Origin of the sequence: Shimia sp. R9_3 (genome assembly GCF_017743755.1) — a bacterium.
Taxonomy (GTDB): Bacteria; Pseudomonadota; Alphaproteobacteria; order Rhodobacterales; family Rhodobacteraceae; genus Shimia.
Genome location: NZ_JAGHRP010000013.1, coordinates 1 through 47988, shown reverse-complemented (window position 1 = coordinate 47988; position 47988 = coordinate 1). Strand labels below are relative to the sequence as shown.

At 51.6% G+C, this 47988-nt stretch carries 35 protein-coding genes; 15 read left to right on the top strand and 20 right to left on the bottom strand.

What is annotated here, in order from left to right:
* Positions 1 to 436: acetyl-coenzyme A synthetase N-terminal domain-containing protein (locus J7412_RS20475; RefSeq protein WP_209081244.1), on the bottom strand; the 436-nt coding region annotated here is incomplete at its 3' end.
* 665 nt (positions 437 to 1101) lie between these two features.
* On the opposite strand from J7412_RS20475, the gene J7412_RS22135 reads away from it, so the two are divergent.
* A complete protein-coding gene (locus J7412_RS22135) occupies positions 1102 to 2253 on the top strand; it encodes an adenylate/guanylate cyclase domain-containing protein (RefSeq protein WP_209081242.1) in 1152 nt (383 codons plus the stop codon).
* A gap of 56 nt (positions 2254 to 2309) precedes the next feature.
* Here the strand turns inward: J7412_RS22135 and J7412_RS20465 are convergent, their stop codons facing one another.
* The 4 genes from J7412_RS20465 to J7412_RS20450 all read right to left on the bottom strand — a co-directional run bounded on the left by J7412_RS20465 (position 2310) and on the right by J7412_RS20450 (position 6371).
* Complete coding sequence (locus J7412_RS20465) at positions 2310 to 3272, bottom strand: cysteine synthase family protein (RefSeq protein ID WP_209081240.1); 963 nt, start codon at positions 3270 to 3272, stop codon at positions 2310 to 2312.
* Positions 3273 to 3296: 24 nt separating this feature from the next.
* A complete protein-coding gene (gene tdh / locus J7412_RS20460) occupies positions 3297 to 4325 on the bottom strand; it encodes an L-threonine 3-dehydrogenase (protein ID WP_209081248.1) in 1029 nt (342 codons plus the stop codon).
* Positions 4326 to 4336: 11 nt separating this feature from the next.
* Entirely contained in the window at positions 4337 to 5524 is a 1188-nt protein-coding gene (locus tag J7412_RS20455) for a glycine C-acetyltransferase (protein ID WP_209081238.1), read from the bottom strand.
* Between the two features lie 148 nt (positions 5525 to 5672).
* The gene (locus J7412_RS20450) at positions 5673 to 6371 is read right to left on the bottom strand and encodes a type 1 glutamine amidotransferase (RefSeq protein ID WP_209081235.1); all 699 of its coding nucleotides are present in this window, start codon (positions 6369 to 6371) and stop codon (positions 5673 to 5675) included.
* A gap of 218 nt (positions 6372 to 6589) precedes the next feature.
* On the opposite strand from J7412_RS20450, the gene J7412_RS20445 reads away from it, so the two are divergent.
* From J7412_RS20445 to J7412_RS20420, 6 genes are all read left to right on the top strand, one after another.
* On the top strand, positions 6590 to 7492 hold the full coding sequence (locus J7412_RS20445; protein ID WP_209081233.1) for an N-formylglutamate amidohydrolase: 903 nt from the start codon (positions 6590 to 6592) through the stop codon (positions 7490 to 7492).
* Positions 7493 to 7506: 14 nt separating this feature from the next.
* Complete coding sequence (locus tag J7412_RS20440) at positions 7507 to 9099, top strand: ABC transporter substrate-binding protein (protein ID WP_209081231.1); 1593 nt, start codon at positions 7507 to 7509, stop codon at positions 9097 to 9099.
* A gap of 71 nt (positions 9100 to 9170) precedes the next feature.
* Positions 9171 to 10136: an ABC transporter permease gene (locus J7412_RS20435; RefSeq protein ID WP_209081229.1), complete on the top strand. Its 966-nt coding sequence runs from the start codon at positions 9171 to 9173 to the stop codon at positions 10134 to 10136.
* A 10-nt stretch (positions 10137 to 10146) separates the two neighbouring features.
* Positions 10147 to 11082, top strand: coding sequence for an ABC transporter permease (locus J7412_RS20430; protein ID WP_209065767.1), 936 nt, complete (start codon positions 10147 to 10149; stop codon positions 11080 to 11082).
* 3 nt (positions 11083 to 11085) lie between these two features.
* Complete coding sequence (locus J7412_RS20425) at positions 11086 to 12789, top strand: ABC transporter ATP-binding protein (protein WP_209081227.1); 1704 nt, start codon at positions 11086 to 11088, stop codon at positions 12787 to 12789.
* Positions 12790 to 12859: 70 nt separating this feature from the next.
* Positions 12860 to 13792 carry a LysR family transcriptional regulator gene (locus J7412_RS20420; RefSeq protein ID WP_209081225.1) on the top strand — a complete coding sequence of 311 codons (933 nt, stop codon included), beginning with the start codon at positions 12860 to 12862 and terminating at the stop codon, positions 13790 to 13792.
* A gap of 100 nt (positions 13793 to 13892) precedes the next feature.
* Here J7412_RS20420 and J7412_RS20415 read toward each other — a convergent pair whose 3' ends face one another.
* On the bottom strand, positions 13893 to 14591 hold the full coding sequence (locus J7412_RS20415; protein ID WP_209081223.1) for a hypothetical protein: 699 nt from the start codon (positions 14589 to 14591) through the stop codon (positions 13893 to 13895).
* A gap of 392 nt (positions 14592 to 14983) precedes the next feature.
* Here J7412_RS20415 and J7412_RS20410 point away from each other — a divergent pair, with 392 nt between their 5' ends.
* From J7412_RS20410 to J7412_RS20400, 3 genes are all read left to right on the top strand, one after another.
* Entirely contained in the window at positions 14984 to 17110 is a 2127-nt protein-coding gene (locus J7412_RS20410) for a methyl-accepting chemotaxis protein (RefSeq protein WP_209081221.1), read from the top strand.
* A gap of 204 nt (positions 17111 to 17314) precedes the next feature.
* Complete coding sequence (locus J7412_RS22130) at positions 17315 to 17806, top strand: molybdopterin-dependent oxidoreductase (protein WP_209081220.1); 492 nt, start codon at positions 17315 to 17317, stop codon at positions 17804 to 17806.
* 18 nt (positions 17807 to 17824) lie between these two features.
* Positions 17825 to 19648, top strand: coding sequence for an ATP-binding protein (locus J7412_RS20400; protein WP_209081219.1), 1824 nt, complete (start codon positions 17825 to 17827; stop codon positions 19646 to 19648).
* 7 nt (positions 19649 to 19655) lie between these two features.
* Here the strand turns inward: J7412_RS20400 and J7412_RS20395 are convergent, their stop codons facing one another.
* Positions 19656 to 20822: a glycosyltransferase gene (locus J7412_RS20395; RefSeq protein WP_209081213.1), complete on the bottom strand. Its 1167-nt coding sequence runs from the start codon at positions 20820 to 20822 to the stop codon at positions 19656 to 19658.
* Positions 20823 to 21235: 413 nt separating this feature from the next.
* Between J7412_RS20395 and J7412_RS20390 the strand changes: the two genes are divergently transcribed.
* Positions 21236 to 22411, top strand: coding sequence for a Gfo/Idh/MocA family oxidoreductase (locus J7412_RS20390; protein WP_209081211.1), 1176 nt, complete (start codon positions 21236 to 21238; stop codon positions 22409 to 22411).
* A 33-nt stretch (positions 22412 to 22444) separates the two neighbouring features.
* On the opposite strand, the gene J7412_RS20385 is transcribed toward J7412_RS20390, so the two are convergent.
* The 9 genes from J7412_RS20385 to J7412_RS20345 form a co-directional block, all read right to left on the bottom strand.
* Positions 22445 to 23473 carry a lysylphosphatidylglycerol synthase transmembrane domain-containing protein gene (locus J7412_RS20385; RefSeq protein ID WP_209081209.1) on the bottom strand — a complete coding sequence of 343 codons (1029 nt, stop codon included), beginning with the start codon at positions 23471 to 23473 and terminating at the stop codon, positions 22445 to 22447.
* Positions 23466 to 24206: an acyltransferase gene (locus tag J7412_RS21935; protein WP_247744032.1), complete on the bottom strand. Its 741-nt coding sequence runs from the start codon at positions 24204 to 24206 to the stop codon at positions 23466 to 23468. The genes J7412_RS20385 and J7412_RS21935 overlap by 8 nt, the downstream gene beginning before the upstream one ends.
* Positions 24207 to 24255: 49 nt before the next feature.
* Positions 24256 to 25584 carry an O-antigen ligase family protein gene (locus tag J7412_RS20375; protein WP_209081201.1) on the bottom strand — a complete coding sequence of 443 codons (1329 nt, stop codon included), beginning with the start codon at positions 25582 to 25584 and terminating at the stop codon, positions 24256 to 24258.
* Positions 25581 to 27164 (bottom strand): GMC oxidoreductase, encoded by a 1584-nt coding sequence (locus J7412_RS20370; RefSeq protein ID WP_209081199.1) that lies wholly within the window; start codon positions 27162 to 27164, stop codon positions 25581 to 25583. The genes J7412_RS20375 and J7412_RS20370 overlap by 4 nt, the downstream gene beginning before the upstream one ends.
* Positions 27164 to 28342: a glycosyltransferase gene (locus J7412_RS20365; RefSeq protein ID WP_209081196.1), complete on the bottom strand. Its 1179-nt coding sequence runs from the start codon at positions 28340 to 28342 to the stop codon at positions 27164 to 27166. The genes J7412_RS20370 and J7412_RS20365 overlap by 1 nt, the downstream gene beginning before the upstream one ends.
* A complete protein-coding gene (locus tag J7412_RS20360; protein ID WP_209081194.1) occupies positions 28339 to 29280 on the bottom strand; it encodes a sulfotransferase in 942 nt (313 codons plus the stop codon). The genes J7412_RS20365 and J7412_RS20360 overlap by 4 nt, the downstream gene beginning before the upstream one ends.
* 178 nt (positions 29281 to 29458) lie before the next feature.
* The gene (locus J7412_RS20355; RefSeq protein WP_209081192.1) at positions 29459 to 30592 is read right to left on the bottom strand and encodes a glycosyltransferase; all 1134 of its coding nucleotides are present in this window, start codon (positions 30590 to 30592) and stop codon (positions 29459 to 29461) included.
* A gap of 20 nt (positions 30593 to 30612) precedes the next feature.
* A complete protein-coding gene (locus J7412_RS20350; protein ID WP_247744033.1) occupies positions 30613 to 31623 on the bottom strand; it encodes a glycosyltransferase family 2 protein in 1011 nt (336 codons plus the stop codon).
* 2 nt (positions 31624 to 31625) lie between these two features.
* Entirely contained in the window at positions 31626 to 32840 is a 1215-nt protein-coding gene (locus J7412_RS20345; RefSeq protein ID WP_209081177.1) for a glycosyltransferase family 2 protein, read from the bottom strand.
* 80 nt (positions 32841 to 32920) lie between these two features.
* On the opposite strand from J7412_RS20345, the gene J7412_RS20340 reads away from it, so the two are divergent.
* Positions 32921 to 34231, top strand: coding sequence for a polysaccharide biosynthesis/export family protein (locus J7412_RS20340; RefSeq protein WP_209065785.1), 1311 nt, complete (start codon positions 32921 to 32923; stop codon positions 34229 to 34231).
* A 74-nt stretch (positions 34232 to 34305) separates the two neighbouring features.
* Here the strand turns inward: J7412_RS20340 and J7412_RS20335 are convergent, their stop codons facing one another.
* Entirely contained in the window at positions 34306 to 35493 is a 1188-nt protein-coding gene (locus J7412_RS20335) for a glycosyltransferase family 4 protein (protein WP_209081175.1), read from the bottom strand.
* 171 nt (positions 35494 to 35664) lie between these two features.
* On the bottom strand, positions 35665 to 36594 hold the full coding sequence (locus J7412_RS20330) for a glycosyltransferase family 2 protein (RefSeq protein WP_209081162.1): 930 nt from the start codon (positions 36592 to 36594) through the stop codon (positions 35665 to 35667).
* A gap of 196 nt (positions 36595 to 36790) precedes the next feature.
* Between J7412_RS20330 and J7412_RS20325 the strand changes: the two genes are divergently transcribed.
* From J7412_RS20325 to J7412_RS20315, 3 genes are all read left to right on the top strand, one after another.
* Positions 36791 to 37816: a glycosyltransferase family 2 protein gene (locus J7412_RS20325; RefSeq protein WP_209081161.1), complete on the top strand. Its 1026-nt coding sequence runs from the start codon at positions 36791 to 36793 to the stop codon at positions 37814 to 37816.
* A complete protein-coding gene (locus tag J7412_RS20320) occupies positions 37813 to 38889 on the top strand; it encodes a Gfo/Idh/MocA family oxidoreductase (RefSeq protein ID WP_209081159.1) in 1077 nt (358 codons plus the stop codon). Before J7412_RS20325 ends, J7412_RS20320 begins: the two co-directional genes overlap by 4 nt.
* Positions 38890 to 39360: 471 nt before the next feature.
* Positions 39361 to 44310 (top strand): G8 domain-containing protein, encoded by a 4950-nt coding sequence (locus J7412_RS20315; protein WP_209081157.1) that lies wholly within the window; start codon positions 39361 to 39363, stop codon positions 44308 to 44310.
* A gap of 131 nt (positions 44311 to 44441) precedes the next feature.
* Here J7412_RS20315 and J7412_RS20310 read toward each other — a convergent pair whose 3' ends face one another.
* Together J7412_RS20310 and J7412_RS20305 are read right to left on the bottom strand one after the other, a co-directional pair.
* The gene (locus J7412_RS20310; protein ID WP_209081155.1) at positions 44442 to 45332 is read right to left on the bottom strand and encodes a glycosyltransferase family 2 protein; all 891 of its coding nucleotides are present in this window, start codon (positions 45330 to 45332) and stop codon (positions 44442 to 44444) included.
* A gap of 509 nt (positions 45333 to 45841) precedes the next feature.
* A partial coding sequence (locus J7412_RS20305) for an Ig-like domain-containing protein (RefSeq protein ID WP_209081153.1) occupies positions 45842 to 47988 on the bottom strand: 2147 nt, incomplete at its 5' end.

The following is a 47988-nucleotide window of genomic DNA, read 5'->3' as shown; positions in this document are numbered from 1 at the left end:
TCGGCAGATAGATCACAACGCGGTCGCCTTTGCGCACGCCCATGGTTTCCAGCACATTGGCCATGCGGCAGACCCGGCGGTGCAGGTCAGCATAGGTGATCGACTGCGCCTGCTCGTTGGGATCATCAGGCTCCCAGATGATCGCGGCCTGATTGCCACGGGTTTCCAGATGGCGGTCAATACAGTTGGCCGCCACGTTGAGCGTGCCGTCCTCATACCATTTGATGTCGATATTGCCCGGCGCAAAGGAGGTGTTCTTCACCTTGGTGTAGGGCTTGATCCACTCCACACGCTGGCCGTGCTCGTTCCAGAACCCTTCAGGATCCGCCAGAGAGGCCGCGTACATCGCGTCGTATTTTGCTGCATCAATATGTGCATCTTTGGTCAAATTGGCTGACAGCAAAGACTTTGCGGGTGCATTGGTATCCAGTGACATTGAGGCTCCTCCCTCGATGATAAAATACAGTATCTCCCCCCTCAGGCAGTCGCGCCCGAGGCCTCAGCTTCAAGAATACGGAGGTGAGAAAACAAGTGAACAAGTCTCAGAGAAAAAAGAAAAATTCTGTAAATAGCTTTCCCGACATGCATCCTAATTTGTAAAGAAGTTCTCCGGTACGCGGAAAAATTCCTGCACACTAAGGATTTAAGGGGAAACTTAAGGTCTCACGCCCGGCCAGCGAAGTTAGGTGGAGTCGCGATGTTATCGCCAACACTTGGTGGCGCCGAACTGTGACATATGGACTGCGGCAAATAGTTGGGCCGCAGCATCGTATTATTTACCTCTTAGAAAACTGCGTAAATCTGAAGCTGGAGGATCACCCTCGGCGGGTGACCGAAGCTGGGCAGCTCTATCTGTTCAAAGGTCTACCTAAAATAATGTGTTCCGTACCTTGGCGTTTCCAAGTACCTTTAAGCCGGACGCCAACGTGACCTAGACTCGCTCATACGAGCAATAGACACACGGTCAATATTTGACGTTGATCGCAAACTAGGTCTAACGCTCTCGAACTCAGTCAACATCTGCGAATTTCCCTTGGAGAAACGCGCTTGCGCCTTAAACTGTATAAAAGAGAGACCACAGATTTAAATTGTGAGAGAAACGTGACAGGAGCTGATAGGCTAAACCATTGGCTGATTTCGGAAGGTCGGTTGCTTGGGGATGAAGCTCAAATCGTGAAAGCCTATTGCGAAGGCTTGGTGAAATTGGGAGTGCCCCTGAGCCGTGCTCGGATTGCACAAAACTATGCCAACCCACTGCTCAGTGCCTGGGGAATCATTTGGACTCCCAAAGCCACCAAACGCTACACGGTCCCAGCTGCGGTCTTGGCCACCGGTTCTTGGCGAGGCAGCCCTTTCGAATACGTCGTCACACATAGCCGCTCGCTGCGCAAACGACTGAACCACCTAGACCTGAGCACCGAGCACCCAGTCTACGCTGAGCTTGCGCAATCCGGAGCTACCGACTTTCTGGCCGTCCCACTTGAGCACGGCAACGGTTCTGTCCAAGGCACAAGCTTCACCACGAATGCAGAAACAGGGTTTTCGGAGCGGCACATTTTCTACATCGAAAATACACGCCATGCTCTCGCCGCGGCGCTCGAACCCATCGCAGTACGACACTCGCAAACAAGCCTATTGCAAACATATCTCGGGAGAGGCCCTGCCAAAGAAATTGAACGGGGGCATATTAAGCGCGGAGAACATCATACAGTCTCAGCCGCGATCCTCTTTGCCGATCTCCGCAACTTTACATCAAAGGCTCAGGCCTTATCCGAAGCAGACTTGCTGCTGATGATGGGCGACTACTTCGAACTGGTTGCCCCCTCTATTCAGGAGGCAGGAGGCGACGTGCTCAAATTTATGGGAGACGGCATTCTGGCGATATTTGACATCGACAATTGCTCGATTAACTCCTGTAAGGCTGCCGTTCAGGCTTCTCGAAAATCATTGATCCGCCTGCAAGAACACAACAGCACTGCCCTTGCTAAAGGCCAGGAGATCATGGAGTTTGTTATTGGTATCGATTTTGGACAAGTGACTTTTGGCAATATTGGCAGCCCCAACCGGTTGGATTTTACTGTTGTAGGACCGACAGTAAATGTGGCCAGTCGCGTGCAAGATCTATGCAAGAACCTCGACAAGAAGATCCTAGTGACGCAGAGCGTTGCGCAGCACTTGCCATCAAAAGTGCAATCCGCCGGTCGACACCTCATTCGTGGACTACCTGAAGAAATCGAAGTTTTTACTGTTTAGGTAAGGTAAATATGCCTTTTGATGCGGAAAACAGCGCGCTTATTGCACCAGGCAATTTACCCAAAGAGATCCGTAGAAAGGTACTTTAAGCCAGAGTCACAGATGACGACGGCTACTGTCTGGCCCTTATGAGGGCCTTTTAACAATTCGATTGCCCCAGCTACGTTTGCCCCTGCAGAGAAGCCGGCAAAAATCCCCTCTAGCCGCGCCAGGTCGCGCACGGTTTGGCGCGCAGCGCCCCCATCTACTTGCAAGAACCCATCCCACTTTAAGTTTCGCAAAAAATCGAGATCGGCCATTACATAGCCACCACCTTGGATGGGATGATCAGGCTTGACAACATCTTGCCCTGCAATCACCGCAGCACCTTCAGGTTCGATAGGATAGCATTTGATGTTAGAATTTTTTGAGCGCAGAAACTTAGACGTACCTGCAAGAGTTCCCCCGGATCCGACAAAATCGCAAAACGCGTTAATTTCGCCGCCGGATTGCTCCCACAGCTCGGGGCCGGTCATTTGTTCATGAGATCCGGGGTTGCCCGCACGGCGGAATTGATCTGCGCGGAAGGCATGGCGATCTCTGGTCAAGTCGGCTGCAACGCGATCTACTTCAGCCAGATCAGCACCTGAAACTTCTCCCGGTCGACTGCCAGGCAACTGATCCACCAGAACCACCTCGGCGCCGAGCGCGGCCATCATGCGCGCGCGCTCAGGCGAGTTGCCTTTCGACATAACCGCTACAAAAGGATAGCCTTTTATCCCGCAAACGATGGCCAGACCGGTACCCATATTCCCGCTCGTCAGCTCTACGACGGTTTGGCCCGGTTTGAGGGAGCCATCACGTTCGGCGGCCTCAATGACACCAAGCGCCGCGCGATCTTTTTTGGAGAACCCGGGGTTCAGGTGGTCGAGCTTGGCGAGGATCGTTCCCTCGCAGTCATAATGCTTTACCAACCGGTCAAGCCGAACCAGCGGCGTATTCCCAATGGCCCCAAGAATGGAAGTGTGCGTGTTCGTCATCGTGTATCTCTTCAACAGCGTTTCTTAGGTCCAGTTCAGAACAACCTTGCCAGATTGCCCAGATTTCATTGCAGCAAAACCTTTAGCGAAGTCATCCACATCGAACTGGTGCGTTATAACGCGACTGACATCCAGTCCATTCTGCAGCATGGCAATCATCTTGTACCAGGTTTCGAACATTTCCCGACCGTAGACACCTTTGATAGTGATCGCCTTGAATACGATATGCGACCAGTCGACCGGCGACCTGCCAGGCGGAATGCCCAAGAGTGCAATCTTGCCCCCCATCACGAGGGCTTCGATCATCTGGTCCAGAGCAATTTGCGAACCGGACATCTCAAGCCCCACATCAAAACCCTGTGCCATACCCAATTCCGAGATGACATCATGCAGATCTTCGGTTGTGACATCGACGGCCCGGACAGTTGGTGCCACGTGTTGCGCCAGCTTCAGGCGATCTGGGTTGATATCGGTGATGACAACGTTTCGTGCGCCGGCGTGGCGCGCCACAGCCGCGGCCATGATGCCTATCGGACCTGCACCCGTTATCAAAACGTCCTCCCCCAGAAGGTCAAAACTGAGCGCGGTGTGCACAGCATTGCCCAGCGGATCTAAGATCGCGCCAATCTCATCAGGAATATCATCGGGGAGTGGAATTACGTTGAATGCAGGCAACTTTAGATACTCCGCAAAGGCCCCTTGTTCATTCACGCCAATTCCACGCGTACCTGGATCCAGATGAAATTTTCCGGCGCGGCTTTGGCGGCTGTCGCTGTTTATCAGGTGGCCTTCTCCAGAGCAGCGCTGGCCGATTTCAAGGCCAGTCACGTCTCTGCCGATCTCAACAATTGTACCTGCGAACTCATGGCCTGTGATCATTGGGTAGGGCACAGTGTGGGCTGCCCAGTCATCCCAGTTCCATATGTGAATGTCTGTGCCGCAAATACCGGTTTTGTTGATATGGATCAGCACTTCGTCCGGAGCGATTTCCGGAACCGGTGCCTGTACCATCCAGAGCCCTTCTTGCGGCTTGGATTTCTCTAGAGCCTTCATTGTATTTGGTTTCATGAAATGACTCCAAGTGCTCGGCCAACCTTTCCGAAAGCTTCCAGAGCACGATTCAAATCGTCTTTGGTCAACGCTGCATTCATTTGTGTTCTGATCCGTGCTTGCCCGTGTGGGACAACAGGAAAAAAGAATCCGGAGACATATACACCTTCGTCAAACAGCCTGTTGGCCATCTCTTGTGCAAGAGTTGCCTCACCCAACATGACGGGTATGATCGGATGCTCACCGGGCAGAAGCTCAAATCCCAATCGGGCAAGCCCCGCGCGCCAATAGCGGGCATTTTCAAAGAGTTTCTCGCGAAGGTCGCCCCCTTCTTCGACCAGTCGGATGGCTTCTAGACCAGCTGCGACAATGGCGGGCGGGAGCGAGTTTGAGAACAAATAGGGCCGCGCCCGCTGCCGTAGTAGGTCGATCACCGGCTGCGGTCCAGCGATATAGCCGCCAATGGCCCCTCCAAGCGCTTTGCCCAGAGTACCGGTTAGAATGTCCACATCAACGCCAAAATGGTCTGGCGTGCCAGCACCTCGCGGCCCCATGAAGCCGGTGGAGTGGCAATCGTCCACCATCACGACCGCATCATAGTCTCTGGCCAGCTTCGTGATTTCAGGCAGGTTGGCCAGATAGCCATCCATGGAAAACACACCGTCTGTGGCAATCATAATGTGGCGTGCGCCTTCATTGCGTGCGTGTTTCAGCGTCGCTTCCAGATCATTCATATCGTTGTTCGCGTAGCGATAGCGCTTTGCTTTGCAAAGCCGCACACCATCAATGATCGACGCGTGGTTCAAACTGTCAGAAACAATTGCATCTTCAGGCCCGAGCAGAGGCTCAAAAAGCCCGCCATTTGCATCAAAGCAGGCAGCAAAGAGAATAGCATCGTCCTTGTTTAAAAAGCTGGCCAGCTTCTGCTCAAGTTCACGATGAATGTCCTGTGTTCCACAGATGAAGCGTACCGACGCCATGCCAAATCCCTTTGGGGCCATGGAGTTTTTGGCGGCGGCTATAAGGGCCGGATGATCAGCCAAGCCAAGGTAGTTGTTGGCGCACAGGTTGATAACCGTCTTTCCCCCAACTGCAATCTCACCGGCTTGAGGCGACGTGATCATTCGCTCGCGTTTGTACAAACCCTCAGCCTCGATCTGAGTGAGTGTGCTTGAGATATGGGATAGGAATGCTTCCGGCATGTGCGACCTCCGTTGATGGAGGCATGTCTATCATAACGGATTTAAGTCCGAAATAGGAGATTTCCGCTTTGATGGAAAATTTCCACCAAGCAGGAACTCAATCGAAGCTATATGTCGCTTCTGTTGAAAGATTTTTGGAAGCCCCTAGCTAGCACGCGCGCTTAAGAAAACCTGCCATCCAATCCACGCTTTTTGACGTGTCGTCCCTTCCCGTGAGCGACTCTAAACCCGTCGATGCCGCCGATCCCATGCGTTCCTTTCGACGATTGATAAGATCTGCATTGAGCTCGGACGTGAAGTCAGGGTGCTGTTGGATTGCTAGGAAATGATCACCAATAGTGAAGCCGCTGTTGGGGCAAAAATCACTGGATAAGAAGACCTCAGCGCCTACAGGCAGGTCCGTCACTTGGTCTTGGTGCATTGCGTGCAGCCAGATATCGAGCTCCTTTCCGGCCCACTCTGTATCCCGGATCACATCCACAGGCATCAAACCAACGCCCCATCCCTTCGAAGAGCGGGCCACCTCGCCGCCAAGCGCATGTGCGATGGCCTGATGCCCGTAACATATGCCGATCAGAGGAATTTTGCCTGCGTGCAGACGTCGAATGAAAGCAAATAGATTGTCCTGCCACGGGAAATTTTCAAAAACTGAGTATTTGCCGCCTGTGATGAGATAAGCGTCAAACGCGAATGGGTTTGGCAGTGAATCTGTAACTGCACTTATGACCGTCCAAGTCGCATTGGGTAGATGCGGCTCCAGAGATTGTCGGAACCTCACCGGGGAAGGTGGATGCTTTGGTTTCTCGTTTGGATCACTGTGTCCGATGTGAAGTATACATATTTTCATAGTGTTTGACCGTGCTGACTGACAGGAGCGTGTTAGAGCGATCGTATCACCTAGGCGTGGAGCAAAAAACGGTATTGCCTAATTTGATAGGTCCATAAGCGCTCACCCTATAAGTTAAAATTATGGAGAGAGAGGGTAGATCAATAAGCTTTTTTGGTTCTGCAACTGCCCGTAGCCTTGGTTCAAATTTGCTTCAAACAAAGGTTAAGAGCTAAGCCATGTTGATAGAAACCAGCGAAGACACCGCGGCCCATCTATCCGACGTCGTGCGTGTGATTGAGAAGAACGCACCCCTGATGCTGTCGTTTCCGCATTCGGGAGACGTTTATCCAGAAGACTTTGGATTCGACCCCAAACTTACCTACGCAGAAATTGACCACCCGTCAGACAAGTACGTCGATGAACTCTTCAGCGGGGCAGAAGCCTTGTCACTTAGCACCATCAAAGCGAACTTTCCGAGGGCCTATGTCGATGTCAATCGGCATCAGCACGACATTGACGCCAACATGTTAGAAGATCCAGAAAACTGGCCAGGACGATTTCTGCCAGGATCGGTTGATGTAGGCGCGACGCTGTTTTGGTCGAAGGCCTATGGCACACCGATCTATGATCGCAAGCTAAGCAATGCCGAAGCAAAGCGCAGACTCGCTTGCTATTTCATTCCTTATCATCAGACCATGACCCGCATGATTGAGCATCTGCGCGACATGCATGGTGAGGTCTACATTGTGGATTGTCACTCGATGACCCAGTTCGACGCCGAGATGCGCGGGGGTAAACAGCGGCCAGAAATCGATATCGGAACGCGCCGCGGAACGTCTTGCGACCCAGACATTGCCGAGAAAATGGCAGAGCTGTTTGCCGCTCGCGGGTATGATGTTGGCATGAACAAGCGCTTCATCGGTGGGGAGATCACGCTGCGGTACGGGTGGCCCGAGATCAATCAGCACATCTTGCAAGTGGAGCTTCGCCGCGACCTTTACATGACAGAGGCAACGCGGGAGCGAAATGAGAACTTCGCGAAAGTACAGGCGGACTGCGCCTGGGTTTTGCAAGAATTCAAAACATTCATTGAACACCGCACCGGCGGGGTAAAACAGCCCCAACCAAACAAAAAATGAGAGGAGGAACACCCATGAAAACGGCTTTGGCGATTATAGGATTGTCCGCTGCATTGACTCTACCCGCGGCCGCTCAGGCAGAAACGCTACGGATGGCATTCTCCTCTGCACCACGGTCCATTGATCCCTATCCCTTTGGCGGAACACCCACGGCTTCCTTGAAAGAACACGTTTTTGAAGCTCTGGTGGCTGCAGACGACTCTCCACTTCTGGCCGAGAGCTGGCAATGGACCAGCCCCACATCTCTAGAGGTGAAGCTGCGCCAGGATGTTGCCTTCCACGACGGAACGGCGCTGACGGCCCGTGATGTGGTTTATTCGGCGTGTCGTATGATGCGCCTGATTGACGGCAAGCGAAATTTGCTAACCAGTTCGATGGGGCCAATCACTGATGTGGTCGCGGTAGACGATCATACTGTCCGTTTTGAAATGAAAGCGCCGTATCCGCTTTGGATTCAAAAAATGAAGTTCCTGTCGATATTGCCTGCGGCAGGTGCGGATACTCCAGAAGGGCCGATTACCTATGATGACCAAGGTGATTGCGGCGGCATCACCTATCCGACGCGAGCAGAATTTGAAGCGGGCGGCGCCGCGATTGGAACCGGGCCATACAAATTTGTGAGATTTGATAAATCCGGCGAAGCAGATTTGGTCAAAAATGCCGATTATTGGGGCGGTGCTCCCGAGTGGGACGAGGTACAAATCAGAACCATCGGCAATGCCGGAGCGCGTCTTGCGGGCTTATTGGCGGGCGACTTTGATCTGATTGAAAATCCAACAACAGAAGATCTGCCCGGCTTGAAAGCCAATGAAGATCTGACTTACACCGCTGTACCGTCTTGGCGTTCAATCTTCCTAGTTCTGGATGTGAATGCAGAAGGCGCCAAAGGTGTGCGTGCAGAAGATGGTAGTGCACCGCTCGCAGATCAGCGGGTGCGCCAGGCAATGTCGTTGGCGATCAATCGCCAGGCGATTGCCGATAGACTCTTTGGAGGAGAAGCGACTGTCGCAAATCAGTTTTCTCCAAAGTATCGCGCTGGGGCGCCGGAACTCGCGGAGTTGCCCCATGATCCGACTAAGGCCAAGGAGCTATTGGCAGAAGCGGGATATCCGGATGGCTTTGAAATCGATTTTTATGCCCCGTCTGATCGCTATGCTAACGGCGCGCGGGTAGCTCAAGCAGTGACGCAATATCTCTCGCGCATCGGGATTAAGGTGAACCTCAAGACTGAACCCTGGTCGGTATTTGCGGGGAAACGTCGTGAGAATGAACTGGGTGTCTTCATGTACGGCTGGGGACACCCTCAGGGGCCTGCGCAGATGATCTCCTTCGCATTCGCCTCAAGAGACAAAGAGCTTGGTTTGGGCTCATCAAACTACTCGAACTACCAAAATGATGGCTTTGATGCAGCGATGAAAGCTTGGGCTGTCGAAACTGATGAAACGCAAGCCAACGCCTATCTCGGTGAAGCGATGCGGATTGTCGTCGATGAGTTGCCCGGCATTCCACTCTACTACCAGCATACGATTTGGGCGCATCGCGCCGATCTCGAAGTGAACGGGCGTCAGGACGAGCGTACCAGCGCCACCACTGTTAGCCGTAAGTGATCACCTAAAACCGCAACAGATTGCCGAGCCTGCTGTAGGCTCAGCAACTCACTAACCGCCGGAGGGGCATTATGTTGAGTTTCGTCACTAAGCGACTTGGGCAAAGCGCCGTGTTGGTGCTGATCATGTCGGCCCTGGTTTTTGTGGGGATGTATGTTGTCTCCGATCCGGTCGCTGTACTCGCCGGGGAAGACTTCACAGAGGAAGATCGCCTGGCGTTGGCGCAGGAACTGGGCGTAGATCGACCGCTCTTCCTCCAGTATCTGTCCTTTTTAGGGAATGTGCTGCAAGGGGATTTTGGGACATCGTTTGTCTACAATCGTCCTGTCATGGATCTGATTTTGGAGCGCTTGCCAGCAACTTTGGAGGTGGCCTTCTTTGCCATGTTCATTGGCTTGGTGGTTGGTATTCCGCTGGGTGTGTACTCAGGGTTGAACCAGAAGAAACGCAGCACTAAAGCCATCAGTTTCTTCACCACCGTTGGCTATTCCATACCGAACTTTTGGCAGGGCGTTTTGCTGATCATGCTGTTCTCGGTTTGGTTTAAGGTTCTGCCTGCCTCGGGCCGAGGGGATACCGTAGATGTCTTCGGTGTGGGTTGGTCAGTGTTCAGCCTTGATGGTCTGAGCCACCTTATGCTTCCGGCCCTAAACTTGGCGATTTATACAATTTGCCTGCAAGCGCGACTTGCAAGGTCGGGCACACAGGAAGTTATGTATCAGGACTACATGACCTTTGCGCGCGCCAAAGGGATCAGTCGGGAACGTATCGTTCGCCGCCATCTTGTGCGTAACATTCTCATTCCAATTGTGACAATTACAGGTTTGCAGCTGGGTGGTCTCATAGCCTTTGCAACAGTTACCGAGACGGTTTTTTCCTGGCCCGGCATTGGCAAATTGCTTCTGGACAGCATCCACAATTCGGATCGCCCGGTTGTTGTCGCCTACCTGATCCTGATCACCCTCATGTTTGTCACCATAAACTTTGTCGTCGATGTGCTCTACGCGCTGCTCGACCCACGTATTCGTTATACTTGAGGAGAAAGAGATGCCTGTTGATACCACAACTGCTGACATTGGAAGCCCTTCTTCTCCAGATAAGCCGGAACCCAGATTTTTGGAAAATGTCGCCAAAATCTTCAGAGGTCATCCGGCAGCTATCTGTGGGTTGATTGGAATTTCAATCTTTATCTTTCTTGCGATTTTTGCCCCTCTGATTGCGCCCCAAGACCCATATGACCAGACACGACTGGATATTCTGGACGGCCTTTTGCCACCTGGCTCGACGCTTGGTGATGGCACGACCAGTCTGCTTGGCACCGATGCATTGGGACGAGATATTTTATCGGCCGTGCTCTATGGATTGAGGATTTCGCTCTTTGTCGCATTGGTCGCTGTAATTGTTGGCTCTGCGATTGGGGTTTTCATGGGGCTTCTGGCGGCAATGAAAGGCGGCTGGGTCGAAACCGTAATCATGCGGACCGTCGATCTGAAAATGAGCTTTCCCGGGATTTTGTTGGCGCTGATGGTGCTCGCAATTTTTGGGACAGGCATCGACAAAGTCATCATTGCCCTCATTATCGGTGCCTGGGCATCGGAGGCGAGGTTGGTCCGCGCGGTCGCTCTGTCAGAGTTGAAGAAAGACTACATTCACGCAGCCCAACTTGCAGGATTGTCTGACTGGCGCATCATGGGACGGTTCCTTTTCCCGAACTCAATCTCTCCAGTTCTGGTGGTGCTACCCATGTCCATTTCAAGCGCAATCGGAGCAGAGGCAACCCTTTCCTTCCTAGGAGTGGGCGTGCCCATCACCGAGCCCTCTTTGGGTTTATTGATCGCCAATGGCAACGACTACATCTTGTCCGGCAAATGGTGGATCAGTATTTTCCCAGGCCTCGTTTTGGTTGGCATGGTGCTTTGTATCAACGTGGTGGCAGATCGTTTGCGTGATCACGCCAACCCCTATCTGCGCGGCAAGGAGTGAACCATGACTGATCAGCTTGTACACGTCGAGAACCTGACCGTGGCCTATCCGATGGCGGACGGTGCAGTTTTCCGGGCGATTGACGAATTTTCCATGGCCGTTAAGCGCGGACAAATTGTTGGCGTCGTAGGCGAAAGTGGTGCTGGAAAATCGACCATCGGCAAAGCGACGCTAGGTTTGCTTGATGAAAATGCAGTGATCGACACCGGAGGCGTCATGCTTGATGAGGTGATGGTCACACGGCTGGAAGAGCACGCATTTGCGGACATTCGGGGCTCCAAAGTCGGATATATTTATCAGAACCCGATGACCGCGCTCAATCCAGTTCTCACCATTGGCGAGCAGCTGATCGAAGCGATCGAGGCCAATACGAACAAGCGCGGGCAGGATGCGCGCGCTTATGCGATTGATCTGTTGGAGCAAGCGGAAGTCCCTCTGCCTGAAGAAAGATTGAGCAAGTATCCGCATCAACTTTCGGGTGGCCTGTGCCAGCGTATTGTTTTTGCTATCGCAATCAGTGCCAAACCGGATTTGATTATTGCGGATGAACCGACAACAGCACTTGACGTCACAGTACAGAAGGCTGTGCTCGGAACGCTTGTCAAACTCACACGCCAAGAGAACATCGCGATTATTTTGATTACGCACGATATGGGTGTCGTGGCCGAGATGTGTGACTATGTTTATGTTTTGAGACATGGGAAACTTGTTGAGGAAGGCACCACTGCGCAAGTGCTGAGCAATCCCAGCGAACCCTATAGTCGGGAATTGATGGCGGCGATCCCGCGGATCGACCACAAAATCGAGCGCTTTGCTGTGCCTGGCGGTCTGGGTAAAGCGGAAGATCGCAAGCGTGCCATAGATTATCTGATGTCTCGCAAGGCAGATGCGGGCGTTGAAGGGACGCCACTTTTGAGTGTGAAAAACCTCTCAAAGACATTTGCGATGAAGGCCACAGCCTTAAAAGCAGCGACCGATTTCAAAGCAGTATCTGATATAAACTTCGATGTATTTCCAGGGGAGACGTTGGGGATAGTCGGCGAAAGCGGGTCCGGGAAATCGACGGTTGGCAAGATGATCCTAGGACTGCACACGCCAGATCCCGGATATGAAATCACGTACAAGGGCCACAACATCGACGATCTGACATCAAAGGCGCAAAAGCTCGCTCATCGTCAGTCGCTGCAGTGTATTTTTCAGGATCCGTACTCTTCTCTCAACCCGCGCATGACGGCAGGAGATAACATCACTTATGCCCTTAAGGCGCATGGCGTGCTCAGCCGCGCGCAGGCGCGTGAATTGTCTGGCGATCTCATGGAACTTGTCGGCTTGCCTAGGGCATCGGCTCGAAAAATGCCCCATGCGTTTTCTGGTGGAGAACGCCAAAGAATTGGCATTGCGCGGGCACTGTCGTTCCGACCAGATTTCATTTTCTGCGATGAGCCAACCTCTGCCCTGGATGTGACTGTACAGGCGGAGTTGTTGAATCTTATGAAAGATTTACAAGAGCAACTTGGGCTCACACTGCTTTTCGTCAGCCATGACCTGGCTGTTGTGAGACAAATGTGTGATCGCGTTATGGTGATGTGCGCGGGGGAGGCTGTGGAAATTGGAGCCTGTGACAAAGTTCTGGTTGCGCCGGAACATGAATACACTCGGGGCTTGCTTGCCGCGATGCCAAGGTTCCGCCCTGAAGAGGTGACATAAGATAGGTTTGAGATCTCCGAGTACTTGTGCTGGGATGCAATGGCAGCTTTGCATTGGATGAGGCGACACCATGGCTGACGGCATTAAGTCCAACCGAATTAGACGGCTGAAACATATTGAAGCGTTTTCAGCTGTGATTTCGACCGGTTCGTTTTCTGCGGCGGCGCGCCAACTTGGTGTTTCTCAACCTGCGATCAGTCAATTGATCAAGGTGCTGGAGGATGCCATCGGCGCACCGCTATTTATCCGCAGAAACGGTGCGGTTTTCCCGACAAGCCGTGCCGAGAGCTTGCGAGAAGATGCGGTGAGTTTGCTGGCACATCTGGATCGCTTCCAGGCGCAGTTGAGCTATGGGCGCACGGGCGTGCTATCAACAGTGCGGCTGACCGCGTCGATGAGTATTGCCAGCGAACTGTTGCCCAGTATTGTGAGCGAAATCGTCGCGGATCATCCAGATGCGATGTTTTATGTCAGCTCGGTGCCCCTCTCCTCAATGGTGCAATCTCTCATTCAAGGGCATGTTGATTTCGCCTTTCATACCCGCCCGCTTGAGCACCCTGGGCTGCACAACGCAAAAGTTGGCGTTGCACCCCTAGTGGCAGTCATGAGAGCGGATAATCCATTGGCTGCGGCAAAATCTTTGAGCGTCCGCGATTTTGCAGGGCAGCGCATTATTTCCTCAACACGCAACGATCCGGCATTCCACTATTTTTCCAAACTGTGGCACGAAAATGGTGTTTCCATAAAAACAGTTTTGCAATCCCCGTTTGCTGGCTTCGCCATCCGCATGGTGGAGGCTTTGTCCGCAGTCACCTTCAATAACGCCTTGGTGGCAGAGAAAATCTGCGATCGAGACCCCAACTTGATCATGCGGCGTGTAGAAGGCGTGGACTTCGAAACGTCCTTTTTTCTGGCCTGTGCTGATTGGCAAAAGGGATCAGACACCCAAGAGAAACTGATCGCTGCCTTTGAGACCCTTGCCGTCAACACCTCAACGGAATGATTATAAAGTCAATCCAAAGTTCACTTCGGTTAGACACTACACTGCTGGGTGAAGGTTTCTCGAAGAGATCTGCTGTATGCCATTTTCCGTCGCAAAACACCTAGGCGCAGGCCAGTGTGAGTGGTGGTTGGCTTTGCAAAAAATCTGCGATCATTTGAATAGCTATGGGCGTGGTTGCGGCACTAAGATCGGCAACAGTCACTGCCGAACCGTACCCTTTACGAAGAGTCCCGATGTGCCCTGTAAAATCAGCGAAAGGCTGTTCTATGGCCAGCAGGTAGCTATCAAGCGTATAGCCGCTGATTGGGCGATACTTCTTTGTAAGCACGAGCTTTGCACCTTTAGGAACTTGCATCACTTGCTCCACGAATTGGGTTTCACCACCCGGATTAGTCTCGACCAAAGACAGATGGTTCGCCGCCTGGGATTTCAATGGGCTTAGATGCGTCTGGTAGTTGCTAGGTCGTTTGGCAACAGATCCGCCGAGCGCCAAAGTCACCGCATGAAATCCGTGAAAAACACCGATGGTTTTTAGCCGTAGTCCGTTCAGTTCACGGACAAGGAAGTTTAGCTTCTGCTGATAATCGTATGAGCGCTTTCCTCGCCCACAACCCACAATAAAGTAGGCATCATACGCATCGGAAATAGGCACATTGCCTTTTGATGCGTCTAGAAGGCTCCACTCGGCATCCGGCAAATGAGGAGCCAGCGCATTGCATAGTCGATCCGTCTCGGGGAGGGAGAGAGGGGAGGTGTAAGGAACCTCGTTTCGACCAAAATAGACTAGGCAAAGTTTCATGCTGGCTCCTCGCTCGCAATATAAATTGACGTAGCGTAATTTTAGTGCCGCTCAAACCATATTGAACTAGATTATGGAGCCATAAGATTGACCCATAATAGACTATTTGGACTTCTGGACGTGGGACCAGGACGATTTTAGCTAGAGTAAATAGGCAATCGCTTCAGCGTTTAATTCACCACTCAACCCCACTGCTCAAGGCACCTAAAACGAAAAGAGCTACAGCTTTTCCGGACGAGTTGGTGTCTTTGAAAATGGCCGTGTCTGGCCCCACTCTCTGTACTATCGGTTTTTGTATCTGACAGCGAAGCGTGCGCACTTCTATTCAGGGAATCTTTAGTGTCATGTGTGACATCAGGCCCTGGTATCATAGCAACTCCATAGGCCAGCCAATGCTCGCAGTATTCAGATCGGTTTCCGGCAAAGTTATTGCATCAATAACTGCTGTTTTTGTATTGGTGACTTTCACCTTCTCTGTTTACACTGTCGTCAACGAAACCCGTGCGGTGAAAGCTCAAATTCTGGAAAGCGCGACACAACGTGGCAAAGAAGTTTCTCAAGGCCTGACCAGTCAACTTATTGAAGCCACGTCCGCGGCAGCGAGTCTTGCAGGCTCGCTTGCCAGCTACATGGAAAGCGGTGTCTCCGAAACGTCAAAACTGATTGAGATTATGAGAGGGGTACCAGGCCAATATGACCTCGTTTTCACCTCTTGGTTTGCTTCTATTATTGACGGACCGACTGAGCAGTTCATTTCAGGAGAAGCAGGGCGAAATCCTGAAGGCGTGTTTGCACCCTATTGGCTTGAAAACGCGTCAGGTGGCTTGGACTTCAACCCCTTCTCCTACGCAGCTGATACCACCGAGGAATGGTACGCGGCACCTCAGAGCAGTGGTCAAAGTGTTATTACCGAGCCCTACCTGTCTTCCGAGGGAAATCTGCTAACAAGTGTTTCGGTGCCGGTGAAGGTCCAAGACCAGATTGTGGGCTTGGCTGGCGTCGACATAGAGCTTGGGGAACTCTCCAGCTTTGTAAATGCGGCCTCTTTTTATGACGGCGGGCGCGTTATGCTTCTTGGTCAGGGCGGAAAGTGGCTTGCCAACAGCGATCCTGCTCTACTGACCAAAGAGTTTTCAGGAAAAGGTCGTGACGCATTCGACGCCGCAATCCGCACCGGCGAACCTCAAATCGCCAACGAAATGCCAAATGGAGCAACGCGCCTGTTCCTGCCCTTCAGCGCCTATGGAATGAACAAAACATGGGCGGTTGTTCTCGATGTACCGCGCGAAGTGTTTGTGGCTCCAGTGAGACAAAGACTCATTGAAAAACTGGTCGAAGAATTCATCATGATCGCACTCGCAATCTTGACCGTTTTCTTGTGCGTTCGTTCGATCGTCGGCCGTCCAATTGGAAAAATACTGAATGTCATCAGAGATTTGTCAGGCGGAAATGTGGCCAATCCCATTGAGTTGCCTAAGAGCCAAGATGAGATCGGCGTCATGGCGGATTCCATTGAAATTTTGCGCCAGGGCTTAGCGCAGAAAGATGCCCTTGAAGCGGCTCAGAGGAAAGAAAAACTGCAGCAAGAAGACGTCGTTCGCACGCTGGCAAATGGCCTCCAGCTCCTGGCTTCCGGGCATTTGGACGCGCAAATTGCAGAGCAGATGCCTGAAGAATATGAGCGGCTGCGTGTGGACTTTAACAACACCGTAGAACAGCTCGCGAACCTGATCAGCTCAACCGATGTCTCCGCCTATTCCATCGACGCCGGGCTGAGAGAAATCACGACAGCGTCTAATGATCTTGCGCAGCGCACCGAGCAATCTGCCGCACAATTGGAAGAAACCGCTGCCGCGCTGGATGAGATGACCAAATCGATCACGAACGTTGCCCAAGGCGCGCAAGAGACAGAGCAATTGGTGGACCAAGTCAACCGCAGCGCCGTGAATAGCACGGCAGTGGCGCGCGATACGGTCAAAGCGATGGGGTCCATTCACGAGACGGCGGAGAAAATCACGCAAATTACCGGCATGATTGATGACATTGCGTTCCAAACAAACTTGCTGGCTCTGAACGCAAGTGTGGAAGCAGCGCGTGCTGGCGACGCAGGTTTGGGCTTTGCGGTTGTTGCTTCAGAAGTGCGGAGCCTCGCGCTTAGATCGTCAGATGCGGCGCATGACATCAAAAAACTTATCAACACTTCCAGCGAACAGGTCGGTCACGGTGTCGAACTGGTCGATCGCACAAGCGCCTCTTTGGAAGCGATGCTGAACGCGTTCGTTGACATCTCAGATCATGTCAAAGACATCTCCAAACAGGCACGCGAGCAGTCTTTGGGAATTTCCGAGCTCAACACGGCCATGGGGCAATTGGAAAGTACGCAACAACAAAATGCGGTCATGTGCGAAGAGACCGCGGCGGCATGCGGGGTGCTCGATCGGGAGACCAGCAAGCTTTCCAAATTGGTGTCCGATTTCCGAGCGGATGAGGAGGGCACAGAACTTCTCCTGGCCTCCTAACAAGGTCTGCCATTCCCAGCTTTAGTTGTGTTAGAAGGAATTGAGGAGCCGGTTGGTCATACCCCTAATCATGGGCGTTTCCTTGAGGTCTCTTTAATTTCTGACTAGTTCAAAACGTCAACATTAAACGCGCGGGACGGAGTTAGAGCGAACTAGCCCGAAACCATCGAACCCGCTGCAAGCCACAAAACGGAGAGACCCGCAGTGTTCAGAAATCTAAACTTTGCTCTCCTCAGCTTCGCCTTCGTAATTGCCGCAGTTGGGGAGGGACGCGCCGAGCCTCAGGGTGCGACCATTCTGACCGTGACCGGTGACCTTTCACACGGAGAAGAAGTCACCTTTGATCGTGATCAGCTGAAAGAAATTGGCTGGGAGACCATCACAACAGAGTCTCCGTTTTTGGAGGGAGAGCAAACCTTCACAGGCACGCCAATGTCGGCTCTCTTACGCTATCTAGATATTGAAACCGGTACGTTTGTGGCCTTCGCGCTAAATGACTACAGCATAGAGATCCCGTTGAGCGATGCGCGCAAATATCAAGTATTACTCGCGCTGGAACATAATGGACAGGCTATGCGAATTCGTGACCGCGGCCCGATTTGGATTATCTATCCAACTACTAAGTCAGACTCTTTAGATGTTAACGCTGAAAGGCGTATGGTTTGGCAACTCAAGCAACTGGACTACACGCGCTGACGTCGTGTAACAATCAAGATGTCTGAGCACCTCAGAAGCTTTATCAACCTGCGAAATTTTAGGACGCTGATTGCCCTCGGGCTATTGGTTTCTTTGATGTTTGTTTTCATTGCGAACCAAAGAGATATTGAAGGCCTACGGAAGCGTTCCCTTATTGGCAGCAGCGAAACTATTTGGCGTCTCAACGATGTAATTGTAGATACGCTTCATTTTGGATACTCCACTAGCCTCGTATTCACCGGGGACCCAAAGACGGTGTCGCTCAGTGAAGTAGATCTTCAAGATGTTATACTTAGATTCGAGTTACTTTGGAGCAAAGTTGACATCGCGCTAACTTCAGATCTGCGGTTTTTTGAAAGTTTCTATGATCCTCTCTACGCACTCAAATCGACGCTGATTGAACTTGACCCCCTGCTTTTGGACGAAAGCGCTTATGATCCCGTGCAACTTCTCAGCGCAGCGCAGGATGTTCAAAGGCTTGGCTTTGTATTGCAAAAAACTTGGCAAGACTCATATACCAATCAGGTTTTTTCGAAGCGTGAACTTGAGCAATTGGCTAGGTCACGTGGGATCGTTCGCGAGCGCTTGGTGCTTGTGCTGATCGCCATACTAGTTGTTTATCTGTTAGCTGAAGCCCGCATCGTCTCTCGCGCCAAACGAAAAGAAGAAGACTTGCGCGCAGAAGCTAAGGCAGCCTCAATGGCGAATGAAGCGAAGTCACGCTTTCTTGCAAATGTAAGTCATGAAATCCGGACACCGCTGAATGGGATCATTGGTATGTCTGGCGAGCTCCTAGAAACTCCGCTGAGCGAGGACCAGAGATCATGTCTCACCATTGTATCGCATGCCGGCGATTTGCTGCTGAAAACCTTGAACGATGTTTTGGATCTCTCAAAAATAGAGTCTAGTGAATTCGAGCTAGAAAACAGCGTGTTTGATCTCCACCAAACTCTACATGCAGCGGTCGAACTCTACACAGCGAGCGCTCGCGAAAAGCAGATTTCCCTTATTTTGAGCCCATTGGATGGGTTGCCGCGCTTTGTGCGCGGTGACAAACAGCGGGTAAGCCAAGTACTGCACAATTTGATAGGCAACGCCATTAAATTTACTGAAAACGGCACCGTTACGCTTCAAGCGTCATTCATCGGCGATCGTGCAATTTGCCGGTTTGAAGTGTGCGATACGGGGCCTGGAGTCGATCCAAGCGTACAAGAAAAAATCTTCGAACCATTCTCTCAAGCAGACAACAGCGTTACGCGCTCCAAAGGTGGCACCGGCCTTGGGCTTGCGATTTCCCGCAGCTTTTGCGAGGCGATGGGCGGGCGCATTGGGGTAGCGACTAATTCTGGTACAGGCTCGAAATTTTGGTTTGAGTTGCCATTGCCCGAGCAAGAAGCACCAATTGAAGCCAGCTCAAAGCAAGCACCTAAACTGGTAGAGGTGGCAGGCGATCAGCTTTTGCTGCAAAAGAAGCGGCTCCTGATTGTCGACGACAATGCGACAAACCGCTTCGTGCTGAAGCGCTTTCTCAAAGATACTCCGCTCCAGATTGACGAGGCAAAAGATGGGAAGGAAGCTGTAGAAGCTGCTTCCAAGACTACATACGATGTCATCCTCATGGACATACAAATGCCTGTTATGGACGGCATCACCGCCTCGAACGAAATCCGGAAACTGGAAATAGCCAACGGCTCGCAGGCCACGCAAATCATAGCAGTCACTGCAAATGTTATGACACATCAAATAGAAGAGTACCTCGCGGAAGGTATAAACGAAGTCCTCGGAAAACCAGTTTCAAAACAAGAGTTGCTCGCCAAGCTCGCGGCAGCTCAGTCGACCTAAAATATATTCAAGTCAGCACCCTAGAAGCCACGATTGTCTCATAGAACTCGGACAATCGCGCCTGAAATGCCGCGTGGCTAAACTCCGCCTTCACGCGTTCTTTGGCGCGTGTGGCGAGGACCTCTGCGGCTTCCGGATTTGCAGTCAGGTGCAACAATCCTTGGGCCATCGCTTCAGGCGTTGGTGCAACCAAATGAGCGATATCTTCGCCAATCACCTGGGTGTGGGTTGATAGGGCTGTTGCGAGCAGCGGGCGGCCGCTGTCTAGGTATGAATAGACCTTCATCGGAGTGTTGACACCTTTTAGTCGCGGAGACACGACGATGTCTGCGGCGCTCAGATATGCTCCAAGTGCAGAAATCGGACGCGGCCCCAAAAAATGGCTGACGTCGCCGATACCGAGATCAGCGGCTTTGGCTTTATATCGCGTAATGTCTTCGCTGGCCCCGCCAATCACGACCAGATGCATCCGCCTTTGAGGGAGGGCGCGGGCAAGACCTTCCATCAGCAGATCCAACCCTTGGTAGTGTTCAAGATTTCCAACATACATTGCCACGGGAGCATCAAACCTGGCATCAGATGTGTCGACATCGTCCTGCTTTATCAAGGCTCCGTCGAGCAAGCTGACATCTGTGATAGTTTTGACAGGCAACTCTGGCGCATTGGCGCAGGCAATGTGTTCCAGCGCCGGGCAACATGTTATTGCAGCAGTCGCGCGCCTAAGTGCGCCACGTTCCGTGGCTTCGAGCATACGTTTAATGGGCCCAGGGAGGTTATATTTCTCCTCGATTTGCATGGGAATAGAGGAGTCTAGATCAAATACATAAGGCACGCCAAAGATCGGTTTGAGCCATCGCGCGACGTAGGCCATTTCCTCGACTGCGTGGATAACATCATAGCGGTTGCGCGATAATTTTGCGATGGCCATAGCTGTCATCAACAGGTCAGCGAAAGCTTTTTTTCCGGAAAAGCCGGGGCGAATGCCGCGCAATAGAGCCAGATCGGCTACCCGAAAAATATTGACCCCCTTTATTTCCACAGGATCACCCTCAGCGAAGGTGAGCATATCGATCTCATGTCCCTTTGCCGCAAGGCTTTCAAGCAGCATGAGCACAGCAATCGGAGTGCCGCGCAGAGAGAAAAATGGCTGCGGCGCTAGGACTAATATTCGCATCAAGGCATCTCAAATTTAATACTGCTATTTCCGCCGAAATCTTGTGGCGTCTTGTCTAAAAAACCGCATTTTCTACCGCTAGGGCACCTGCAGTGAGGACCAGTCTCCAAACTCTCGCAGCATTTAGTCAAACCAATTTTGCCTGAACATGTAAATAATCCTGCCCCGTTGCAGGAATTCCAAGCCTTACAAAGCAAGGCTAGAGTGCTAACCATTTAGATGACTGATGCATTCGCGCAATATAGCGGCGGCTTATTGGGGCGAGACTTAATTCGTTGTCGTTGCGATTGTGCCGTTAGGCAAAATAGTGATAAGGAATGAGGTGTTAAGCTGATTAAATAACTATAATTTTTGTTCATTTTTTAATTGCGCCGACAGTCACTCAGTTATGGGGCTGTCGGTTCTGAGACTTTATGATGAAGAGTGACTTCGCTGAAAAAATCGGAATTGCCTTTGTAGGTTGTGGCTATGTTGCTGATCTGTATCAGGCCACCCTTAGCAATTGGACCGGGCTGTTAGATCTCAAGGGCGTACACGATATTTCCCTGGCTCGGCAGAGGCAATTTGCCAGCCACTATGGCGTCCCGCAGTATGACAGTTTGGATGCGATCCTTACCGATCCGAACGTCCAGGTTGTTGTCAATCTCACTCCGCCAGCGCAGCATTACGCTATCTCCCAAAAATGTCTCTCTGCTGGGCGACATGTCTATTCCGAAAAGCCGCTGGCTTTGAATTTGGCTGAAGCCAAGCATTTGGTAGGTTTGGCACAAGAGAAAGGGTTGCACGTTGTTTCCGCACCCTCGAGTTTTTTGGGGCCAGCAGGACAGACTCTCTATCAGGCGGTTCGCAACCGAGAGCAGGGGGCGCCGCGTCTCGTTTATGCTGAAATGGACGACGGCATGGTGCATCGTATCGGCTATGAGAATTGGAAGACGGCTTCTGGCGCATATTGGCCGGCGGAGAATGAATTTGAGACGGGCTGCACATTGGAGCATGCCGGATATGCGCTGACTTGGCTTGTGGGCATGTTCGGCCCTGTACGACGGATGGTGTCTTTTGCAAAATGCTTAGTGGCAGACAAGGGACCGGATACGCCAGCCGGCTACACCACACCTGATTTCACTGCGGCCTGTCTGGAATTTGATGATGGATTGGTCGCACGGCTAACCAACAGCATTGTTGCGCCACACGACCATCAATTCCGTATTATGTGCGATGACGGTGTTTTGAGTGTCGACGAAACCTGGGATTTTTCCTCACCTGTACGATCCATTCCTTTACCAACAACCCGTCTGCAACGGGGGGCAAAGAAGCTCTTGGGTTTGGATTTTGGCAGGCGCCTGCAGCCGGAAGCCTCGCGAGAAATTTCCACGGCTAAGCGTGGATATCCGATGGATTTTGCGCTTGGTGTCGCAGAGATGGCGATGGCGCTTAAGAGTGGTGCGGCCCCGCGTTTGGGCGGCGAGTTTTCTCTGCACATCACTGAAGTGTCTCTCGCCATTCAGCATCCGGAGATCTTTGGAGCAGAATATTATCCTACTTCAGCACCCGAAAAAATGGAACCGATGAAGGTGCTTGAGCCTTCTTGATCTCCAAACGGGATACGACCTTGGGTGTCCCGCTTATTCTTGGCTGCTCGCGTTTGACCAAACCAAAGGGTCCTCAGATGTACCGCGTTGTCTCTTCCGCATCGCGAAGATGACACCACCTGCCACAGCCTGAAGTAAGACCATTCCAAAGCCAATCCAAGCTAGTGATATGGCCTGTGCAGCACCAATCCCAAAAGCTCCAAAAAGGTACACGAAAATCTGCTCGCGGATGCCAATACCGTTGACTGAGGCAGGGATCATCATGACAAAAAGCGAGATCGGAATGATCCCAAAATAGATCCAAACAGGAATTTCAATGCCAAGTGCTACTCCAATTAAATAATAATGCAGCACTACGTTGGCCTGAAATACAAATGAAATTCCCATACATTTGTAGACCGCTCCCATTTCGGATCCAAAGGCTCGAGATGTTTCACCAATCTTGCCAGCTATACTCTGGAGCTTTTGAGTGCCGGGCAGACTAAGGGTTTGCGTTTGGCGACTTTCTTTGCGCATCAATGCAAGGCTAGTACTAGCAATTAAAAGAAGTACAAAAACCGCCAAGAGTATCCAATGAACGCCGGTTTGAGCAACAATATCGCGCCCAACGAAAGGCAGGGCTAGCGCCGCTAAGACGAGCAGTCCAAACATTCCAGTAAGTCGCTCAACAAAGAGAATTAAGAAGGAGCGCGTGTAGGATCCTACACGGTCAGAAATGTCGTAAGCCCGCATAAAGTCGCCACTCATCAGGCCTGGCAAAAATGCGTTAAAGAATATTCCGATTGTGTAGGCTCGGATCAGTTCCATTAAAGGCACGTCAAACTTCTGAGCAACCAAGAGAATCTGCCAACGCCAGGAGCACAGCAGATAACCAAAAACATTGAGGGAAAATGCCAATAGAAGGATTGCTGGGTCAGCGTGGCCTATGGCCACCCAGATTTCATCCATGTTGTCTACTTGCGTGTAAAGCAAATAGGTCAGCAAGCCGATGCTAATGACCGCCTTGATCAAGAATGAGATCATCGCCCGAAGACGACCCTTACCAGCTGGCGTTTCAGACATTTTCTTCGGTACGCTTTCGAATGAGTTTCGCCGGAACTCCCCCCATAATGCTGTAGGGTTCCACATTTTGGGTCACCACAGCCCCAGCGGAGATGATGCTGCCATGTCCAATCCGCACACCATCGAGCACACGTACGCCTGAACCGAGCCAAACATCATCTTCGATGTGAATGCCAAGACAGTTTACCCCCTGAGAGATCATAGGTGTGTTTAAATCTGCAAATCCATGATTTCCGGCTATGATATGGCAATGACCTGCGATCAGGGCGTTGTCGCCAATGGTTAAGCCGCCGTGGCCATTCAATATAGTATAGGCACCAACAAAGCTGTTGCTCCCAACTGTGATGCTTCCTTCGTATCCAGTCTCAAACCGGACACCCGACATAATTTGCGACTCCGCACCAACTGAAACGGATGCCTCTGTGCTCTTGATGTCAAAGACCGTGTTTTCGTCAACAAGTGTACCCTCTTCCAGAGAGAGACGTTGTGGACACCTCAAAGTAACGCCACGGGAAATCACTACGCTTTTGCCAAGTTTGCCAATCAGGGCACGGTAGATCTTTTGTCGTAGCAGTAGCCCAAGCGCGCCGGGCAAATTCATAAGAAATAGTGTGCAAGCTTCATACTTTAGCAGATCAAAGAAACGTTCGCTTCCAACGATCCGCTGCTGGTAGTTTTTGAGTGCACTTTGCTTGCCTGGCTGCAATCTGTTGTTACTGAAATTTTGCGTCATTCGCCGCTTTCAAAAACTTATCTATGAGTGTTCCCAACCGGGGCCGAAACTAAGCTCCGTTCCAAGAGGTAGCGGGGTTGGTAAGAAAAGGTGGGCGCTGTGGCTGCATACGAACACTACTGAATCGGGCATTTTGCTTAAATTTAGTCTCGGATGTTTTCACCCGGGACAAAGCAGACATTAATCCCCCAGTTATAAATAGCATGGTGAGCAGTGCAAACGGCGCGATGAAGTCAGACTCGGTCATACTGCGAGCGAGTGAAACCGAGCAGACACAGAGGAAAAATACAGTAGGGATCGGATTGGTTTGGCTTCTTGCAAGCAGGATGCTTCCGATTGTCCAGAGAACCGTCAGGATGCAGAAAAAGAGACCGATTAGTCCTTGGTGTACAGCAATTTCAAAATAGGAATTGTGAAAAGAAAAGGTTGCATAGGTGGCCTTGTGGAACTCCTCATAGATGCGACTGGCCTGAGAGAGCTTGTCATACGGTGTCCAAAAGCCGCCAGCCCCAACGCCGAGAAGAGGGTCGTCCTCAATCTGGCGTGTTGCATATTCCCAGAGCAGCGTGCGGCCGGTTAATGTCGTGTCTTTACCGAACGCGCCAAGCACAGCATTTATGGGGTCAATGCTTTGCGTCGTAAAAAAGGCCGAGGCGCTTAGTAGGAGCGCGGCTACCGCAAGAAAACCCAGGGCATAGAACCAGCGGCGTTTTAGAATGCCCGTTTGGGGTACGATTGCGAACAAGAAGGCGATCACTGCGATGCCAAATGCCAAGAGCATAGCGGTGGCGGAGTTTGCCATATAAATTTGCCAAGCGGACAAAACCAGAGCGAACATCCCGAAGAGCTTTCGTTTCTTCGATGAATCCGGGTCAAAAACTATGCACAAAGAGCAGAGCCATAGGATCACCATCGCTGTTCCCATGGCATTCTTGCTCGAAAACACACCACGGGCACTCGTACCTGTACCCAAGTAAGGCGCGAGAAAACTAAGTATGCCGTAGTAGGTCGCGGTCAGGGCCAGAGCTAAAATCAAATCACGGACCGTCAACCTGGTTGCAATGAAATAACAGATCATGATTGTCAGTAGCAGCTGCAGGCCTGACCTTAGAATTAAGGTCGTCTCAACACCCCATATGGCTGACAAAAGCCACCAAGCAGGAAAAAGGAACAGGACGAAGCTGCGGGCAATCAAAGGGAAAATCTTCTGAAAATCTCTTATGAAGGCCCACGCGAAGTAGAGCGCCAGCGGGTAGAGTATGAGTTCGTCAAAGCGAAATTGTTTGAAAGTTACAAAAAACCACAGGGCAACAAGAATGAAATCCCGGCGGCGTTCGCGAATTTCCAAGACCTCTATCGGTGTCGCAGTAGCGGTCATTGCGTTACCTCACTCCGAAGGTGCCGTTTAAGGTGGTCTGCCAGCCGTAATGACATTGCCACAACCGAAAGCGTTGGATTGGCCTGTCCTGACACCGGAAAAACTGAGGCGGAGGCGACATAGAGATTGTCGGTCCCATGTACGCAGCAGTTGCTATCAACGACCCCCGATCCCGGTGTAGCAGACATGCGAGTAAGGCCTGCCTGATGATAGCCATCGCGAGCCTTGTCTTCGATGGCCTTCGCAAAAGCCTCGTCTTCCGGCAGCGTGATCTCAGCAACATTCGCTGCTTTGAGGCGCTTTGCCAAAAGCTTGTGGCCAGCCATTAGCGCATCAATTGTGCGCTGTCCGTATCGAAAGTCTATCTGCAACATGCGCTGCCCGAATTTATCTCTTTCTTCAGAAAGTGTAACCTGACTCTCGGGTTCTGGGAAATGTTCTGCGTGATAAGCGAGAATGTACGGCCCGCGGCCTACCAAGGCGAGACGTTGAGGGCGTCGCATCGAAGGCGGCAGAAACCGCTGTGCTGCCGAACGCAGGATGTTTGATGCACCAATGGGATCTTTGAGAACATTGGCGATATGATTGCCGGCATCTTCGAGACCCTTGGGCTTTTTGAGCAGTTTTTTAAGGGAGATCTCGCCGGAGCTTTGTCGGGGATCTTCAGGGTGCAGGTTTTCAAGCCAGAAAGCCACGTTACTTGGTGCGCCATTTGACAGGCAAAATCGGCGCCGATACGGGCTGCGACCACGACCACTTTGATAGCCGAATTGCTTGGCGAGTTGTGGATCAGTGAAAGTGATTTCAGCCATACCGCCGGTGAGGTGCCCCATGTAGTAGCGCCCAAGGGCATTTTCAGTGGAAGCAAAGATCTTGGGATGTGCAGCTTTTTCAAGCAGCAACATACGTGTGGTTTCAAGTCCGCCGCAGGCCAAAACGAGTTTTTTGCAGGGCAGGACACATGTTTGCCCTGCATGGGTTAATGTGAGTCCTCTCACTTGGTGTTTTTCAGAAGCTTCCCAACGAAAGGAGAGAACGCGTGTCCTGGGTAAAAGATCAATGGGCTCAAGCCCGTTTTTGAGTCGCTCTTGCAGATTGGTCGCTTGGTCTTGGGCATTCAGGAGCTCCACTTTCTCGAGACAGACGCCGGGAATGTCTGGGCCATTCGGAAGGGAGGAGTATCTAAATGTCGAATCTGCTTTGAGAAATTCCGCGGCCGGAGCGATCCACCGAGCATAATCATTGAAACTTATTGACCAAGGGTGCTTGTGGCGCGAACGGGCTTGCGCGAAATCTTCTGGGTCAAATGGCATGCATCGCCCGCCCCAGCCAAGCAATGTACCCGCCACTGCTTCGCGGTTTGTACGATGCCGTGGATCGTGAGTGTCGGTTGAAAGATGAAGGTCTCTACGCTCACTAGGATCAATTGTCCCCTCGTCAAACCCGCCTTGTTCGATGACAAGAACCTTCATCCCTGCTTGCCCAAGTGACAAAGCCAGTGCCAAGCCAGCAGCGCCCGCTCCAATAACGCAAACATCGTAGTTCTTCGAAAGGGCGGTTTGCAGCGTAACGGTCGTCATCAGGGCTTTGCCGCCTGTTCTAAGGATACTGCATTCCGTTGACGGCGCTTCAAGCCAATCAGTTTTCTCAATGCAGTGATCGGAGCGGCTTGAATTGGCCCTAGGCGAGAACAGCTGCCTGTATCGTTTTGCAGGGCGCGCAGTCTTTCGGGGATGGCCTTGCTTGCATATTGCTGTGCCGCACGCTCACGGATATCTGCGCAGTTCTGCCGGGTTGCTTTGACGTTTGTACGAAGAGATCGAACCAGATCATGAACGTCTGCCGGGTTGGCGTAATGTGCCGTCGGCCCAAACGTATCTCGTAGGCTTGGGCTCAGTACACAGGGACGCTCCATCAACATGGCTTCAAGGATGGTGCGCCCGAAGGCTTCGACCCATTTGTCGCTGTGGAAGTAGGAGAACACATCTAAACTTTCAACGAAATAGTCCACAGGTTCGTTGTTGAATGGCACAATCTCCCAACCGTCTAAATTCGCGCCGAGAGAATTGAGGTGCGCTTCCGGGCACCCCATAACGCGCGTCTTCCAGCCAGCTTCCCGTGGAGCAACATGAGCCGCTACATCAGCTGCAGTGTCCGGCCACTTGAGCGGGTCTTCACGGCTGTGACGGCCAACCACTGCAATTGGCCCATCAAAAACGGGACGGTTTGACATCCAATTGCCGGTATCAAAGGAGTTTACCCAGTCGGCGTTTGTTAGCCGTATGAATGGAAGGAAGCTGCGCAGGTGTTTTCGAATGACGCCTGAGACTGGTGCCCACATTGGTCGAATACCGAAAGACTGTTCGATATATCGTGTTGTAGCAATCGGGTCATATTCAAGTGATCCATCACCGCGAAATGGAGGATGATGGCACACCAAAACGGATGTGTTTGAACGAATTTTTGCGTTTTCTTGCACTTGATGTGCGAAAGTAAGAGGGTGGTGAAAAAAGGTCGTGTCAGCAACAACACATGCTTCCGGTTTGATGACTTTGACACCTGGTAAATCAGCCAACGCCGCTAAAGCTGTGTTTTTTCCTGTGCCCGCATCAATGAAAAATCCGGAAGTCACTTCCAGTAATCCAATTGTCAAACCAGCAGCATGAAAAGCATGGGCGTCAGTCAAAATCGCGCTCGCCGTTCCCCCGGTGAATCTTGGGTCATAAACAAGCAGGATATCTATCCGGCTGGCTGTCATTCGCTAAACCCTGGCCAGACTTGTGACAGATCGCGCCCCAAAAGCTCTGATAACCCAGCATTTCTGAGCGACAAATGCCGTGTCAGGTATCTGGCTGTTTCTGATTTCATTGCGGGCGGCTTCTGAGCTGTCAGCAGGATCGGATTAATTCTCTTAAACCACTGATAATGAATTTTTTTTCTGATGGTTTGAGGCAAGCCAGCTTCATGCCCCATGTGATTGCGATAGCGGCGAGCCACGATAGGTTGACCAAGATAATTGATCAGCTGTTGGCCCTTGGGCAAGGAGGGATAGTTGGTGCGGTTGAACCAAGTTTTCAGCGTTTCCACGTCCATATTCGAGGCTCCAATATGGGCGGTAACACCGTCTAAATAAGCCTGTTTGTCGCTCAGAAAATCTTCAAACAGTGCGACATGCACATTATCACGGCCAAATACTCGAAAATACTCCGCAAGATGTGGCGCATAAGTGGAACCGAGTATGATCGAGCTGTGCGCGCTAATGGCTTTTTCAAAACCACAGGTTAGACGGCCGCTGCAAAGCAGATGCCAATACTGAGAGTAGGCGCGCTTGACGGGGTTTCTCAGAAGAAAGACCAGCTTCACGTCTGGCAATAGTCTTTTGATGCGACGCGCTGCGACCGCAGAAAAAAGATAGGTTGTAGAATCTTCTCCGACGAGCTGATGATTTTGGAACTCAGAAAAGCAAGACGTATACCAACTCAAGTTGGGTGCGTTCTCTTGACTGGGGTCGAACCATTTAAGGCCGTTTTCGTTTTCAGTCAGAAAGTCGGGATGCGTGATCGGATCGTCCGCATCAAAGTAATGGATTTCCTGATCGGGGATACCGATTTCCGGATTTTGCCCCAGTATAAAATGCAACGATGTCGTGCCACATTTCGGCGCACCGCCGATGATAAAGTCAGGTAATCTTGTCAAAGTTCAATGACCTTGAGAGTCAGATAAGAAAAATAAAAAATGTCGATCAAAAGACATTCAGAGATTAACCCGAGTCGATTGTGGAATCTACAATTCGTATCTTTTTAAAGATGCGCCTTAGTGTTTGTGGCGTATTCGCCGCAATCAAAGGCGCACTTGCTTCTCAGATGCCCGCTCTCTAGGTGGCCGTTGCCGCCTGCAGCAGGCTCTGCGTTGTCGCAGGGGTCTCCACAAAAGTGCTGCGAGGGAGCGATAGTAACTGGGCCCGCAGCTTCTCTATTGGGGTGCGGTCTTTCAACAGTATCAATATTTCTTTTTCAAGAGCTTGCTCAATTGGTTGATTGAGAAGAATGCCACTTCCATGATCCTCAAGCCAGCGCGCAGTCTCTGTGCCCGCAGGGGCCAGGGCAGGGGTCGCAAAATATCCCCCCTCATAGATACGATTAGGCAATAACCAGAGTGAATTGGCGCCTTCCTCATACCAATCGCCCGCCCAGACCAGATCGACATCAGCATACATTTCAGACAAATCGTCCGGGGCGTTATACCGGCCACCAAAAGAGACATTGTCATAGGGCCGGATTTCACCCTCAAAGTCTTCAAACACGCCCGGTGCGGGGTAGCCGCGCAATACGATATCGACGTCTTCCGGAAAATTCTTGGCCAACCCTAGCAACAAAGCGAGCGATTTACGGCAACGTAGATTGCCAAACCAGCCAATGCGGAGGCGCTGACGCTGCTTTGGCGATGGGTCATCATTGGTTGGGCGATCTGGGAAATTGTCTCCGTCGATCATCAGATTTTCGAGCAAGAAAGATCGATAGGCATTTGGGTAATGTACGGCGAAGTGCTCACTCTCAAAGCGAGGCGAAGAAATCACCACCAATGCGCAGTGTTTTAGTAGGCGCGCCTCTATACCACGCAAAAGGCGGGCGATTGCGGAAGTGCCAGTAAGGCGACGATGCACGTCTAGGCATTCATATATCAATGGAGTGTTGAGGCTGAGTTTTGAACGCGCGCGCGCAGCTGCCGCGAGCATATCAAGATTTCGAGCGTAAATAACATCAGCCCTGCCCAACTCGCGCCCGTGTCGCGCTGCAATTTTAGCGCCTTTAAAAATAGAAAGCAGCCTTTGCCCGTAGGCGTTATCCGCAGTCTCTCCGAGGTCAACGAGCGGCCACCCCGTGTCTTGCTTGGTACCGCGATGTGGCATGAAGCCGATGACCTCATGACCGGCTGATTGGAAAGCGCGAGCGCGTCGACGGACTGCAGGTTCGTTTGAGTTGTGACCAAAAAATGCGATTGTAGACATAGGAGGTCTTCGATCCGCGATTATTCTGCAGGCTGCGGGGAAAATGTTCTGGGTGATTTCTTCATCAGACGTGAGAGAAACCCAATTCCCCAAGCAAAGTGCATGGTTGCTAAAGCAACGCTGGCAGCAAGGCCACAGATGGAGCGGTGCCTGAGGGCAATCAAGATCCCGCAAGACAGCATAGCTAAGGCATAGAACGCGGGCCACAGAAGTAGCAGGGACGTGATAGGTAGGGCAGCCAAGCTAACAGCACAGACTGCCGTGTGCACGGCTGGTATCATCTGACGCGGCGCGGGCTTGATGCTGTGTTTAAGACAGGTCCGCGCACGTCCTTCGCCGTAGCGAAAATACTGTCGCCATAAACGGCTTGCGGTCTTTCTCGGAAAATACTTGATACGCACATCGGAATTCAGCCAGATACTGCCGCCAAAATCGCTCAGCCGCTTATCATATTCGGCATCTTCGTTGGTACGAAAGTCAACATCGTAACCACCGAGCTTTCGGAACGTCGACATGCGGAACGCTGCATGATGCCCATGGTCACAGTACCCGGAAACATTCCCGCCACGATGTGGGGAGCCTCCGGCGCCAAGCGGGGTATCCGCAACCCAAGCGAGCCCTAGTTGAAAGCAGCTGTTGCTGTCAGCAATGGCATCCATTGGGACAACAACCGAGTCGACTTCTTTCGCCAACATACAGTGCACCAGATCACTGACGTAGCCCTGCGGATAGGCAGCATGCGCATCACATCTGATCGCGAAGTCGATGCCGTCGAATTCCGGCGACAGAAGCAAATTGAATGCAGCCGCTTGTATGCGTTGAGAATTGTGCCTCAAATGCAAATTAGAGTGCTTGCTCATGAGGCGTGTAACAATGGCGCAAGTGTCGTCACTACTCCCACCATCTGCGACGATCACTGTGCAGCGAGAAGCAACAGCGTCTCCATGCATGATCTGGCTCAGCACAGCCTCAATCTGATCTGCTTCATTCAGGGTCGGAATAAGAACGGCGACGCGCGCGGGGTCAATCATTGTTACCAATTGTATGCCTCATGTGTCAGGTGGTCCAACTCAGACAGATGTGATGCAGACGTTCCGGGGTGCGGTCGCGCTCCGGATTGCAAAAGAAAAGTTGTAATTTTCGTGAGCAGTTTAAAGTCGCGATTGTTCAACGCCTCTCTTGCGCGCCAAACAGATCCTCGTCCAAGTGCATTTAAAATTGTTTTGCCCGTAAGGCCAAATTGCGAAAGGCTTAATAGCTGTTTGCGTACCGGCGAAGAATACGCCTCAGCGTTACCGTGCTTACCGGCCATAGACCTCACAACAATGTCAATTTCAGTCGGTGTGAGGCCGTCATTTTCTGCCATTTGTGCTGCCGCTTTAAAATCCTCAATGGCGCGCATCCAATCGCAACGCCGCGCGTAAACGCAAGCACGCTGCAAATGAGCTGCCCGTAAGGCCAGGGCTGATTTCTCCGCCTCAAAAAACGATGCATAGAAAGAAATCGGCAATGTTTGGTAGAGATCGCGGAATATCTCCCGATCGGCAGAAAGCCAAACTTCTTCGGATTTTTTGGCTGCATGTTGCTGGCCTGCTGGACCACGTGAGCCGTCATGTTTGCGCTGGTAGAACAACACATCATCGATCATCTTGACCCGAAAACGCGTGCACAATCGCACAAACATCTCATAGTCAATTGAACGGCTTAAATCTTCGCGAAACGGTCCTACTTCGTCAAAACAAGCGTGACGCACCAAGCTGGCATTTTGGAAAAAGAAAATGTCTTCCAACAGATGACGAATGATGCTGCCTGACGATAAGTCTGGCCAATAACCTGTCCCGAAGAACTCTTTGTCATTCTCGGGCTCAACTGTCCTGAAGCGCGCATGTGCTCCCGCCACGATGCCCACATCGGTTGCGTCAAGCACTTCGGCCATTTTCTCCGCCGCATCCAGACAAGCGATATCGTCGTCATCGCAGATCCACACGTACTCCCCCCGCACTTCTTTCATGGCACTATTCAAAGCAAAAGATTTGCCCTGATTTTCGGCCCGGAAGTACTGAATTACCCCTCTTTTATCAGCGTTCATCGCTGATTTGACTATTTCAGGCGTCGCATCGGTTGACCCATCATCCCACACAACAATCTGAGCCACGGGTCGCGTTTGATGCAATAAGGCATCAATTGCCTCTTGAAGAAAATTACTCCGATTAAATGTCGGAATAATTGCAGAAATCGAACCTTGCAACGAGACAAGCCTTAAGTGAATAATTGTCAAACAATCGATGATTATTCAAACATGGGTATTTTTCTTATGTCTAGTTTTAAATGGAAAGTTCTGGTGGCGGTGTGATGTTCGGGTGTCACTTCGCTGCTCGGAAGGAAAAGAGCATTATTTGGGCTTTGCTGATTTCGTTAAGTTTTTTGGCTACTGCGTCTTTGGGGATTGCGCAGTCACTAGAAAATGACGGCATATATAGGCTCTCAGCCGGAGATAAAATCAGCCTTCGGGTTGTGATCTGGGATGAAGGTGAGCGGGACTATGTGATCTGGCGCGCTGTTAGCGGAGAGTTTTCCGTGCAATCTGAAGGCCGCGTCATGGTGCCGCTCGCGGGGCATCTGCCAGCGGCAGGGCGCACGCCTGAAGAGCTCGCATACGATGTCGCTGATGCTCTCAAGGCACAGGTGCGGAGCAATGATCCGCCGTCGACCTCTGTTGAGGTTATTGAGTACGGCGCGTTTTACATCCTCGGTGATGTGGATAATCCCGGGGCGTATTCGGCACAACCAGGTTTGACAGTGCTTCAAGCTTTTGCCCTCGCGGGTGGTGGTCGCCATCTCGATACAGTTAATGGTGATCCACTGTCCGTGCTGCGTGAGACAGGATCGCTTGAACAAATTCAGGCAGAACTGCTTCGTGCTCAAATAACCTCCCATCGTTTGCGTGCAGAAATTGAGGAGCATACTGAGCTGCGGTTTCCCGAAACGCTCGGCCGAGACAGCAGCGCTGATAAGCTCGCGCGCTTGCTGGATGAGGAGACGCGCATTTTCAGCTCTCGCAGAACAGCATTAGAACGCGAGCAGGCTTCGTTGATGGAGTTAATCGCGCTGCTGACGACGGAAATCGAAAACGTTGAAAAAAAGATTCAGAGCCAACAAGAACAGTTGCGGCTCGCGCAGGAGTATCTTGAGAATACGCAATCTCTTGTGGACAAAGGTTTGGCTAAGGCTCCTCAGTTAACGCAAGCTCAGAAAGGCGTTTTTGATGTGGAAGCCAAGACGCTTGATCTGCAGAATACCTTCTTTCGAGCCAGCCAAAGTATCAAGGAAGCTGAGAGAGATATTGTTGCTCTGAGAGCGAACAGAGCCACGCAAGCCGCTGTCGAGCTGCAGAACGTGAGCGCGAGAATTGAGTCACTTCTCAGTCGTCGCGAAACCGTGCGCCTGCTGTTGTTGGAGCGAGGTGCAACGAATACCGCAGTTGATGAGGATCTCCAGACAGAAACGATCTTCAGTTTGCAACGTGGGCGCGGCGACGCTGCGAAAATGATCCCCGGCGCTGACACGATCGTGCTGCCGGGTGATGTGATTAACGTCGAGCAGCGTCTTGTCCCAGCTGATGAAGTAATCCCTGGCTAATCTAGAGCGCCTGCCGCATGAAGCAGCAGGCGCCAATCATCGTGGCGGGCGACTTGCTGCTTGGGCGAGCTTACCTAACGGCAACGAAGTGCCTCCAAAAGTTCTTCATTTGACATTTGGGCTTCAAGCCGTTGGATAGCATCTTGCGGGCAGCCTTGCTGCTCTGCGGACTTCTTCAGTATGTCAATGAGGGTCTCTGTGAATTCTTCTGGCGTATCGACTGCGGTGACCAGGCCATCCAGCATGTCGCCATAAGCTTCGAGAGTCTTTTTGAAAGTGACAACTCTCATGCCGAGCTCGAGATATGTGCCGATTTTGATACTTATCCCACTCGTGACCAACATAGGCGCAATGCCAATAGTATTTCCATCACCTAAAGTACGTAGATCTTCAACAAAGCCTACGCGGCGCACACCGTCGTGCCGGCCTTCCACCCATTTGGAAATTTCGCCGACAATCCAAAGCTCCACACCAGTTTCTTGCCAAACGCGTGGCCATATTTCTTTGAGGATCATGTCTAATGCAGCGCGATTGCCGCCATGTTTTACGCCAATAAAAACAACGCGGGGCGGTGCGCTTGAATCTCCGGTGTTTTTTGTGAGCCGTGGGCGCATCCAGATATGTTCTGCATCTGGAAGATGGTGTTTGACTGCATCGGCTTCAATTTGTGAGGCGTGAATGCAAATATTCGCGTCACGCAGGCGCGCGACCTCCTGATTTAGAGTTATAGAATTATGGTCTGGGCATATCCCAGACTCCTGAAAGGACACTGCCCTACTGGAAAAAAGGTCGTGCATCAAAACGCCACGCTTCGTAGCCTTACAGCCGCCGAGCAACGGGGCGAGGGAAGAGTACTCGGCAATCACCAAATCTGCACCCAAAGCATTTGCTGCGCGCTGGACCTCTTCAGCCTCCCCATCTGTTAGCGTTTTGCCTAAAGCACTAGGAAAGGAAAGTTGCCTCCCTCCGTTTAAGCCCTTGGTAAGAGACGTCACGCTGGCGAGGGCGCGGATAATGAATTTTCTCCATACCCGCGAGCGGGTCGAAACATAAAGCCTCCCCACCTTCAGACTTCCGGGCCAAATGACAGGTATGTCGTTGTCGCATAAAACGCGATCGGGGCGGCAAAATGGGATGTGTCCAAAACTGGTGGTCGGCGCGGCGACAATGCGAACCTGATAACCTGCGTCAAAGAGGATTGAGCAAAGGCACATAAGATGCACACCGCTACCCGACTTGAGGTTGCTCAGGCGGCGATGCATCAGTATCGTTGCATAAACTGGGGCAGAGGTCGTCAAATTTGAATCTACCTTAGGGTGTTCATCTCTTGAAACTATACGGATTGATACGCGAGATATACCCTTAAGGATTAATTCTCAATTTATTACAAAACCACTAAGTGGCGCTATGCCTTTTCAAGCGCGCCTATATTTTTAAGTAATTCTATTCCTTATTGCCTCCAGCAGCTGATGCCCGACCATCGGAATAGCATAGGGGTGACGTGATAAATGACGGCAGGCTGCACCCACTTGCCTAGATTTCAACGCTGACATAATGCGCTCGGTTTCCATCATTTTTCTAAGGCCAATCTCTCTTTCGCTAAATAGATCAATCGCATGATTGCTGATATCGTTATGATATCTATCGACAAACTTACAATCTTCTTTGATCAGTGCTTCGAAGTGATCGGGATCTATTCGATGAGAAATCGACCCTCTCCTAACAGTGTAGAGGTAGTCAGCTTTTGGCCAAACGAGAACTCTCCCCCCCATCGCCAACGCTTCAAAAATCAGGTGGCAGTCCTCGCCGTTTCTCAGGCTTCTATTGTATTCTAGTTTTTTCTCTTCGATGAAAGATCTGCGAAAAATCGGCTTTAAATACCCGGTGCTTTTTGATTTTGGGGAAATTATATTATCGGAAACGTATTCTTCTAATTCAACTTTAGCGCCAATTGTAATTTCGTTATGCCTTAGAAAGGTGCCATCCTCGTATGTGTGCCCTTGCTCATCGACCTTTTGGAAGTTTCCTAGCAAGACGTCGGCATCAAATTCCTCCGCGTATGTAATCATTTCTTTGAGGCGGTCTGGCTGCATCGTGTCGTCAGAATCAAGCACGCAAATCCAGTTTCCTTCGCAGTGATTTAGTGCTGCATTTCGTGCCGCGGCCGGGCCGCCGTTATGGGCCAATCTCTCGAAGATCACGTCGTTTCGCACAGGAATTTGATCTTCAAAATCTTCATCTGACGCATCGTCAATAATCACGACGCGCGTTTTTACATCCCGCTGACCAAGGGCACTGCTTACTGACTTTATAATCGTTGCTTTAGCATTCCATGCTGCAATTATTACCGTTGCATCGGTCATCTGGGTCTAATACGGTTCTATCAATTTGATTTTGAAATTAGTGGGTTAAGAACTTAAAGATGTTCGAAGACTGCCGTGCCTCAAAGAGGTTTGCAACAAATTATTCCGCATCAAGTCTCTATTTTTGTTGTGAGTTTTCTTTTTGGCAACAGAGATGCCATTTGCACAATCCACCTAAAGCAACGGTTGGCCGGACTTGACTGCCCCTAAAGATATACCATCTGTCTCGGTAATTATCCCGGCCTGGAATGCCGCTGAGACTCTCTCTCGGGCGGTAACGTCTGCGCTAAATCAAGAGGGTGTCTCTGTAGAAGTCATTGTGGTCGATGACGCTTCTACTGATGAAACACTGGTTTGTGCTGAGAGGCTGGCTGCAGCAGATAATCGGGTTCGTGTTTTAAGGCAGAAGAATAATCAGGGTCCTGCTGCTGCGCGCAACCTTGCACTAGATGAAGCTCGCGCGCCTTACGTTACGCCTCTGGACTCAGATGACTTTATGGAGAAAGGGAGACTCAGAGCACTTTTGGCTATCGCACAAGAAACACATTGGGATTTTGTCGCAGACGACCTTTTCAAGGTGCCCGAAAGTGATATTGATGGCCCTCGGCAGCGTTTGATTTCAGATGAACCAATCAATGAGCTCAGCATAGATTTCGCGGGCTTCGTCCAAGGGAACCTTTCAAGCGAACGTGGCGGGCGTCGGGAGCTAGGTTTCATTAAGCCGCTTATCTCCAAAACATTCCTGGAGCAGGCAAACCTTCGTTACGACGAAAGTCTTCGATTGGGGGAGGATTACATTCTTTACGCGTCCGCACTTTTGAGTGGCGCGAGATTTTGTCTGACGGATCCTTGTGGATACGTTGCCGTGATGCGGCCAACCTCATTGAGCGGTCAGCATTCTACGCGGGACTTGGGGGCGCTGGTGCAAGGCGACCTCTTATTGATGGCAAATCCTGCGCTAAAACCCAAGGATCGGACCGCTTTGAAGGCGCACTACATTGAGGCGCTCAAAAAATGGCACTGGCTTCGACTTATTGATGCGGTGAAATCTCGTAGCCCAATTGAGGCTATGCGCTGCTTTTATGCCCCCTTTCCCGTGATCGAGGAGCTGCTGAGAAATCTCCGTGAGCAGTTCATAATAAGGTGCAGCGCAAAGTGCAGGTCGTTGTTCGGGCGCGCTGCTAAGGTCGGGTCCCCCGGCGCTAAAGGCGGCAAATCATGAGCGGAGCAAAGATCCGGTGGGGAATTTTCGGCTCAGGTTCGATCGCGCAGCAGTTCGCGTGGGACATGAGATTTAGTCGCACGAGTTTACTTTCAGGCATCGCCTCACGATCAATGGAGAACGCCAAACGGCTTGCGGATGTTCATCCCGGAGCGAAGGTGTTTGCAAATTACAAGGATCTGGCTAAGTCGGAAGCTGTCGAAGCGATATATGTTGCGACACCCAATGCGCTGCACAAAGAACATTGCCTCATCGCCATTTCTGCAGGCAAAGCGGTTTTATGTGAAAAGCCATTTGCGACAAATTCTTCGGATGCGCGAGAAATCGTAGCGGCTGCAAAGGCCGCAAATGTGTTTTGCATGGAGGCGATGTGGACTCGCTTTCTTCCGATGTTGGCAAAGGCGCGCTGCCAGATCCGGAGCGGCGAGCTGGGTGAGATTGCACACTTGAATGCGTCGCTTGGCTTTGCCAGGGCAGAACGCCAGGGAGACCCAATCACCGACCCGGCGCTTGGCGGTGGGGCGCTCAACGATCTTGGGTGCTACGGGCTTTCCATTGCTGAGTATCTTCTTGGACCGTTTGAGGTCGCTGGCGGCGATCTGCAGCGCTCAGAAAGCGGCTCAGTTAGGACCGCAACGATATCACTGCGCCATAACACCAAACGCGAGCTTAACCCACTTTCGGCAATAACTGTAAGTCATGCCACTCAATTGGAGAACACACTCACTATTTCCGGGACCAAGGCGCGGCTCTCCCTTTCAGCTCCCTTTATTCAGGCGCGCGAAGCTAATTTTTCCTCTGTGACATTTTCAAATTCCGCCAAAAGTCCAATTTCTTTAAAATCTCGATTCGCCTCTTCTTATTCAGGTCAAAAATTAAAGAAAGCGATTCGGACTGTTTTTCCACCATCTAGGGCATTTTCTGCCTCATTTCGTGGCGGAGGGTTACAATTTGAAATAGATGAAGTTGCGAGATGTTTGACGGGGGAATTGGTTGAGAGTCACATAATGCCTTTAAGAACAACCATTTCCATCATTGAGGAGCTTGAGCGTATCAACAACTTTCGCAAATAGAGTGGACTTCCATTAGTGCGAAGAGACAAATTAATACGGACTTATTAGTCACAGTTTCGCCAAGGTCCGGGCGCCAATATGACATGTTGGAACTCTAGCTTGATCATTGACAGGTCGCTGCGAGTAGTGGCCGGCGTGGTTTCGGTTCCGGCATGTAGTTTATTGTGGGCCATTTCCAGAATATTGCCGGGCATTTTTATTCCAGAGGCTGGTCGAAGAGTTCGAGTAGGCGGATTATGGAATGTCCTTTTACAGTTTCACGCGGGTTTTTGCCGATCTTTCGGCGCACTATTCCGCATTATGGTTCTGGTTACTTTTGCGCGCTACATCGGCAATGCAGTATCGAGACGGTACACCACTCAGCCGTTTCGAATTCACTACAGCACTGAAATCAGGGCGGTTTGCGCTGCTCTAATTATTTATGTCGGCCTTTTGGCTGAGCCTTTGGTATGCGAAACGACTGGAGACGAAATGAACGATATGACGCACACGATGGAGATGGATCACCATGCCGGGCATGGGGCCGGTGATGCTGGCCAGGATCTTATCGGTTCGGGTAGTATCTCTTTGGCAGAAGCCATCCAGAAACAAAAAGAAATGATATCTGGTGGGCATAGCGCCCACATGGATGATTCCGTGAAAATGGGCGAGCACACAAGCCTCGTCGATCTTTTTCCAGATGCAAGCGATCCAGACACCTTTGTAGCTATCAATGGCGGTTCTTGGTTTGACGCCGCGACATGGGCAAACGGCAAGATTCCAGGCGAGGGCGCCGATGTTTATATTCCGCAGGGTATCTCTGTTGTCTATGATGGTGTAAGCACCGCCGAACTCAAAACTGTGGGTGTCGATGGGGGCCTTCACTTCGCAGTTGACACAGATACGCGCATGGAAGTGGAATCAATTTTCACTGGATCCAGCTCCATTCTGACGATTGGTGTCGAAGGGAACCCGGTTCAGCCGGATGTTTCTGCAGAAATCATCTTCACAGATGGCCCGATTGACCTGTCATCAGATCCGTCACAGCTAAGCCATGGCCTTGTCACACATGGTCAGGTCGAGATCCAAGGTGCTTCTAAAGCCCCTTATCTCAAGCTGTCGGACGAACCTTCCAAAGGCGACACCACCCTGAAACTTGAAGGGGATGTGGACAGCTGGCAGGTTGGCGACAAACTGGTAGTCATGGGCACAGAATATGTTGGCAACGACTCCAACGGAGTTCTGCAGACCCAAGACGAAGAAGTGACAATCGTAGCGATCAACGCAGAAACCGGCGTTGTGACCATTGATCGCCCTCTGCAGTATGATCACCATACACCTGACTATGTGGGTCGTGACGGCATCGACAATGAGTTGTCCGTTTATGTTGGCAACTCAACCCGCAACGTGAGCTTTGAATCCGAAAATCCAGAAGGTGTACGCGGCCACGTTATGTTTATGCATAACCCGGATGTGGAAGTGCGCTTTGCAGAGTTCCATGAGCTGGGCCGCACCGACAAATCAAAACCGATCAACACCAACGAACTCTGGGATGAAAATGACTGGTCCAATCGTGGACCAGGCATCAAAAATGGCCCAGGCGAAGATGTTATTGGCACCGCGCGCAACCCTGGAGACGACAATGTCGAAGGGCGCTATGCGCTTCACATTCACCGTACAGGTGCCGCAGAAGACGCGACTCTCGCGATCATCGAAGGTAACTCTGTAACCGGTAGCCCTGGCTGGGGCATTGTGCACCACGACAGCCACGCCGCGATCGACTACAACTTCGTCTACGGCGTCGCAGGCGCAGGGATTGTATCCGAAGACGCCAATGAAACCGGTCAATGGATTGGTAACTTCGTAACGTCCACCGTCGGGACGGGCCGTGACCCCAACTACGATGGCGCTGCCAATGTATTGACGCTGGAAAAAACAGGCGACTTCGGCATTGAAGGCGTGGCCTTCGAAAGCCAAGCACGCCAAATCGTTCAGCAAGACAACATTGCGGCGAACTCCAAAACCGCTTGGATGTTCAATACTTCGGAGACAAGTACTCAAGGCCCGCTCGCGGATGTGGTGCAGTTTGATCCATCTGGTGAACCATTCGAAGAAATTGAACGCTACGATGAAGAAGACACCTCAATTGTTGGCTTCACCGGCAATCAGATGATCGCTGTCGAGCAGGGTGTTTTCACAGGACACCGCAACATCGACAATGCGACCGACATTCAGCAAACTTTCGAGGATCTTACCGGCTACAACATTCACAATGAAGCTGTACACATCTTCAACTACACAAACGAATATGTCTTTAAAGACACCCTGCTTGTGAATGTTGGTAAAGCTTTCAAAGTTGGCGACAAAGTCGAAGGTGTAAACCTCTCCAACGTACACGTCGAAGATTCATTCGAGGTTCTCTCATCACGTGGTTTCAATGCAGATGCCGTGTATGTCGATGTTACGTATCGCGATGTCAGCAAAACGTTGAGTGCGCGTGATGCGAACGGCAATCTCGTAAACGTCGCAAACCAAATCATCGACAGTAGCAAACTGAAGCCGGTAGAGCAGATCACGTTCAAAGCAGACTCCGGGACGAAGATGACAATCCGCGCAGGCGGGTCTGATCTCGATATTCGCGGCACCTTGACCGATACCGCAGGGGAATTCCGTTTCCATGCAAACACTTGGTACCGCCAAGATGTGCATACTTTTGACGGCCTGCAAACCACAATTCGTTCTAGCGAAATGGACTACGTGCTGGACAAGTTTGGCGCCATCAAGAACGCGGACGGATCCTGGGACCTCGGTTTCTATTGGTGGGTTGGTGACCGTGTGACCGGCGAAAACCAAGCCGTACACATTCCATTGAAGCTCGAAGGGTTTTCGAATTCCTATCTAGAGCAGTATCGCATCGACAAGTTCGTCGCGCCCTCCGGAGAAATCAAACACTATTACGAAGATGGCATTAGTTCCATTGACGATGATTTTTCCAATGAAACCGGCGGAGACCACGGCGGTCACACAGGTGGCGACACTGGCGGTGATACCGGTGGCGATCACGGCGGCCACACAGGTGGCGACACTGGCGGTGATACCGGTGGTGATCACGGCGGCCACACGGGTGGCGACAATGGCGGTGATACCGGTGGTGATCACGGCGGCCACACGGGTGGCGACACTGGCGGTGATACCGGTGGTGATCACGGCGGTCACACAGGTGGCGACACTGGCGGTGATACCGGTGGCGATCATGGCGGCCACACAGGTGGCGATTCTGGCACAACTCCTGATCCCGATGCTGTTCAATTGACAGATGGTGACGACGACGGCCGTTCTTTGAGCACCGAGGGTGCAGACGTCATCGATGGCCTCGGTGGCAACGATGTCCTCTATGGCAATGACGGCGGTGATACGCTCTACGGAAGCATGGGCAACGATACGCTCTATGGTGAAGATAGTGGCGACACATTGTTCGGTGGATCCGGCGATGACTCGCTTTATGGCGGTAATAACAACGACATCCTTGATGGCGGGTCCGGTGCCGACATCCTGCGGGGCGGCAAGGGCAAAGACACCTTCAAGTTCTCCATGGTGGATGGCGCAGTCGACACCGTTAAAGACTATGCTTGGTGGAATTTCGTCGACGTCGGAGACGCTTTGATCGGTTACTCTGCTGATGCAAATGACATCACAGATTTCGTGCGTTTCACAACCGCGGGCGACAACACACTTCTGGAAATCAGCCCAGAAGGCAAAGCAGAGGGCTTTGTAAAAGTCGCTATCCTTGAAGGTGTAAAAAATCTTCAGGGGACAGAGGCTGAAATGGAGGCCAATGGCTCTCTGCTGACAGCGCGCACCAACAATTCACCAAGTGAAGGCGATGGCGGCCATGACGGCAGCGATACTGGCGGTGATCACGACGGTCATACCGACGGCGATACTGGAGGCGATACCGGAGGTGATACAGGCGGCGACCATGGTGGTCACACAGGTGGCGACACCGGTGGTGATACCGATGGGGACAACGGCGGCCACACAGGTGGCGATACTGGCGGAGACAGTAGCTCTGGCTCACACGATCACGACGTGATTGGCGGCAACGGTGTGACCACACTGACTGATGGCGATGACAATGGTCGTGATCGCTCTACCGGAGAAGCCGATCTGATTGATGGATTGGGTGGCAATGACGTGCTCTACGGCGCAGATGGCGGAGACACGCTATTTGGCAACGCGGGCAATGACACCCTTTATGGCGAAGACAACGGTGACACGCTTTATGGTGGTGCCGGCGATGACTCGCTTTATGGCGGCAACAACAACGACATCCTGGATGGCGGGTCTGGTGCTGACATTCTGCGAGGCGGCAAAGGTAAAGACACCTTCAAATTCTCCCTGATTGATGGTGCTGTTGACACCGTCAAAGACTATGCATGGTGGAATTTTGTTGATGTGGGTGACGCTTTGATCGGCTACACCGAAGGCAGCAGCGATATCACCGACTTTGTCCGCTTCACCACAACCGGAGACGACACACTCTTGGAGATCAGCCAGGAAGGCAATGCAGATGGCTTTGTCAAAGTGGCCATCTTTGAAAATGTGCGCAATCTGGAGGGCACCGAAGCCAAGATGGTTGCCGATGGCAAACTGTTGACAGCCAAATCCACTCCCGGTGACCACGTTGCAACCGATGGCGGTAGCGATCACCAAGATGGTGATACGGGTTCACACGACGATAGCGACACTGGTCATAACACCGGTGGAAGCGACGACAACGCGCCTGATCCTGTGGATCAGGATGTTGTTGGCGGAGCGGGTGTCACAAAACTGACCGACGGTAACGACGACGGCTCCGCTCTCGTCACCTCGGACGCAGATCTGATCGATGGCCTAGCTGGGGATGACCTCCTCTTTGGCGGGGACGGTGGCGATACGCTCTTTGGCAACCTTGGCAACGACACGCTGAGTGGCGGCGACAATGGTGACACGCTCTATGGTGGCGCCGGCAATGATGCGCTGGATGGCGGCAACAACAACGACATCCTTGATGGCGGATCCGGTGCCGACACGCTGACAGGTGGGAAGGGCAAAGACACCTTCAAGTTCTCATTTGTGGACGGCGAAGTTGACACCGTTGAGGACTACGCATGGTGGAATTTCCTTGATGTGGGCGATGCACTTGAGGGTTACACCAAAGGTGCCGACAACATCAGCGACTTTGTCCGCTTTGTCGCTTCCGGATCCGACACCATGCTGGAAATCGACACAGACGGTGGTGCCGATGCCTTCGTCGAAGTTGCATTGCTGAAAAACACCAAAAACCTTGTGGGCACTGAAGCCCAGATGGAAGCCAATGGTCAGCTGCTAACGGTTGGCACAGACTCCATGGCAACCGATCTCGGTCTCAGCAGCTTTGATGACAGCAGCTTCATATTCTGAAGTTAGCATGAGATGGGCTTAGGCCGCATCTTCTGAAAACAGATATACCCGAGGCAGCACGAGTTGCCTCGGGTATATTTTTGATTCTGGCCAATATCTACCAAAACTAAGCTAAGTCCCTCAGGGCGTGACTACCCATAAAATTCGTTGTGCGGTTTTCGAAAACACCCACGCAACACTCCAATATGGAAGCACCCCCTCAAAGCCCAAAATGTCAGTTTTTTCCTGTTGGAAATAGAAGCCAGTGTTCTCACTGAGCAATAAGAGATTTTGGCTATGCTTTTGCCCATGAGGCTGGCGGTTTTTCCACGTGTATCTTGTCGGGCACAAAATCCGTATATCGTGCCTGTCGCGATACTTCTAAGAGATAACCACTTGAATGACAGGCGCGCGGGTGCCACGGGTTCATAAACGATCGCATCTTTGCTGATCGCCATTTGAAGGCCTGCGCGATAGTGGCGAAAGAAAAAGTCGATATCTTCGCCACCTGTCTTGCCAAAATCCAGCCGAAATCGCGCATCACGCAATTTAGGTTCACGAAGATCAAGCAAGACATTGCCGGAAAAGCCTGTCTCAACCTTGCCATTTAATTTCGAGGGAACGCTGGAGTGTATCTCATTGTCTCTCATCCACTTCGGCGCATCGGGTGGATAAACGGCATAGACCGGCCCAAAAACAATCTGCGCTTGTTCTCGGGTCGCTGTTTCTAGCAAGTTCATAACCCAGCCTGGCTCTGCTGTCTCATCATCGTCGATGAACAGAAGAAAGTCGGCCTCGGCGTTTACCAAGCAAGCATTGCGCGCAATCGAGATGTTACGAGCAGGAGCGTGGACATACTTTAAGTTGACGCCAAGTTCTTCTGCCCATGCTTCGATTTCAGATTGCTTAACAGGCTGTTCATCATTATCGGAAACGATAATACGCAGATGCCAATGAGCTTGCAGATTTTGTCGGCTCAAGCTTTCAAGCGTGTCATACAAACTGTCTCTGCGGAATGTGCAGATGCCAATATCAATGTTCATTTTGTCACCTGCGTGGCCAGATTCTGCCAATAAGCTTGTGAAATTAAATAGAAGTACCAAATATGGTCAAAATATCTCAAGGTTGTTGTTAAGGCCACAAAATAACAAAGGTCACAGCAATCTTGCTGCCGAGTAGGACAATTTAGGCAATGATCATTTTAAAGGTGTTTTTTTCATCCGTAGCCACCATCGGTCTGTGCTTTTTGATGCATCTTTTCTTGGGTGGGTCTTGGGTTGTTTGGTTGATCGTCGGCTGGGTTTTGTCGGGGCCGATTGTCTTACTGATGTTTGCGCTCCATCATAGTGATACCGGCGACAGCATCACCCGGACTATCCAGAAGAAGTTTGTTGCATGGCGATCAAATTCAGCTTCGACATACGACAGAGAGCCGCACCCTTAGATTTCATTGACCAAGCTGTGCAGACATAGAGAGTTTTAATCTCTCCACGTGGAGAGTGTTCTGAATAGGAGGGCAATGACCATTGCCCCCCACTTATCCAATCACGGCCTACACAAACAAGAAATCGGTGTCATTCACGAAGGTCACCAAACCTGTATCGTTTGTGAGCTCGTATGTTCCGCCACCAAGGGCGTTTCCTTTAAGCAAGTCAGCACTGGCACCATCCACTTCGATAGCTGCGCCCCCAAAGGAAATGACAACTCCCGTTCCATCACCTTGATCCGTTACAGTGCCCGCACCAAGAGAAAGCTCGAACACTAGCCGGTCACTGCCAAGATCACCAAAGTCGGTTATCACATCGGCGGTGCTTGCACCTGTGGCAAAATCAGAAGCGAAGATGAAGACATCATCTCCTTCGCCGCCAGACACCTGATCCGCACCCTCACCGCCGGTTAGACGATCATTACCTGTGCCACCCGCCAATGTGTCGTCACCAGCCAAACCACGAAGCACATCGTTGCCGGCCCCGCCATCCAACAGGTTCGCTAAGGCGTTGCCGGAAATTAGGTCTCCAGCATCACCACCGATCACATTGATCGCATCCAGCGCAGTTGCGGAACCTTGGATGGTGCCATTTGCAAAGCCAATTTCTGTTTCCAGAAGTGTCGCCAAAGCCTCTGCGTATTTTGCGTCACCTGCGTCTGTGAAGTGCACCATATCGGGCAGCAGATCCGCCTCCGTCAAAGGCGTATCAAACAAATGCAGAGTAGGATGATCTTGGGCTTCTGTGTTCACGAGTTGCCGGATCCCTGGGACATAGGTCCCGTTCCCGACATCACCGACAACGCGCGCGCCATCTACAATGCTGTAACCTTCATTGGTCTGGTCCACCAAAACACCAAGCTCAGGCTTCACAGGAATAAGGGAGATCACCAAATGACGATCTGCTGAGCCATCCAATGCAAAGAACTGATCAATCAAGACCTGCATACCCGCCAAGATCTGATCCACCTTGGTAGGACCATTGAGATCGTTGGTGCCCAACATAAAGAGCGTCACGTCTGGGTTAAGTTCATCTACTGCGAGCGAGAAGTTCATCTGATCATTGGGATCATCGGTCAGCACCTCAGCCAAAGAGTGGCCCGGAACCGCGGAATGGTCCTGATCCAGCATGCCTTCTGAACCGCTGTTAAAGCGGCCGATGTAATCTATCCAGACATCTTCGGCCAAAAGGTTCTCAAAGAGGTCATCTCTGAAGCCGCCTTCGACCTCGGGGTTTCCAGTCTTGAACCCTTGCGTCAAAGAATCCCCAAACATCATCACGGTCGCTGCGTAACCGTAGCTTGCCTGGGCCAGATCAACCACCAGACCACGACCTTCTCCGGTAAAGTCTCGCTGACCGACTGCCAAATTCACATTACCTGTGTCTGTCGTTTTGCCATCGCTGATTGTGTAGGTGAAGCTGTCAGATCCGGTGTAGCCTGCGTCTGGCGTGTAAATCACCTCACCGTTCACAACAACAACCGCACCATGGCTTGCTTGCGATGTGATCTCTGTTACGTCCAGAGATGTGAGATAAGTGGCGTCTGGATCAACATCATTGGCCAAAACGTCCAATGTCCAATTGCCAGAGCTTTCCACGCTAAAGAAGTCGTCATTGGCGACGGGAGGCGGGTCTACTGTCACCATGCGCCCATTTGACTCCATGCTCGCTTCAGTGCCTTGCAGATTACGCACGCTTTGCAGGATGGCGACGGGCACAAAACCACTGACCCCATCCGGATTGATTTCCATCAGCGTGTCGCTGCCGGTCGTGGTGAAGCGCACAAAATCCGTGATGTCATCGGTCGCAGAGTTGTAGCCAACCAGTGCATCACTCACGTCAATGAAGTTCCACCAAGCATAATCGGTGACCGTATCGACCGCGCCATCCACCACAGAGAACTTATAGGTGTCGTTGCCTCTACCGCCGGTCAGCGTGTCTGCCCCCGTTCCGCCGTCCAGGGTGTCGTTGTTTTTGTCGCCAGACAGCGAGTCATCGCCGGAGCCGCCAAACAACATGTCACCACTGCTGCCGCCAAAGAGTGTGTCGTTGCCGACATTGCCATAGAGGCTGTCTGTGCCACTGCCGCCATAGAGCGTGTCATTGCCAGCGAGCCCGTCAATCGCATCAGCGCCGCCAGTCAGATACGGCAGGCCGTCGTCGCCCCCGTCCGTAAGCAGAACCGCATTGGGATCAATCGGATCATAGAGCG

What these genes read in the sequence shown, in the direction of transcription:
- J7412_RS20455 (WP_209081238.1), bottom strand. Translation starts at nt 5,524, where the DNA reads ATGCCGGAAGCATTCCTATCCCATATCTCAAGCACACTCACTCAGATC.
- J7412_RS20390 (WP_209081211.1), top strand. Translation starts at nt 21,236, where the DNA reads ATGATGAAGAGTGACTTCGCTGAAAAAATCGGAATTGCCTTTGTAGGT.
- J7412_RS20395 (WP_209081213.1), bottom strand. Translation starts at nt 20,822, where the DNA reads ATGCGAATATTAGTCCTAGCGCCGCAGCCATTTTTCTCTCTGCGCGGC.
- J7412_RS20410 (WP_209081221.1), top strand. Translation starts at nt 14,984, where the DNA reads ATGCTCGCAGTATTCAGATCGGTTTCCGGCAAAGTTATTGCATCAATA.
- J7412_RS20315 (WP_209081157.1), top strand. Translation starts at nt 39,361, where the DNA reads ATGAACGATATGACGCACACGATGGAGATGGATCACCATGCCGGGCAT.
- J7412_RS20385 (WP_209081209.1), bottom strand. Translation starts at nt 23,473, where the DNA reads ATGTCTGAAACGCCAGCTGGTAAGGGTCGTCTTCGGGCGATGATCTCA.
- J7412_RS20435 (WP_209081229.1), top strand. Translation starts at nt 9,171, where the DNA reads ATGTTGAGTTTCGTCACTAAGCGACTTGGGCAAAGCGCCGTGTTGGTG.
- J7412_RS20415 (WP_209081223.1), bottom strand. Translation starts at nt 14,591, where the DNA reads ATGAAACTTTGCCTAGTCTATTTTGGTCGAAACGAGGTTCCTTACACC.
- J7412_RS20465 (WP_209081240.1), bottom strand. Translation starts at nt 3,272, where the DNA reads ATGACGAACACGCACACTTCCATTCTTGGGGCCATTGGGAATACGCCG.
- J7412_RS20335 (WP_209081175.1), bottom strand. Translation starts at nt 35,493, where the DNA reads ATGCATCGCCGCCTGAGCAACCTCAAGTCGGGTAGCGGTGTGCATCTT.
- tdh (WP_209081248.1), bottom strand. Translation starts at nt 4,325, where the DNA reads ATGAAGGCTCTAGAGAAATCCAAGCCGCAAGAAGGGCTCTGGATGGTA.
- J7412_RS20375 (WP_209081201.1), bottom strand. Translation starts at nt 25,584, where the DNA reads ATGACCGCTACTGCGACACCGATAGAGGTCTTGGAAATTCGCGAACGC.
- J7412_RS20340 (WP_209065785.1), top strand. Translation starts at nt 32,921, where the DNA reads ATGGAAAGTTCTGGTGGCGGTGTGATGTTCGGGTGTCACTTCGCTGCT.
- J7412_RS20440 (WP_209081231.1), top strand. Translation starts at nt 7,507, where the DNA reads ATGAAAACGGCTTTGGCGATTATAGGATTGTCCGCTGCATTGACTCTA.
- J7412_RS20350 (WP_247744033.1), bottom strand. Translation starts at nt 31,623, where the DNA reads ATGATTGACCCCGCGCGCGTCGCCGTTCTTATTCCGACCCTGAATGAA.
- J7412_RS20330 (WP_209081162.1), bottom strand. Translation starts at nt 36,594, where the DNA reads ATGACCGATGCAACGGTAATAATTGCAGCATGGAATGCTAAAGCAACG.
- J7412_RS20320 (WP_209081159.1), top strand. Translation starts at nt 37,813, where the DNA reads ATGAGCGGAGCAAAGATCCGGTGGGGAATTTTCGGCTCAGGTTCGATC.
- J7412_RS20365 (WP_209081196.1), bottom strand. Translation starts at nt 28,342, where the DNA reads ATGACAGCCAGCCGGATAGATATCCTGCTTGTTTATGACCCAAGATTC.
- J7412_RS20355 (WP_209081192.1), bottom strand. Translation starts at nt 30,592, where the DNA reads ATGTCTACAATCGCATTTTTTGGTCACAACTCAAACGAACCTGCAGTC.
- J7412_RS20420 (WP_209081225.1), top strand. Translation starts at nt 12,860, where the DNA reads ATGGCTGACGGCATTAAGTCCAACCGAATTAGACGGCTGAAACATATT.
- J7412_RS20445 (WP_209081233.1), top strand. Translation starts at nt 6,590, where the DNA reads ATGTTGATAGAAACCAGCGAAGACACCGCGGCCCATCTATCCGACGTC.
- J7412_RS20425 (WP_209081227.1), top strand. Translation starts at nt 11,086, where the DNA reads ATGACTGATCAGCTTGTACACGTCGAGAACCTGACCGTGGCCTATCCG.
- J7412_RS20370 (WP_209081199.1), bottom strand. Translation starts at nt 27,164, where the DNA reads ATGACGACCGTTACGCTGCAAACCGCCCTTTCGAAGAACTACGATGTT.
- J7412_RS20400 (WP_209081219.1), top strand. Translation starts at nt 17,825, where the DNA reads ATGTCTGAGCACCTCAGAAGCTTTATCAACCTGCGAAATTTTAGGACG.
- J7412_RS20450 (WP_209081235.1), bottom strand. Translation starts at nt 6,371, where the DNA reads ATGAAAATATGTATACTTCACATCGGACACAGTGATCCAAACGAGAAA.
- J7412_RS20310 (WP_209081155.1), bottom strand. Translation starts at nt 45,332, where the DNA reads ATGAACATTGATATTGGCATCTGCACATTCCGCAGAGACAGTTTGTAT.
- J7412_RS21935 (WP_247744032.1), bottom strand. Translation starts at nt 24,206, where the DNA reads ATGACGCAAAATTTCAGTAACAACAGATTGCAGCCAGGCAAGCAAAGT.
- J7412_RS20430 (WP_209065767.1), top strand. Translation starts at nt 10,147, where the DNA reads ATGCCTGTTGATACCACAACTGCTGACATTGGAAGCCCTTCTTCTCCA.